Below are 54,257 nucleotides of genomic sequence, written 5' to 3'. Positions count from 1 at the left end.
GCCGTCCGGGCCGAGCTGCCCGGGTTCCTGGACGCGATCGGCGCGTGGCGCGGGACGTGGATCGAGGAGAAGGGCCAGGCACTGGCCGTCCACACCCGCCGCGCGGCGGACCCGGAGGCGGCCTTCGCGGCCCTGCGCGAGCCCCTGGCGGGGCTGGCGGCCCGGCACGGCCTGATGGTCGAGCCGGGACGGGCCGTACTGGAGCTGCGGCCGCCGGGGATGGACAAGGGCGTCGCGCTCACGGAGTACCTCGCGGAGGTGGGGGCGCAGGCCGTGCTCTACGCCGGGGACGACCTGGGTGACCTCGCGGCGTACTCGGCGGTGGAGAAGCTGCGCGCCGGGGGCATGCCGGGCCTCCTGGTCTGCAGCGGCTCGGCGGAAGTCCCCGAACTCGCCGCCCGCGCGGACCTGACCCTGTCCGGCCCGTCAGAGGTCGTCGCCTTCCTGTCCGCCCTGGCGGCGGCACTGACTGAGCCCCCTTCCCCTTCTTGACGCGAAGCACGCACCGCCCGGCCTGGGCCGCCCCCAGCCGTACCCGCGCCCCGGGCGGCACCGCCACCGCCCGGCCCCCGCCGGACGGAGTCCGGCGCAGCGCCGCGAAGCCGGGGAGGCCCGCCAGGGCCGAGCCGTGCGAGCGGTGCGTCAAGAAGGAGAAGGGCCGCGCAGTGCGTTCAGCTGGGCCGTGAGCCATTGCGCCGGGGGGAGGGCCGTGGCCGCCGCGGCCAGGCGTTTCGTGCGGTCCGCGCGTTCCGCCGACGGCATGGAGAGGGCGGCGTGCAACGCCTCCGCGGTCGCCGTCACGTCGTACGGGTTCACCGTCAGCGCGTCCGCGCCCAGTTCCTCGTACGCCCCCGCCCCGGTGGACAGCACCAGCACGCATCCCGCCTCCGAGACCACCGGGATCTCCTTCGCGACCAGGTTCATGCCGTCCCGTACGGGATTGACCAGCGCCACGTCCGCCAGCCGGTACACCGCCAGCGATCGCGCGAAGTCGTCCTCGACGGAGACGAGCACCGGCTGCCAGTCGTCCGTACCGAACTCCGCGTTGATCTCCGCGGCCAGCTCCCGCACCGACTCCGTGTACTCCCGGTAGACGGCCAGGTCCTGCCGGGACGGATAGGCGGAGGCCAGGTGGACCACCTCCCCCTGCCACTCGGGGTACGTGGTCAGCAGCTCCCGGTACGCCAGCAGCCCCCGCAGGATGTTCTTCGACAGCTCCGTCCGGTCCACCCGTGCGATCGTCCGCAGCTCGCCGACCTCCGCCCGCAGCGCCGCCAGCTTGTCGTCCACCTCCGGCCGGTGCGCGAGCGCGCGCAGCTCGTCCCCGTCCACGCCGAGGGGGTACGCGGTGACGTGCGTGAACCGGGCCTGCCCGAGCCGGTCCCCGTCCGCGCTCCTCCCGCGGTGCCGCACGCCACGCCCGGCACCGTCCGCAGCCGATGCCTGCGCGAGCCCGTGCACGTCATCGGTCACCGCGCCGCTGATGAAGTTGTCCGCCCACTCCCGGGTGTGGAACCCCAGCCGGTCCGCCCCGAGCATCCCCCACACCAGCCGGCTCCGGATGTCCTCCGGAAGCATCCCCAGGAAGTCCCGCGAGGCCCACGGCGTGTGCGTGAAGTGCCCGATCCGCAGGTCGGGGCGGAGCTCCCGGAGCATTCCGGGGGCCAGCGCCAGGTGGTAGTCCTGGATCAGGACCGCCGCGCCCTCGGCCGCCTCCTCCGCGAGGGCCGCCGCGAAGGCCTCGTTGTACGCGACGTACGAAGCCCAGCGCCGCCGGAACTCCGCGTCGAAGACCGGCTCGCGCGGGATCTCGTACAGGTGGTGGTGGAGGAACCACAGCACCGAGTTCGCGATGCCGTTGTACGCACCGTCGTAGACCTCCGGGTCGATGTCGAGCATCCGTACGCCCGGCTCGGAGACCCCCTGCCGTACCGCCTCCCGGTCCGCGTCCGACAGCGCCGCGCAGATCCACAGCGCGTCCGGCTGCTCCGCGAGGGCGGCGGAGAGCCCGGAGACGAGGCCGCCCCCGCCGCGGCGGGCACTGAGCGTGCCGTCCGCGTCGAGGGCGTACGAGAGGGGGCCGCGATTCGCGGCGACGAGCACCTGGGAAGCCATGCGGCGAACCTAGCCCGCCTCGCCTCCGGTCAAACGTCAGCGCCCGCGCGTCCGCCGGACCGAGAGCAAGACCACACCGCCGAGTGCCGTGAGCGTGGCGGCCGCCGTGCCGGGCAGCGGTCGCGGCTGCTGCGTGGTCGACGGGACGGTGGGCGAGGGGGAGGAGGAAGGGGCCGCCGACGCGGAGGCCGACGGCGACGGCGACGGGTCCGGGGGCGTGATCACCGGCGGGGCCGGTGCGCAGGCCGGGTCCTTCGAGCCGTCCTCGCAGTTGGTGCGGCCGCTCCGCGCGACCACGTGGTTCGTGAGCTTGCCGTCGCCGGTCAGCGGGTCGTTGACCCGCACCTTGTAGGTGATCGTCGCGGTCTTCCATGCGTCCGGAGCGTCTGGCATGTCTGAAACGTGTAAACCCCATGAGGGGGAAATTGGCCCGATAGGGAATGAATCGGGCTTTACGCCACGCGACGGCGCGCGTACTCCTCGATGTCCCGCATCGGCGGCCGTTCCTCGGTGTCCACGGCGTAGGTGTGCGGTACGAACCCCTGCGGGCCCCGCTCGAACTGCGTCAGCTCGGGGCGTACCAGGTGTCCGCGCGAGAGCCGGACCTGCGCCGTGCGGTAGATCGCCGCGGCCATCCGGCCCAGGGCCTGGCCGTCCTGGTGTCGGTGCAGCCGTACGCCCACGTCCACCTGGGCCAGCGCGTCCAGCCCGGCCGTGTGCAGCGCGTCCACCAGCAGGCCCAGCTCGACCCCGTAGCCCACGGGGAACGGCAGCCGTTCGAGGAGCTCGCGGCGTACGGCGTACTCGCCGCCCAGCGGCTGGACGAAGCCGGCCAGCTGCGGCCAGTGCAGGTTGAGCAGGGGCCTGGCCACCAGCTCCGTGACCCGGCCGCCCTGGCCGTGGGCCTTGGCGGAGGCGAGGTCGCCGGGCTCCTGGCCGCCGGGCTCCTGGCCGCCGGGCTCTTGGCCTCCGAGCTCCGGGCCGAGCGGGCGGTCGTACATCGCCTTGACGAACCGCACGTCCGGCTCGGTCAGCAGCGGGCCGACGATCCCCGAGACGAAGGCCGACGAGAAATCGCGCAGGTCGGCGTCCACGAAACAGACGATGTCCCCGGTGGTGGCCAGCAGCGAGCGCCACAGCACCTCGCCCTTGCCGGGCAGCGCCGGGATCCGCGGCAGGACCTCGTCGCGATGCACGACCCGGGCCCCGGCCTTGGCCGCGACCTCCGCGGTGCGGTCGGTGGAGCCCGAGTCGATCACGACGAGCTCGTCCACCAGGGGGACCGGCAGCCCTTCGATCAGATCGCGCCGGATCACCTCGACGATCTCGCCGACCGTCGCCTCCTCGTTCAGCGCCGGCAGCACCACGCTCACCGTGGTCCCCGCTGCCCGCTTGGCCGAAAGCAGCTGGCCGAGCGGTCGGTCGGCGGCGGACCAGGAGCGGTCTGCCAACCAGCGCTCCACCTCTTCCAGCACCTTCAGCACTCCCTGTTCGTCACTGGGTTCATCACGGGGTTCATCATTGGTTTGGGCCGAAATGTGATCCATCTCGCGGTTCGGACGGCTGTCTCAACCCCCCGGACCTTCGGTTACAGTCTTGAACAACGCGATGGCCCACCGCATGCCGGGGGGCCCGCGTACAAACGCACCGGCGCGCCACAGAGCGCGTGTGCCGGTGCCATACCGCTCATCCAGAGGGGCAGAGGGACACGGCCCGTTGAAGCCCCGGCAACCCTCCAGTCGGTTCTCGCGATCGCGCATTCCAGCGCCGCCAGCGAGGTCCCCGGCTAGGGAAGGTGCCAAATCCGTCTCATGGCGAAGTGCGCCATGGGGAAGATGAGGAGAAAGGGCCTCGCCATCATGGCTGCACAGTCTGTCGCAACCTCTGCCGAAACCGTTGAAAGCACCCGCGTCGAAACCGGCACCGCCGGTACCTCCGTCGATCTCGGTCCCGCCACCGGCCTTTCCTGTCGTGAGTGCGGTACCCGCTTCGAGCTCGGCCCGATCTTCGCCTGCGCCGAGTGCTTCGGACCGCTCGAAGTCGCCTACGAGCTGCCCCTGGGCGACCCGGAAGCCCTGCGCGCCGCCATCGAGGCCGGCCCGAACAACATCTGGCGCTACGCGCCGCTGCTGCCCGTCCCGGCGGACGTGGCCTCCAAGCCGAGCCTGAACCCCGGCTTCACCAAGCTCGTGGACGCGGCCAACCTGGCCAAGGAGCTCGGCTTCACCGGCAAGCTGTACGTCAAGGACGACTCCGGCAACCCGACGCACTCCTTCAAGGACCGCGTCGTGGCCATCGCCGTCGAGGCCGCCCGCGCCTTCGGCTTCACCACCCTCTCCTGCTCCTCCACCGGCAACCTGGCCGGCGCCGTCGGCGCCGCGGCCGCCCGTGCCGGCTTCCGCTCCTGCGTGTTCATCCCGCACGACCTGGAGCAGGGCAAGGTCGTCATGGCCGGTGTCTACGGTGGCGACCTGGTCGGCATCGAGGGCAACTACGACGACGTCAACCGCTTCTGCTCCGAGCTCATCGGCGACCCGCTGGGCGAGGGCTGGGGCTTCGTCAACGTCAATCTGCGCCCGTACTACGGCGAGGGTTCCAAGACCCTGGCGTACGAGATCTGCGAGCAGCTCGGCTGGCAGCTGCCCGACCAGATCGTCATCCCGATCGCGTCCGGCTCGCAGCTGACGAAGATCGACAAGGGTCTGCAGGAGCTGATCAAGCTCGGCCTCGTCGAGGACAAGCCGTACAAGATCTTCGGTGCCCAGGCCGAGGGCTGCTCCCCCGTCTCGACCGCCTTCAAGGCCGGTCACGAGGTGGTCCGCCCGCAGAAGCCGAACACCATCGCCAAGTCGCTTGCCATCGGCAACCCGGCGGACGGCCCGTACGTCCTGGACATCGCGCGCCGCACCGGCGGGTTCGTCGAGGACGTCAACGACGAGCAGGTCGTCGAGGCCATCAAGATCCTCGCGCAGACCGAGGGCATCTTCGCCGAGACCGCGGGCGGCGTGACCGTCGGCGTGACGAAGAAGCTCGTCGAGAACGGGCAGCTCGACCCCGCGCTGACCACCGTGATCCTGAACACCGGTGACGGCCTCAAGACCCTGGAGGCGGTGGCCGCCGACAGTGGTCAGACCGCCACGATCCGCCCGAGCCTGGACGCGTTCCGCGCCGCCAACCTCGCCTGATTCCTCCCCCTGCACACCGGAAAGGCAGTAGCGCCATGAGCGTCAACGTCCGCATCCCCACCATCCTGCGCACCTACACCGGCGGCCAGGCCGAGGTCTCCGCCGAGGGCACGACCCTCGAAGAGGTCATCCAGTCCCTGGAGACGAGCCACCCCGGCATCGCCGCGCGCGTCCTGGACGACCAGGGCAAGCTGCGCCGCTTCGTCAACGTCTACGTCAACGACGACGACGTGCGCTTCGAGGGCGGGCTGCAGACGTCCACCCCGGACGGCGCCGGCATCTCGATCATCCCCGCCGTCGCGGGTGGCTGCTGAGCCTTCGGCCGCGCTTCGGCTGAGCCCGTGCGGCACCTCGTAAGGCCTCGCGGAAACTGAATTGCCCCCTCCGTTAAGAAACGGAGGGGGCAATTCTGCTTGGTTGGGCGCGGTAGAGTTGGGGAAGTCCCCTCCGCTGTTCTTGCCCGCCGCATATGAACGGGGCGCGTGAGGGTTGACATTGAGTCAACATGCAAGTGCGCTATGGGTCGTTGGCGTGGTTTGTCCGGCCCGAGTTGCCCTGGAATATTCCGGGTTTTCACCCTATTTCAATCTTTCGCTGTGTCCAGAATTCTCGTCGGAATGACCTGTTGCAGACAGCAGCGGTGCGGATACATTCAGCCCCGGTCGAGGCGTTCCGGCGCAAGTTCTGACCCGGGACCGCGAAGTGCGGTCCTGCGCAAGGGCCAGTAATAGGGGAGTTAGGCATGGCTCAGGGCACCGTCAAGTGGTTCAACGCGGAGAAGGGCTACGGCTTCATCGCGGTCGACGGTGGTGCGGATGTGTTCGTCCACTACAGCGCCATCCAGATGGACGGGTACCGCACCCTTGAAGAGGGTCAGCGGGTCGAATTCGAGATCTCGCAGGGCCAGAAGGGTCCGCAGGCGGACATGGTCAAGCTCGCCGCCGGCTAGTCCGACCGCGATCGACCACCGACACGTACGCGGCCACGCACAGCGGCCGCGCACGACGGCACAACGGCATATGTACGAGGGGCCCACATCCTGGACACGGGATGCGGGCCCCTCGTGCGTGGCGGCTCCGGAGCCCTTGCGGCGTCCGGCTGTTCATCCCGGGTTGCCTGAAGCCGCTTGCACTCGGGGGGGTCGAGTGCTAATCATTGGCGTTAGCACTCTCCTGGTGAGAGTGCTACCTATACGAGGACCGGGTCAGTGAGGCCCGCAGGGTCCGGCGGGAAGAAACCGCCGGGCACGCAGGCCGTCCGTCGCGGGCGCGGGCGCGGTCCGGGAGCAATCCACCGCTGTCCGGGAGGACCACTTCAGATGGCCAAGATCATTGCGTTCAACGAGGAGGCCCGGCGCGGTCTCGAGCGAGGCATGAACCAGCTCGCCGACGCCGTCAAGGTCACCCTTGGCCCCAAGGGTCGCAACGTCGTCCTTGAGAAGAAGTGGGGCGCCCCCACGATCACCAACGATGGTGTCTCCATCGCCAAGGAGATCGAGCTCGAGGACCCGTACGAGAAGATCGGCGCCGAGCTGGTCAAGGAAGTCGCCAAGAAGACGGACGACGTCGCCGGCGACGGTACGACCACCGCCACCGTTCTCGCCCAGGCGCTCGTCCGCGAGGGCCTGCGCAACGTGGCCGCCGGTGCGAACCCGATGGCCCTCAAGCGCGGCATCGAGAAGGCCGTCGAGGCCGTCTCCGCCGCCCTGCTGGCGCAGGCCAAGGACGTCGAGACCAAGGAGCAGATCGCTTCCACGGCCTCCATCTCCGCCGCCGACACCCAGATCGGCGAGCTCATCGCCGAGGCCATGGACAAGGTCGGCAAGGAAGGCGTCATCACGGTCGAGGAGTCGCAGACCTTCGGCCTGGAGCTCGAGCTCACCGAGGGCATGCGCTTCGACAAGGGCTACATCTCGGCGTACTTCGCCACCGACATGGAGCGCATGGAGTCGTCCCTCGACGACCCGTACATCCTGATCGTCAACTCCAAGATCGGCTCGGTCAAGGACCTGCTGCCGCTCCTGGAGAAGGTCATGCAGTCCGGCAAGCCGCTGCTGATCATCGCCGAGGACGTCGAGGGCGAGGCGCTCTCCACCCTCGTCGTCAACAAGATCCGCGGCACCTTCAAGTCCGTAGCCGTCAAGGCTCCGGGCTTCGGCGACCGTCGCAAGGCCATGCTCGGCGACATCGCCATCCTCACGGGCGGCACGGTCATCTCCGAGGAGGTCGGCCTCAAGCTCGAGAACGCCGGTATCGACCTGCTCGGCCGCGCCCGCAAGGTCGTCATCACCAAGGACGAGACCACCATCGTCGACGGTGCCGGTGACAGCGACCAGGTCCAGGGTCGCGTCAACCAGATCCGCGCCGAGATCGAGAACTCCGACTCGGACTACGACCGCGAGAAGCTGCAGGAGCGCCTGGCGAAGCTCGCCGGCGGTGTCGCGGTCATCAAGGCCGGCGCCGCGACCGAGGTCGAGCTCAAGGAGCGCAAGCACCGCATCGAGGACGCCGTTCGCAACGCGAAGGCGGCCGTCGAAGAGGGCATCGTCGCCGGTGGCGGCGTGGCCCTGCTGCAGGCCTCCTCGGTCTTCGACAAGCTGGAGCTCACCGGCGACGAGGCGACCGGCGCCAACGCCGTCAAGCTCGCGCTGGAGGCCCCGCTCAAGCAGATCGCCGTCAACGGTGGTCTCGAGGGTGGCGTCGTCGTGGAGAAGGTCCGCAACCTGCAGATCGGTTGGGGCCTGAACGCCGCGACCGGCGAGTACGTGGACATGATCGCCGAGGGCATCATCGACCCGGCGAAGGTCACCCGCTCCGCGCTGCAGAACGCGGCGTCGATCGCGGCCCTCTTCCTCACCACCGAGGCCGTCATCGCCGACAAGCCCGAGAAGGCCGGCGCGGCTGCCGGCGGCGGCATGCCGGGCGGCGACATGGACTTCTGATCCACCCCCGGGCTCCGGCCCGAAGGTAGATCGGCCGTTCGCATCACGTAGTACGTACCGAGGGCGGCACCCCTTCCTGACGGAGGGGGTGCCGCCCTCGGGCGTTTCAGAACGCGGAGGTGTCGACGGTGCAGTCGAAGGGCTCGGGGAGGTGCAGGTCCTTGCCGAAGGGCACCGTCTTGCGGGAGTGGTAACCGTGCGGTTCGTTCCAGTCCGCGTCCTTGGTGGACAAGGAAGTGAACTCGGCGACCAGGGACAGGGGCGTGAGCCCGGTTCCGGGCTAGCGGCGGGCGGGCGGTCGCGCCCGGGTGCCGAGACGGATCACCACGGATCGGGTGGGCTTTGGTTGACTGGCGGCATGAGCGATCTCTTCGTGAAGATCTGCGGTCTGAAGACCGCCCGCGATGTCGAGGCGGCCGCGGCGGCCGGGGCCGATGCGGTCGGGTTCGTGTTCGCGCCCGGCAGCCCGCGTACGGTCGACGCCGCGACCGCGCGGGAGCTGGCCGCCGGGGTGCCGGACGGGGTGCTCACCGTGGGGGTGTTCCGGGGGCAGTCCGTGGCGGAGGTGCGGCGGTTCGCCGAGGAGAGCGGTGTACGGGGCGTGCAGCTGCACGGCGAGGAGGGCCCGGAGGACTTCGCGGCGCTGCGCGCCGAGGGCCGCACCCTGCTGCGGGCGACGGCGCACCACGTGGAGCGCTGCGGGGAGTACGGGGAGGACCTGCTCCTGATCGACGCCCCCGACCCCGGCTCCGGCAAGCCGTGGAACTGGGGCTCGGCGGAGTTCGCGGCGCCGGCGGGCCGCTGGCTGCTGGCGGGCGGGCTGACCCCGGCCAATGTGGCGGAGGCCCTCACGGTCACGGGCGCCTGGGGCGTGGACGTCTCCAGCGGCGTGGAGAGCGAGCGCGGCGTGAAGTCCCCGGACCTCATCCGCGCCTTCATCGCGGCGGCCCGCGCGGCGAGGCCCCGCCGGAGCTGAGCCCGAGGCCCGCCCGCCCCGCCGGACTTCGGTCCGGGCTGCTGCCCGGTCAGGTCAGGTCAGCGAGTCGATCCAGCGCTCCAGGCGCCGCCCTTCCGAGGCCATCAGTTCGGGATCGCGGAAGGTGTTCGTGAGCAGGGAGACGCCCTGGTAGGCGGCGATCAGGGCGACCGCCAGCTCCCGCGCGTCCGCCGTGCGCCCCATCGCCAGGAACTGCCCCTCGGCCCAGTCGAGCAGTACCCGCATGACCTTGGCCAGGGTCTGGTCGAGGCCGTCGTCGCGCTTGTCGAGCTCGGAGGCGAGCGAGCCGGTGGGGCAGCCGTAGCGTGCGGTGAGCTCGCGCTGTTCTACCCAGCCGGAGACGAGGGCCTTCAGCCGGTCCTGGGGGGTGGGGAGCGCGTCCAGGGCGGTGATCAGGCCGGCCAGGTGCTGGGCGTGGGCGCCGATCGCCGCTTCGACCAGCTGGTCCTTGGTCTTGAAGTAGTAGTAGACGTTGCCGAGCGGGACGTCGGCCGCGCGCGCGATGTCGGCGATCGTCGTCTTCTCCATGCCCTGTTCGTGCAGGACCCGGGCCGCGGCGGCGGCGAGGCGTTCGCGTTTCCCGCCGCGCTTGGCCCGGGGGCGGTCCGCCCCGGCTTCCGGGGCCGCTTCGACACCATCTGAGTAAGTCACCTGACTAAGTGTAGACGGGCGCCGCCCGGCGGGCTATGGTCGTGTCAGGAGTTAGTCAGTCGACTAACTCACTTCACGGGTGGGAGCCTTTCATGTTCGTCATCACGGGTGCGACCGGAAACGTCGGCAGCGAGCTGGTACGGATCCTCGCGGCGGCGGGGGAGCAGGTCACGGCCGTCTCCCGGCGGGCGCCGGAAGGCGCTCTGCCCGAGGGGGTCCGCCACCACCGGGCCGACCTCGCCGAGCCGCGGAGCCTGCGGCCCGCGCTCGCCGGGGCCGGGGCCCTGTTCCTGCTCGTCGCCGGCGAAGATCCGCGGGCGGTCCTCGACCTGGCCGCGGAGGCCGGCGTACGCAGGGTCGTACTGCTGTCCTCCCAGGGGGTCGGGACCCGGCCCGAGCAGTACGGGCACCCGGCCGCCTTCGAGGAGGCCGTGCGCCGGTCCGGTCTGGAGTGGACGGTCCTGCGCTCGGGCGGGCTCGATTCCAACGCCTTCGCCTGGGCCGAGTCGATCCGTACGCACCGCACGGCGGCCGCGCCCTTCGGGGACGTCGGGCTGCCGACGGTCGACCCGGCCGACGTCGCCGAGGTCGCGGCGGCCGTCCTGCGGGGCTCCGGGCACGAGGGCCGCACGTACGACCTGACCGGCCCGGCGCCGGTCACCCCGCGCGAGCGGGCCGAGGCGATCGCGGGGGCGATCGGCGAGCCGGTGCGGTTCGTGGAGCAGAGCCCCGAGGAGGCCCGCGCGCAGATGCTGACCTTCATGCCGGAGTCGGCCGTGGAGGGCACCCTGTCGATCCTGGGCGCCCCGCTCGCCGCCGAACGGGCCGTCAGCCCGGCCGTCGAGCAGCTCCTCGGCCGCCCCCCGCGCCCCTTCACCGCCTGGGCGTCCCGCACGGCACCGGCCTTCCGCTGACGCCCCGTCCGGCCGCCCGGCCCGCGCGCCCGCTCGCCCCACCCGGTCGGCCGTACGGCCTGCCCGCCCGTCCCGTCCCGTCCCGTCCCCGGAGGAGCCATGCCCGTACAGCCCGTACTCGACTCGACGATCCACTACCGGGAGGCCGGCGACCCCTCCGGAGTGCCCGTGGTGTTCCTGCACGGGAACCCGACCTCCTCCCACCTCTGGCGGGGGGTCCTGCCCGCTCTCGGCGGTGGGCGGGTCCGGCTGCTCGCGCCGGACCTGATCGGGATGGGGGAGTCGGGCAAGCCCGCCCTCGGCTACACCTTCGCCGATCACGCCCGCTACCTCGACGCCTGGTTCGACGTGCTCGGCCTGGACGAGGCGGTGCTCGTCGGGCACGACTGGGGCGGCGCGCTCGCCTTCGACCGGGCCGCCCGGCATCCGGGGCGGGTGCGCGGGATCGCGTTCACCGAAACCATCATCAAGCCGATGAGCTGGGAGGAGTTCCCGGAAGGCGGACGCGAGCTGTTCCGGGCGATCAAGACCCCGGGGGTGGGGGAGGCCATGCTCCTCGACGCGAACGGGTTCGTCGAGGGGCTGGCCGGCAGCGGCGTCCGCCCGATGGACCCGCGCGACCTGGACGTGTACCGGGCCCCGTACCCGACGCGGGAGAGCCGGCGCCCGCTGCTCCAGTGGGCCCGGTCGATGCCGCTGGGCGGGGAACCCGCCGAGGTGGTGGCGCGGGTGGCGGCGTACGGGGACTGGCTCGCGGGGAGCCCCGCGATACCCAAGCTGCTGCTGACCTTCGCCCCGTGGCCCGGGGCGATGACGGGACCCGAGACCGTCGAGTGGTGCGTGGCGAACATCGCGGGCCTGGATCTCGCCCGGCACGACGACGTGCCCGCCGGGCACCACACCCCCGAGGACCACCCGCTGCTGGTCGCGGCGGCGGTACGGAACTGGGCGGAGCGGCGCGGACTGTGGGGGTGAGCCGCCGGTCGCTCCGAGCGCCGGGAAGGGGGCGAAGGGCGTGCGGCGCGGGTCTTCCGACCCTTCGGCGGCGGACGTAGGTCCCTGTCCGCGGGCCTTCCGCCCCGGGGAGACTTCGCATCATGGACACTCTGGATTCGGTGATCGTCAACGTCAACGATCACCTCTGGACCTACCTGCTGATTCCGCTGGTGGTCGGTGCGGGCCTGTACTTCACGGTCCGCTCCCGGGGTGTGCAGCTGCGCCTGCTTCCCGAGATGTTCCGGGTGGTGAAGGAGAAGACCCCGCCGCGCGCCGACGGCCGCAAGCAGGTCTCGTCCTTCGGCGCCTTCACGATCTCCGCCGCCGCGCGCGTGGGCACCGGCAACATCGCCGGGGTCGCCGCCGCCATCACCCTGGGCGGCGCGGGCGCCGTCTTCTGGATGTGGATGATGGCGCTGATCGGCGCCGCCTCCGCCTTCGTGGAATCGGCCCTCGCCCAGCTCTACAAGGTGCGCAATGCCGGCGGCGCCTACCGGGGCGGTCCGGCGTACTACATGCAGCGGGCGCTCGGTAAACGCTGGCTCGGGGTGCTCTTCGCGGTGACGATCACGGTCACCTTCGGCTTCGTCTTCAATGCCGTCCAGGCCAACACCATCACCGCCGTGGCCGCGGGCTCCCTCGCCGACGCGGACGGCTCGGACTGGTTCGGCCCCTCGCTCGGCGTGCTGCTGGCGGCCCTGCTGGGGCTGGCCGTCTTCGGCGGGGTCAAGCGGATCTCGTCCATCACCACGGTCCTGGTCCCGGTGATGGCGATCGTCTACCTGCTCCTCGGCGCGGCGGTGGTCCTCCTCAACATCACCGAGTTCCCCCGGGTCATCGCCGACATCGTCGGCGGCGCCTTCGGCTTCCGCGAGCTGGCGGCCGGCGGCATCGGCGCGGCGATCCAGCAGGGCATCCGGCGCGGCATGTTCTCCAACGAGGCGGGCCTCGGCTCCGCCCCGAACGCGGGCGCCGCCGCCGAGGTCTCGCACCCGGTCAAGCAGGGCCTCGTACAGTCCCTGGGCGTCTTCTTCGACACCCTCCTCGTGTGCACGATGACGGCCTTCATCGTGCTGGTCACGAACCCGGAGCTGTCGGGCCGCCAGGGCGCGGACCTGACGCAGACGGCGCTCAGCGAGACGCTGGGCGGGTGGGCCGGCCACCTGCTGACCGTCGTCGTCTTCATGCTCGCCTTCAGCAGCATGATCGGGAACTACTACTACGGCGAGACCAACATCCAGTTCATCACCCGCAAGCGGTGGTTCCTGCCGGGGTACCGGGTGCTCGTCCTGTCGTCGGTCGTCCTGGGCTCGCTCGGCTCGGTGTCGGTCGTCTGGAACCTGGCGGACGTGTTCATGGGCCTCATGGCGCTGATCAACCTCGCCGCGATCATCCCGCTGTCGGCCATCGCCTTCCGCCTCCTGGACGACTACCTCGCCCAGCGCCGCGCGGGCCTGGAGCCGGTCTTCACCCGCGACCGCATGCCGGACCTTCGCGGCGTCCAGTGCTGGGACCCGATCCGCACGGTGGTCCCGTCGGCGCAGGCACCGGAGCGGGTGTAGCGGGTTGCCCGTGCGTGGAGGTTACTGCGTGCGCCACCCGATCGTGGGACGCTGAGCTAAGCGGCCACACGCCGTGAACCCGTCTGTCTACGCTCGCTGGCATATGCCACAGGAGAGGAGACCCGCGATGACCGCAGCCATGGTCGAGCCCGACCGGAACGCCGACGGCCGCACGTGGGAGTACCTGCTGCAGAGCTGGCGTGACCTGGACGTGCCGGAGGGCTGGCGCGCCGAGATCGACGGAGGACAGATCGCCTTGGTGCCACCGCCCCACCGCCACCACAACGGAATCGCCGAAAGGGTGCAGCGTGCCCTGTACGGGGTCGTGCCGCCCGAGTGGGGTGTCTACCAGACGCTCGGCATCCACATTGCCGCGCTGGGCAAGCTCTACATGCCGGACTTGGTGGTGGTCCCCTCCGCCTTGGTCGATGACGTGGCGGCCGAGGTCTCCGACCCCGTCGACGCGGCCGAGGCGCTGCTCGTCGTGGAGATCACCTCCAAGAGCAACGCCGAGGACGACCGAAAGAAGAAGCTCTGGGCCTACGCCCACGCCCCCGTCCCGGTCTACCTCCTCATCGACCGCTTCGACGAGCACGGCCCCACGGCCACCCTGTTCACCGAACCGCAGAACGGCGCCTACAAGCACGCCGTCCGCGTCGCCTTCGGCGACGAGTTGCGGCTCCCCGAGCCCTTCGCGCTGACGCTCGACACGGGGAACTTCCCGCACTGATCCGGGGCGGGGCGGACCGCTAGAACGCCGGGCCGGCGGTCGTGACCGGGCCGTCCTCCTTGACCGAGGTCACGACCGCAGTCGCCCGCAGGGACTCGACCTGGTCGGGGGAGAGGCGGGCGCTGAAGCCGTTCAGGGCGTGGCGGTAGACGTGGACCGGGGTGATCCCGTACGCGTCCGCGACGGCGGCCGGGTCGAGGCCGCGGTGCACGGTGACGATGTACGTCGGCCACTCGGCCGGGGCCGTACGGGACGCGGGAGCGGCTGGTCCGGGGGCCGTGGCGTGGGCGGGCGGGGCGGGCAGGGCGAGGGCGGCGGCGAGGGCGACGGCGGCGACGGCGGGGATCGACAGGGTCCGGCTCGTACGAGTGCGCATGACGGCGAGGCCACCACGTCCGGCCGGTCCGGTCAACGACCCCGGGCGGCGCGGCGGTCGCGGGCGGGGGTGAACCGCGGGAACCGCGAATGCGCCCCTCGCCGGATGCGCGGGCGGTGCCTTCCGTACGGGTGAACCTGCCGGCTCGCCCCGGACGTGCGCGGGGTGCTCGCGCAGGTCGCGAGAACAGTGGACGGAATCCTTTCTTCAGTCGGTACGAGAATCAGCCCGCGGCCCGCCGCGCAGCCGCGCGGCGCGGCCGGACGGCCGGTCCGTCCGGTCAAGACCCGAGGCGGGGCCGCCGATGAAGGGGAGGGTCGCACTCCGGGACGGGTGCCGCATTGGTGTTCCCGTCGAACGGAGGCGGCTTCCGTATGCCCCTCCACCCTTCGGGAGTTCCCTCGATGTCCCTGCGCCTGCTCGCCCGCGCCGCCACCGCCGCCCTGCTCGCCGTCATCCCGGTGGCCGCCGCTTCCGCGTCCGCCGACGTCGCGCCCGAACCCACACCGGTGCCGCTGACCGTCTCGGCCAACGCCGTCCCCGGCCAGTACATCGTGACCCTGGAGCCGGGCTACGACCCGGCGAAGGTGGCGGAGCGGCTGGGCCTCAAGCCGAAGTTCCTCTACACCAAGGCCATGAGCGGCTTCGCCGTCCCCATGACCAAGCTCCAGCTGGAGCTGGCCCGCGTCGCCCTGGGCGTGAAGTCGGTGGAAACGGACGCGAAGGTGTCGGCACCGTCGGGGGCGCCTGCGATGGCCACCGCCCTGCGCGGGCCGTCCGCTTCCTGGGGCCTGGACCGGATCGACCAGAAGGAGCTGCCGCTGGACAACACCTTCACCACCCAGGGCAACGGCGCCGGGGTGACCGTGTACATCCTCGACACCGGCATCGACTACAAGCACGAAGAGTTCGGCGAGCGGGCGAGCTTCGGTTTCGACGCGATCGGGGACGGCCGGAACGGCGCGGACTGCCAGGGCCACGGCACGCACGTCGCGGGCACGGTCGCGGGCAAGACGTACGGGGTGGCCGGCAAGGCCAGCCTGGTCAGCGTGCGCGTCCTCGGCTGCGACGGCAAGGGCGAGTACTCCGGGATGATCGCGGGCCTCGACTGGGTGCTGAAGAACGCCAAGCAGCCGGCCGTGCTGAACGGCTCGCTGGGCGGGGACCTGTCGCAAGCGCTGAACGACGCGGCCACCGCCCTGTCCGACGGGGGCGTCCTCCCGGTCCTCGCGGCGGGAAACAGCGCGAAGGACGCCTGCCTGGTCTCGCCGGCCTCCGCGGATCGCGTGGTGACCGTGGCCGCGAGCAACCGGTACGACGAGGAGACCGACTTCACCAACTGGGGCACGTGCGTGGAGCTCTACGCGCCGGGCGAGGACATCACCTCGGCCAAGCTCGGCGGCGGCAGCGTCGCACTGAACGGCACCTCGATGGCCGCACCGCACGTCACGGGCGTCGTGGCCCTCTACAAGCAGGCCCACCCGAAGGCCGACCCGGCCGAGATCGCCGCCTTCCTGGAAGACGAGGCCACGAAGGACGTTCTGTCGAAGGTCAGCAAGAGCACCGCCAACGCGCTGCTGTACACCGCCGGCCTCTGACCACCGCGGGCGCGAGGGCCGTGCCGCTCACGCGGCGGCGCGGCCCCATCGCATCCGCGACCACGGCAGCGCCAGCTCGCTCCGGTCGGTCACCTCGCGCGGGGCGAGGTGCGCGATCGGGGCGGCCTCGCGGTGCCTCGCGTAGACGGTGTCGACGTAGCGGTGGCCGGTGTCCGGGGCGATGAAGAGGACCGTGCGGTGGGGTGAGCGCGCGCGTTCGTGGCGTGCCGCGAGGTACGCGGCGCCGCTCGACAGGCCGGCGAAGACCGCGTGCCGGCGCAGCAGGTCGACGCTGCCGGCGAGGGCGGTATCGAAGGAGACCCAGTGCAGGGCGTCGTACAGCTCGTGCGAGACGTTCCCGAAGGGGATGGAGCTGCCGATCCCGGCGATGATCATCTCGGGGTCGGTGACGTGTTCGGAGCCGAAGGTGACGCTGCCGTACGGCTGGACGCCGACGAGTGCGACGTCCGAAGGGTCGGCGGCGTCCTCGCGGAGGTAGCGGGCGAGGGCGCCGGTCGATGCGCCGGATCCGACCCCGCCGACGACGGTGAGGCCGTTCGCCGTGCCCGTGGCCTCGCGGATCCGGTCGGCGATCGCGCGGTAGCCGAGGTAGTGGACGTCGTCGTGGTACTGGCGCATCCAGTGGTACTCGGGGTGGGCGGCGAGGATCTCGTGGATCCGCTCGACGCGCCGCTTCTGGTCGAGCTTCAGGTCGCTGCACGGCTCCATCTGCTCCAGCGTCGCCCCGAGGACGGACAGTTGGGTCCGCAACGTGTGGTCCACCGTGGCCGAGCCGACGATGTGGCAGCGCAGGCCGTACCGGTGACAGCTCAGGGCCAGGGCGTACGCGTAGATGCCGCTGGAGCTGTCCAGCAGGGTGTCCCCGCGGCGCACGACGCCGGTGTCGAGCAGGTGGCGCACCGCCGCGAGGGCGGAGACCACCTTCATCGTTTCAAAGCGCAGGCAGACGAGCCGGTCGTCGAGGCGTATCAGGTCCGGCCGGCCGATCGACTCCGCGATGTGCTGGTCCATGAGGTGCTGGTCCATGGGGGATCTCCTTCGCAGGGGTGGTGCCGGTCGTGAACGTGCGGGTGGCGGGGATGCCGTGGGCGTCCAGGGCGCGCAGGCAGCCGCGGACGCGGCGGCGCAGCCCGGGTGCGGCCGGATCGAAGAGCACGCCCGCCACCGCACCGCTGTGCGCGATCTGCACGCCGACCGCCCCGGTCCGGTGGGCGAGGGCGGTCAGGGTGTCGAACTCCGGGTGCCCGAGCACCTCTTGGCCACGCCGTGCGCTGGCGGTGGCGACCGCGCCGAGCAGCTCCGCGCTGCCGGTGGCCACGGCCCGGCGCAGCAGCGCGCGCAGCCGCTCGTAGGCCCGTACGTCGCTGCGGCCGACGTCGGCCACCGGCAGGGACAGCGTGTCGACGGGCGCGCCCCCGCCGAGGGCGCAGCCCACCACGACCAGCGGCGGCAGGGCCGGGCCGAGGACCTCCAGGACCCGGCCCTCCCGCTGGGCGAACAGCACGGGCCGGCCGCCCAGCATCAGCGGATCGGAGGCCAGCTCGGCGCGTACGGCCAGCCCGGCGACCGTCGCGGGGTCCAGCCGCAGCCCGTACGCGTCCGCGACCGCGCGTACGGCCGCGATCACGTCGCTGCTGGAGCTGCCCATGCCCAGGCCCACCGGTATCTCACCGGTGAGCCGCAACTCCCCGCCGCAGGGCGGCTGACCGGTCCGCCGCGCGCACTCGTCGACCGCGAGAGCGGCGGCCCGCGCCGCCTTCGTGCGGTCGGCGGGTACGACGGTCAGCGCTCGCGGCACCGCGCCGGGGCGGCGGACGAACGCGGCGCTGCTGCCGGGGCCCGCCATGGGCAGCGTGACCAGTCCCGCGCACCGGCGTCCGGCGTCGTCGAGGAAGACGCCCTGGAGGATCTCGCCGTGGTGGCAGGGGGCCTGCCCGGTGCCGGGAGCGTCCGTAGCGCCGGGGTTCACGCGCCGCCCGCCGTCCGGTAGCGGTACAGGACCGTCTCCTCGGCGCTGAACTGGGAGAAGGGGAAGGGTTCCGCGGACAGGGCGGTCACCCCGGAGCCGAGGAAGGCGCGGGCCACGGCGCTGCCGGTCTGCGCGTAGACGACCAGCGGGACGCCCCGGGAGCGGCAGCGCTCCAGGATCGTGTCGAAGGTGCCGTTGCTCAGGGTCATGCCGGTGGCGACGACGGCCTGCGCGCACTCCAGCACCTCGTGCATGTCGTCGGTGACCGGGTCGCCCCACTGGGTGGCCCTGAGGTTGAGGTCGCAGGGGAGTGGACGCCCGCCGCGTGCGCGGATCGCCGCCACGAGCGGGTTGACGACCCCGATGAGGGCCACCTCGGCGCCCTCCTCGATGTCCAGCAGTCCGGCGATGGCCGCGTCACGGGCCCTGGCGCGGACCTCCGGGGTGCCGGCCGGGAGGGTGACCGGCTCGGCGTCGCCCTCCCCGGCCGCCACGCGGTGGGGGCGGGTCTCGGAGAGGTAGGCGTCGAGGGCGGCGATCCGCAGTGGGCGGGGCGCTTCGCGCAGGAGGACGTCGAGCGGGGTGCCGGAGGAGTCGCGACAGACGGACGGGTCGATCTCGCCGGCCTCGAAGGCGCAGCCGCCGAAGGATCCGCCGAGGCGGACCAGGACGTACTGGTTGAGGTAGGTGGTGTCGCCGCCGGCCAGGCGGGTGCCGTGGTGGATCCAGAACACGCTGGTGGCGACGAGCGAGGAGGGGAGCGGGCCGTGCTCGCCGGCCAGCACGGCCGCGAGGAGCGCGTCGACGGAGGTCGCGGGGGTGGTGATGGGGGTGGTGGTGGGGGTGGTGCTGGGGTTCATGGGGTTCCTGTTCCTGTTCCTGTTCCTGTTCATGGAGCGGGGTGGGGCGCCGCCGCCGGTGGGCGTACGGGGAGCGGTCCGCGGTAGCTGACCTGCGGGTGTCCGAGGGCGTCGGTGGTGAGTTCGGCGTCCACCTCGAAGACCTCGGCGAGCCGCCGCGGCGTCAGAACGGCGGCCGGCGGGCCGGCGGCGATCAGGCGGCCGTGGTGCAGGAGCAGCAGCCGGTCGCAGTACCGGGCGGCGAGCGACAGGTCGTGCAGGGCGACCAAGACCGTCTGGGGGGTGGCGGCCAGCAGTTCCATCAGTTCGAGCCGGTGTTTCACGTCGAGGTGGTTGGTGGGTTCGTCGAGGAGGAGCCCGGACGGCTGCTGGGCCAGCGCGCGGGCGAGGTGGGTGCGCTGCCGCTCGCCGCCCGACAGGGCCTTCCAGGGGCGGTCGGCGAGCGCGGTGAGCCCTACGCGTTCCAGCGAGGCGGCGACCACGGCCCGGTCGGTGGCGTCGGGGCCGCGCCAGCGGTCGCGGAAGGGGGTCCGCCCCAGGCCCACGATGTCGGCGACCAGCAGATCGCCGTCCGCGCCCGCGTCCTGCGCGACGAAGGCGACCCGCCGGGCGATCCGGCGCGGACTCCAGCCGCGCACGGACTCCCCGTCGTACCGGACCGCGCCCGCGTCGGGAGTCCGCAGCCCGGCCAGGCAGCGCAGCAGCGAGGACTTGCCCGAGCCGTTGGGGCCGAGCAGTCCGACGGTCTCGCCGGGGGCGATGCCGGCGCTGACCTCGCGCACGACCGGTGTGCCCGCCACCGACCAGCTCACGGATTCGGCGCTGATCCCCACGGCGCTCACCACCGAGCCCACCACCGCACTCACAACTCCCCCCGCTTGCGCAGGACCAGCAGGAAGATCGGTACGCCGAGCAGCGCCGTGATCACGCCGACGGGCACCTCGCGGGGGCCGAAGGCGATCCGTGCCAGCGCGTCCGTCCACACCAGGAACACCGCGCCGGCCAGGGCCGCGTAGGGCAACAGCACCCGGTGCAGCGGCCCGACGAGGAACCGCACCCCGTGGGGGACGATCAGCCCGACGAAGCCGATGGCGCCGACGGTGGCCACCGCGACCGCGGTCAGCACGGCGGTGACCACGAGCAGCAGCATCCGGGTGTGCCGTACGTCGATCCCCAGGGACGCGGCGGTGTCGGTGCCGAAGGCGAGCCCGTCGAGGGCGTTCGAGCAGAGCCAGGCCGCCGCCAGCCCCAGCGGGGTGACGACCGCGCAGACCGCGACGGTGTTCCAGCGGGCGGGCGCCATCGAGCCCAGGAGCCAGTGGGTGACGGCCCGGGTGGTGTCCGCGTCCGCCGAGGCCATCAGGACGAGCGAGGTCAGCGCGGTGAAGAGCTGCCCGATCACCACGCCGGTGAGGACGATGCGTACGGAGTCCAGCCCGGTGCGCCGCAGGAGCAGCAGGAGCAGCGCGAAGGAGAGCAGTGCTCCGGCGAGCGCGCCGCCGGTGACGCCGAGGGTGCCCGCGCCGATCCCGAGGACGACCACGGTGACGGCTCCGGCGGAGGCGCCCGAGGAGACGCCGAGCAGGTAGGGGTCGGCGAGGGCGTTACGGGTGACCGCCTGGAGCACCGCTCCGCACACGGCGAGGGAGGCGCCGACGAGGGCGGCCATCAGCACGCGCGGCAGCCTCAGGTCCCAGACGAGCGAGTCCAGGAGCGGGGGCAACGGCGCGACGTCCAGGCCGAGTCGGCTGCCGAAGACGCGGGCGAGCCCGGTCCAGCCCACGTCGGCGGCGCCGATGCGTACCGCTGCCGCGACCGAGGCCGCCAGGACGGCGGCGGAGAGGAGGAAGAGGCCCGCCCCCGTCACCGCGGACCGTCGAGGGGCCGGACCCGGCTTCCGCGGGGCCCCCGGGTCGGCCGGCACCGGGTCGGTGGCCCCCGGGTCGACGGGTACCGGTGCCGCCGCTACGGCGTCAGCGGACATACCCGAGGTCCTTCATCCCGGCCGCCAGCAGCCCCAGGGCGTGCACGGAGCGCACCGAGGGGTCCAGTTCGATGCCGGGCACTTCGAGGATCTTGTCCTCTCGGACCGCGGCGAGCTGGGAGACGACCGGGTGCCCGGTCATGGTGGCGCGCTTCTCGGCGGCGCTGTCGCCGGGCCGGCCGCGCTCGGACAGGTCGCCGATCACGATGAAGTCGGGGTCGCGCTTGGCGACTTCCTCCCAGGAGACCTCCGGCCAGTCCTCGTTGACGTCGTCGAAGGCGTTCTTCGCGCCGACGATCCGGCTCATCTCGCTGGGCAGGCCGGTCTTCCCCGCCACGTAGGGCATGCCGTTGAAGACGGAGTAGAGGTAGACCACGGTGGGCTGTCCGGCGCCGCCGGGCACCTCGGGGGCGTTCTGCGCGGCCTTGGCGACGGCCGCGCGCTGGTCGGCGGCGAGTTTCCCGGCCCGCTCCTCGGCGCCGAAGACCTTGCCGAGGGTCTCGTAGTCGGAGAAGAGCAGCTCGAAGGGGGTCCGGCCGGCCGGATTCTGTCCGGGGCAGTCCACGGCGCTGACGAAGGTCGGGACCTTCAGGGCGGCGAGCTCCTCGCGGGTGCCCGCCCGGTCCTTGGTGAAGAGGTCCGCGGAGCCGCCGACGACGAAGTCGGGCGTCGCCGCGCGCAGTTGCTCACCGGTCGCGATCTTCGGGGCGATGACCGGGATCGTGGCGTACGCGGCCCCATACGCGGCGGGGATCTTCGTCTTGAGGTTGGCGGTGCCCGCCATCGAGTCCTGGAGACCGAGTTCGAGCAGGGTCTCGGTCGAGGTCTGGTCCAGGGCGACGGCCCGCTTCGGCGGCGCGGCGAAGGTCGCCTGGCGGCCGCAGCTCGTGACGGTGGTGGTGGCGGTGGAGGGGGTCTTGGCGTCGTGGGCGGCGGGTGCGGAGCAGGCCGCGGTGGCGAGGGCGAGGGTCAGGGCGACGCCGAGGCGGGCGGGGTGGCGCATGGGTTCTCCGGTCTGGGCAGGGCGGATGACGTGAATGCGGGCGGTGCCGGTGCCAGTGCCGTTGCCGTTGTCGTGCACCGGGCAAGAGCGCCGCGTTCGAAGGGTACTGTAATGGTATTCATTTTCATTAAGAACCCCGGGGGTGGTTCGTGGCACCCCCGCCCGACCTCCAAGGAGCACCCGCACCGTGGCCACCACACCCGTGCCTCCGGCGCCCAAGACCGTTGACCCGCCCGCCCGTTCGATCCTTCTCGACGTCCCGTTCCTGCGCCTGTGGGCGGGCACCACCGCCTCCGGCCTCGCGACCTGGGCCCTGCCCTTCGTCCTCGGCCTCGCCGTGCTCCACCGCGACCTGAGCGCCGCCGGCCTCGGCCTGGTCCTCGCCGCGCGCACGGTCGGATTCCTCGTCGCCGTCACCGTCGGCGGCGTCCTGGCCGACCGGCACTCCCGCCGCGCGGTCGTCCTCTGGTCGGCCCTGGCGGCGGCGGCCGCGGCGCCCCTCCTCGCGGCCGGACTGGGCCGCTCGCTCCTGCTGATGACGGCCGCCGCCGCCCTCGCCGGGGCCGGACAAGGCGCCTGCCGCCCGGCGTTCCAGGCACTGACCGCCGAGACCGTCGACCCCGGGCGCCGTCAGCAGGCGAACGCCGCCGTGACCATGGCCGTACGCGGATCCACGCTCGCCGGCCCCGCACTGACCGCGCTGCTCGCGGCCTTCCTCGACGTCGGGACCCTACTGCTCGGCATCGGCCTGCTGTGGCTGGTCGCCGCGTTGGTCCCGGGCAAGGGCGCGGGCGCCGTCGCCCAGGCGGATCCGGCCGCCGGGCCGGTGCCGCGCGCGAGCTTCCGTACCGAGTTCCTGGAGGGCGTACGGGAGGCCCGCCGCCACCCCTGGTTCCTCGCCGGACTGGCCGCCCTCGTCGCGGTCATCGCCCTCGGCTACTCCGCCACCAGCGTCGCCCTGCCCCTGATCAGCCGGGACCGCTACGACAGCGAATGGGTGCTCGCCGCGGCCATGACGGCCTACATAGTGGGCGCGCTCGGCGGAGCCCTGGTCATCGCCCGCCTGCGGCCCCGCTCACAGGGCTGGGCCGCCTTCGCGGGACTGGCGGCCTACGGCTTCGCCCCGCTGAGCCTGACGCTGCCCGTGCACCCGGGGGTGGTCGTGGCCGCCTACGCCGTCGCCGGGATCGGGATCGAACTCTTCAACGTGCCCTGGTTCACCGCCACCCAGCGCGAAGTCGCCCCGGACCGGCTGGCCCGCGTCTCCTCGCTGGACTTCCTCGTCTCCTACGGCCTGGCCCCGGTCGGCCTCGCCCTCATCGCCCCGGCCATCGACGCCTTCGGCGTCACACCCGTCCTCGGCGCGTGCGCGGCGGCTTGCTTCCTCGTACCGGCGGCGGCGGCCCTGGTCCCGACGGCCCGGCACTTCGCGCGGACGGCGCCGGAGGCGCGGGCGGACGGGTCGTAGGGCGCGTACGCCCACCGGACGTGCCGACACGGCGCGGTTCGCTCCGCATCTCACCGTCGCGGGCGGCCTTGTCACCCGGCACCACGTCTACGGGGACAGTCCGGCCGTCGCTCAGTCATGGACACCGCGCTACGGCCGGCCGCCGTCCTGCACGAGCGGGCCCCTCCCCGAGGGATCGCCGAGGCGGACGGTCAGGCGCGGGAGGAACCAGCCGACCAGGGGGCCCGTGCACAGGGCGACCAGCACGGTGCCGAGGCCGAGGGTGCCGCCGAGGAGCCAGCCGAGCCCGGCCACGGACACCTCGATGCCGGTGCGCACCGTCGCGACGGGCAGCCGGGTGAGCCGGACGAGGCCGGTCATGATGCCGTCGCGCGGGCCCGAGCCGTACTGCGCGCCGAGGTAGAGCGCGTCGAAGAAGCCGAGGGCGACCAGGCCGAGGGCGAGGTACGCGAGCGCGGCGGCGGTTCCCTCGGGGGCGGGGAGCGCGGCGGCGGTGGCGTCGGCGGCGAAGCCCACGATCGCGACGTTGAGGACGGTGCCCAGCCCGGGAAGCTCGCGCAGCGGGATCCAGGCGAGGAGCACCAGGAGCGAGATCAGGTTGGTGGCCCAGCCGAAGGAGATGTCGAGGGTCTTCGCCACGCCGTCGGTGAGCACGCTCCAGCTTGCTGTGCCGAGCCCGGACTCGACGAGCACCATGACGGCGGCGCCGTAGCCCGTCAGGCCGAGCAGGAGTTGGGGCACGCGGCGCGCGGTGCGGCCCGCCCGGAGCTGGGCGAAGGCGTTCATGCGGGGCAGGAGGGCTGAGGGGGCTCGGGGAGCGGTCGGTGCCATGGCTCAAGCCTCGGGGCATCTGGACCCGGATTCGATAGCCAGATTGCGTACGCTGGTCCGGTGAAGATCAGCGCGCACGCCGTCGGACGCATGCTGGGCACCTGGCAGGAGGGGCCCGGGCCCGCGCACCAGCGGCTCTCCGACCGGCTGCGGCTGCTGATCCTGGACGGGCGGCTCTGTCTCGGGGCGGCGCTGCCGGGTGAACGCGACCTGGCCACCGCGCTCGGTACGAGCAGGACCACGGTCGGGGCCGCGTACCGCACGCTGGTGGAGCACGGCTACCTGGAGACGAGGGAGCGCGCGCGGGCCACCGTACGGCTCCCGCACGGGGACGCGCCCGCCGCCCGGCGGGCCGGTGGGGCGGACGCGGAGACCATCGACCTGTCCTTCGCCGCTCCGCCCGCGCCCCCCGAGGTCCTGCACGCCGCTTTCGCGACGGCCCTGGAGCGGCTGCCCCTGCACTTCGAGCGGCACGGGTACGACCGGTACGGCACCGCGGAGCTGCGCGAGGCGGTCGCCGGGTGGTACGGGCGCAGGGGGCTGCCGACCTCGCCCGATCACGTCATGATCACCAGCGGTGCGCAGCACGCGATCGGTCTGCTGGTGCGCACGCTGCTGGCGCCGCGGGACAAGGTGCTGTTCGACCACCCCACCTATCCGCACGCGATCAGGGCGTTCGCCGATGCGCGTGCCCGGCTCCTGCCGGTGGCGGTGGGCCCGTCCGGCTGGGACGTGCCACAGCTCCTCGCGGCGGCGCGGTCGGCGCAACTGGCTTACCTGATCCCGGACTTCCACAACCCGACCGGGATGTACATGTCCGCGAGCGTGCGCCGGAGCCTGCGGCCGGCCTGCCCCGTGATCATCGACGAGACCCTGGCCGACCTGGGGCTGGAGGCGCAGGCCCCGGATCCGGCGGCGGAACCCTTCGCCGTGACGCACCCCACCGCCCTCAGCATCGGCTCGGTGTCCAAGAGCGTCTGGGGCGGCCTGCGCATCGGCTGGATCCGTGCCGTGCCCGCGCTGCTGGAACGCGTGGCGGCGGCCCGCCCGGCGACGGATCTCGGTACCCCGGTGGTGGAACAGCTGGCCACGTCGGTGCTCCTGAATGCCGGTCAGACCCGGCGGCCCGAAGCGCTGCTCCAACTGCGGGCGCAGCAAGACGCCTTGCTGGGGGCGCTGGCCGAGCACCTCCCGGAGGTGCACGCCCCGCGGGCGGCTGGGGGCGTGACGCTCTGGGCGCGGTTCCCGGAGCCGGTCGGTTCCCGCCTGGCGGCGATCGCGCCGGACCACGGGGTGACGATCGCGGCGGGGCCGCAGTTCGGGATCGGCGGCGCGTTCGAACGCCACGTCCGGCTGCCGTACACGCTCCCGCCGCCCCGGCTCGCCGAGGCCGTCCGCCGCCTGGCCGCCGCCCACCGGGCCCTCACGGCGGGCGGCGCCGGAACCCACGCCCCGGCGCCGGTGGCCTGAGCCGCGTCGGGCCGTGGCGGTGGCCGTCCCCGGCCGTCCGGGGGAACGGCCGGAACGGCCGCGCCGCGGGACGTCGTGATCCGGAGGGCGGCCCGGCCTCAGTCCGTGCTGATGCGGGCGTGGAGGTGTTCGTCGTGCCAGCCGTCCGCGTGGAGGAGGGCGCCGCGCATGGTGCCCTCCAGCGGGTAGCCGGACTTCAGGGCGACGTGGCAGGAGGCCGGGTTGGCCACGGAGTGGGTGATGCGCAGGCGGTGCAGGCCGAGTTCGGTGAAGGCCCAGGAGGTCAGGACGGACAGGCCTTCGGTGGTGGCCCCGGCGCCGCGGCCGGCCGGGAGGAGCCAGTACACGAACTCCGCGCCGCCGCCGCGCAGATCGATGTCGGCGAGGGCTATCCCGCCGACCGCGCGGCCACCGTCCGCGGGGGCGAGGGCCCAGAGCGCCGCGCTTTCCGTGTGCCAGCGTTCGCGCCAGCGGGCGATGCGGGTGACGGCCTGCTCCTCGGTGAGCCGGTCGGGGCGGTTCCAGTGGCGGATGTCCGGATCGGCGTACGCGGCCACGAGCGCGGGGGCGTCGCAGGGCTCCCAGGGGCGCAGGCGCAGGCCGCAGGGGAGGTCGTACGAGGGCTGGGCGAGGGCGGCCATCCGGCCAGCCGGGACCACGGGCGGTATCGGGTCGGTCATCGGATCATCATCGGGGTCCTCGTCCGGCCCCGGTGGCCCCGGTCGGGCCGTGGCAGGTAGGGCAGGCCAGGGGTGGGCCGGGCCGGGGTGGGGCCATTGGGGGTCGGTCGCGCCGGTGGTCGTAACAACCGGCGGACACTGCGTCACGGTAAGCGACATTTCATCCCATTCTTCCTAGTCTCACGTCCCGGTACCGAGTGACCGAACGAAATGGACGATGAGATGAGACGACGGCTTTCCGCGATCGCCGCGGCCGGTGTGGCCGCGATCCTCGCGCTGGGCGGCGGGGCGACCGCGAACGCGACCGGAACCGGGAGCGGAACCGGGAGCGGGGTCGCGAACCCGGACGGCGGCAAGGGCGGCAAGGGGCTGTGCGCGCCGGGGGTTCCGATCGGGCCGGAGGGCGAGAAGTTCTACGATCCGCCGTCGCCGCTGCCCGAGGGGGACCACGGTGACCTGATCTGGGCCCGCCGCGTCGACGCCCCCGACGGTGCGCGCGCCTGCCGGATCCTGTACCTCTCGACCCTGCAGACCGGTACCCGCGTCGCCGTCTCGGGCATCGTGGCCTGGCCCGACGCCCCCGCGCCGCGCAGCGGCCGCAACGTGGTGGCCTGGGCGCACGGGACCGTGGGCGGACCGCGCCAGTGCGCGCCCTCCGCGGTGCCGAACCCGGCGACCGACCTCGTCGGCTACTACACCTACGACAGCCCGTGGGGCATCGACGTCGGCGTGCCGGCGCTGACGCAGTTCCTCGACTCGGGCGACGTCGTGGTCGGTACCGACTACCAGGGTCTGGGCACGCCGGGCGTGCACCAGTACACGGTGGCCGTCACGGAGACGAACAACGTCCTGGACTCCGTCCGCGCGGCCCGCCAGATCACCGACACCCACGCGAACCGCAAGGCGGCCGTCCTGGGCTGGTCGCAGGGTGGTGGCGCGGCGACGTTCATCGCCCAGAACTACAAGGCGTACACCCCGGAGACCAACCTGGTCGGCATCGCGGCGCTGGCGCCCGCCGCCAACCTGGGGCCGGACTTCCGGGGCCTGGTGCCGCCCGGCCCGACGGACGCCACCTCGCCGTCCCACAACGCGGCGCTGCGCGTCAACGTCTACCGGGGCTTCCTCGCGGCCTACCCCACCCTGAAGGCCGAGGACGTGCTGAAGCCGGCCGGGCTGGAGGCGCTGCGCGGTGACGGGGTGATGTGCATCGAGCACCTCGCCGACGTGATCCAGAACAACGTGGGCAACGTGGGCCAGCTGGACACCCTGTTCCAGCCGCTGACCGTGGTGCCGGAGGTCTGGCACCAGCGCTTCCGCGAGAACACCCCGGGCTACGTCACCTCGGTGGCGCCGATCCTGGTGATGCAGGGCACGGCGGACACGGTCATCAACCCGTACTCCACCGACGAGTACGTGCGGCGGGCCTGCGGCTTCGGCAAGCCGGTCGAGTACACCAAGTACCAGGGGGCGACGCACCAGACGATCCCCAACGTCGCGGAGCCGGAGTACCTGGGCTGGATCGCGGACCGCTTCGCGGGCAAGCCGGCGCCGTCCAACTGCGCGTAAGGCACCACGGATTCGCTCACCGAATGAAGGCTCCCGGCCGGTGGACCACACCGGCCGGGAGCCTTCGTACGTGGGGGCCGCCGGTCAGCGGCCCACGGGGACGGGCGCCGCGTCCGGTACGGGTGCGGTGGCCGCGGCCGGTGCGGTCTCGGAGGCCGGCTCCGCGTCCGGGGCGGTGTTGAACTCCTCCAGCATCTGCCGGGTGAAGCCGAAGAAGTAGGTGGCGGCGAAGCCCACGAGGTAGCCGACGGCCAGGCCGCCCGCGTAGATCGCGATGGTCATCCCCATGCCCGACTTGCCGTCCAGCAGCGGGAACAGCGCCCAGCCCGAGGGGCCGATGGCGGTGGAGCCGAAGGCGGTGCCCAGCTGGTTGAAGAGGCCTACGAAGGCTCCGCCCGCGGCGCCGCCGACGCAGGCGGTGATGAAGGGACGGCCCAGGGGGAGGGAGACGCCGTAGATGAGGGGTTCGCCCACGCCCAGGAAGCCGGCCGGGAGGGCGGACTTGATGGTGGCGCGGATCGAGCGGTTGCGGGGGAGCTTGTAGTAGACGGCGATGGCAGCGCCGACCTGGCCCGCGCCCGCCATGGCGAGGATGGGGAGCAGGACCGTGTAACCGGTCTGCTCGATCAGCGTGGTGTGGATGGGGATCAGGGCCTGGTGCAGGCCCAGCATGACCAGCGGGAGGAACAGGCCGCCGAGGACCAGACCCGCGAAGGCGCCGCCGGTGGCGAGCAGCCAGGTGGCGAAGGAGCCGATGGCGGTGGAAACCTCACCGGCGACGAACATCAGGCCGAAGAGGGTGACGAGGCCGGAGATCAGCACCGTGAGGGTGGGGGTGACCAGGACGTCGAGTGCCTCGGGGACCCACTTGCGGCACCACTTCTCCACCTGGACGGCGAGCAGCGCGGCCGCCAGTGCGCCGAGTACGCCGCCCTGGCCGGGGGAGAGCTGCTGGCCGAAGGCGTCGATCTTCGCGACGCCGGGGAAGACGATGATCGCGGCGACCGCGCCGCCGAGGATGGCGGTGCCGCCGAACTCCTTGGCCGTGTTGTAGCCGACGAACACCGCGATCAGGGACATGAACCCGCTCGCCATCGCGGCGAGGGCGGGGACCACGGCCGGCACCCAGCCCATGTTGGTGAGGAACCCGTTGAGACCGGCGATGATGCCGCACCCGATGAGGGCCGGGATCAGCGGGACGAAGATGTTCGCGATGCGGCGCAGGAACAGCTTGAAGGGGGTGGAGTTCTTCGCCTTCTGGGCGTTCTTGATGGCCGCGCCCTGGGCGGCGAGTTCGTCGGCGCTGTGACCGGCGGTGTGACCGGCGCTGTGGCCGGCGCCGGTCCCGGCGGGAGTGGCCGGGGCGGCGGTCGCCGCCGCCGAGCGGCCTTCCGCGACCAGGGCCTCGAACTCGGGCGTGACGCGGGCGACGGTGCCCGGTCCCAGCACGATCTGGTACGTGTCGTCCTCGACGACGCCCATCACGGCGGGCAGGGCCTTGAGGGCCTCGTCCTGGACCAGGGTGCGGTCGCGCAGGGTGATCCGCAGGCGGGTCATGCAGTGCGCGATGGAAAGGATGTTGTCCGGACCGCCGACCAGGGGAAGGATCGCGGCGGCTGTGGCGCGGTTCTTGTCAGTGGACATCGTGGTGTTCGCCTTGCTGCTGGGGGTCAGCGGGGGATCGGCAGGGGTGGGTCAGCGGGGAGTCTGGCTCGGGGTCTGGGTGAGGGCGGCCCGGAGGTGGCCCTTGGAGGCGGTGAGGAGGTCGGCGGCCGTGGGGCCGTCCACTCCGCCGAGGATGACGAGGATGGCCTGCTTGACCTCGCCGTCGGACGCGGTGAGCGCGGCCTCGATCTCGGCGTCCGGGGCGCCGGTGGCCAGCGAGACGATGCGCCGGGCGCGGGCGCGCAGCTTCTCGTTGGAGGAGCGCATGTCGACCATCAGGTTTCCGTAGGTCTTGCCGAGCCGGATCATCGTGAGGGTCGAGATGAGGTTCAGTACGAGCTTCTGCGCGGTGCCGGCCTTCAAGCGGGTGGACCCGGTGAGGAGTTCGGGTCCGACGACCACCTCGATGCCGTGGTCGGCTGCGGCGGCGAGCGCGGAGCCGGCGTTGCAGGACAGGCCGACGGTGAGCGCGCCGCGCTCCCGGGCGAACTCGACGGCGCCGATCGCGTACGGGGTGCGGCCGGAGGCGGAGATCCCGATGACGGTGTCCTCGGCGGTCAGGGCCAGCGCGGTCAGGTCCTCGGCGGCCAGTTCCCTGGAGTCCTCGGCGCCCTCGACGGCCTTGACCATGGCGGAGGGGCCGCCCGCGATCAGGCCGATGACCTCGGAGGGGTCGGTGTTGAAGGTGGGCGGGCACTCGCTGGCGTCCAGGACGCCCATCCGCCCGGCGGTGCCGGCGCCCGCGTAGATCAGGCGCCCGCCGCGGGCCATCCGCTCGGCGATCCCGTCGATGGCGGCGGCGATCGTCTCCAGCTCGCCGGCGACGGCGGCCGGGACGGTGGCGTCCTCGGCGTTCATCAGGCGGGCGATCTCCAGGGTGGGCAGCCGGTCGATCTCGGCCAGCTCGGGGCGGAAGGCCTCGGTGGTCAAGGTGGCGAGCTGGGCGCGGAGTTCGGCGTACGCGGTCATGGGCTTCGGCTCCTGAGCTACTGGCGTCGGTGTCGCTGGTGCTGCGGGCTGGTGCGGCTAGCGGGTGGTGCCGGCGCGCTTGGCGGTGGGTACGGGGGTGTGGTGGCGGGGCGCGAGCGCCTCGTACGAGGCTGCGAGCGCGGGCGCCGCCGTCTCGTAGGTCTGCTGGGCGACGCCCACGAACAGGCAGTCCACGACGAGGAGCTGGCTGGTCCGGCTCGACATGGCCGCCGGGCGCAGCTGGGTCTCGCGGGCGGCGGAGGTGGCCAGCACGAGGTCGGCGTAGTGGACGACGGGGGAGTTGGCGCGGGCCGTCAGCGCGAGCGTGGTGGCTCCGTGCTCGAAGGCGGTCCGCAGGGGCTCGATGACGTCGCCGGTGCCGCCGGAGTGCGTGATGGCGACGGCCACGTCGCCGGGGCGCAGCAGCACGGCGGTGGTGACGGCCAGGTGCGGGTCGTTGTGCGCGTGGGCGATCAGGCCGATGCGCGACAGCTTCTGCGCGAGGTCCTGGGCGACGAGGCCGGAGGCGCCGACGCCGTAGATCTCGATGCGGCGGGCGCCCGCGAGGGCGGTGACGGCCGAGCCGAGGGCGGCGACGTCGAGTCCGGCGGCGGTGTCGGCGAGGGTCTGCGCCTCCTCCTGGGCCAGTTTGGCGACCACGTCGGCGAGGGAGTCGTCGACGGCTATGTCCACGGTGACGGCGGGGGCCGCGCCGGACTCCTGCTGGGCGGCGAGGGCGGCCAGCGCGAGGCGCAGGTCGCGGTAGCCGGCGTAGCCGAGGAGGCGGGCGGTGCGGACGACGGTGGCCTCGCTGGTGTCGGTGCGGGCGGCGAGGTCGCTGACGGTGAGCGCGGCGCATCCGGCGGGGTCCCCGGCGACGGCTTCGGCGACGGCCTGCATGGAGCGGGTCATCGAGGGGCCGAGGCTGCGGACGCGGGCCCGCAGGGCGGCGGGGGCCGGGACGGGGGCGGGGGCGGTGGGGTCCGCGCCGCCCCTGAAGGTTTCTTTCAGGTTCTCGCTCACCCTTGAAACTTATTTTCAGAGGGGCCGGAACGTCAAGACGCCATAAGTCACGGGCGGAAGGGGACCTTCGCCCGGGCGACCTTCTCCACGGGGCGGGTGCGGGTCCACAATGTGTCCATGGACCACGCGACCCCCCCAACCCCCCTTGAGCAGGCGCTGCACGCCGCACGCGCCCTGGTACTCGCCGATCTCGTCGCGGGCGACGTCGCCGAGGCCTATGTCGTCTCCCTCGTCGAGGACGCGGTCACGCACCGCCGGTGGTGGGTGGAGCAGTGGCCGGAGGGCGTCGACTACCTCGCCGGACTCGTCGCCCAGGACGTGAAGGACGCGCTGCTGGAGAAGTACGGGCGCTGGCCGCTGTGCCCGGTCTGCGGCCACGGCGAGCCGCACGCGCTCGACGTGGAGCCCGAGCTCGGCCCGGACCCGATGTGGGTGTGCTCGGAGGCCGGCGTGCGGGTGGCGCCGGTCGGCGGCCTGGGACCGGTCCTCGGCGGCTCAGGCGGCGGCTCCGGCTTCGGCGAATGAGCCGCCGGTGACGGTGTACATCGACCCGCCCGACTGGCCGGGACACGGCCGCCTGTGGTCGCACCTGGTCAGCGACACCTCGTTCGAGGAACTGCACGCCTTCGCGGCGTCGATCGGCTGCCCGCCGAAGGCCTTCGAACGCGACCACTACGACGTCCCGGAGCAGCGCTACGCGGACGCGGTGCGCGCGGGCGCGGTGGAGATCGGCAGCAAGGAACTGGTCCGCAGGATCACGGCCGCGGGCCTGCGACGGCCCAAGGGGCGGCCGGCGTAGGCGGCGGTGGCTAGACCTTCTCGGCCGCGACCGGCGCGGTCAGGGGCGCCGAACCGGTCACCAGGCGCGTGGCGGTCGTCGTACGGCGGTCCAGGCGGAGGGCTACGAGGCCCAGGGCGATCGCGGTGATCGTCATCGCGCCGCCCGCCCAGGCGGTGGCGGAGTAGCCGTAGCCGGCGTCGATGACGGTGCCGCCGAGCCAGGGGCCGCCGGTGTTGCCGAGGTTGAACGCGGCCGTGGTGGTCGCGCCGGCCAGGGTCGGGGCGGCGCCCGCGACGTTGAACATGCGGGCGTTGAGCGCCGGGGCGGTGAAGAACGCCGAGAAGCCGAGCAGGAACGAGAGGGCGATCGCGGCCGCCGCCGTGGAGGCCAGCAGGGCCAGCGCCGCCAGGAAGACGGTGGAGGCGGTGATGCCCCACAGCATCACCCCGAACAGGTGCGCGTCGGCGATCCGCCCGCCCAGCGTGGTGCCCACCAGCGCGCCGATCCCGAAGAGGCCGAGGATCCACGGGACCCACTGCGAGTCGAGCCCGGCCACGTCCGTGAGCAGCGGGGAGAGGTAGCTGAAGGCGCAGAAGACGCCGCCCGCGGCGAGCGCGGTGACACCGATCGACAGCCACACCTGCCGGTCCCGGTAGATGCGCAGCTCGCGCGCGAGCGTCGGCTTCTCGGCGGGCAGCGGGATCTTCGGGATCAGCGCGAGGATGCCGACCAGCGCGATGGCCGAGGCCGCGCCGACCGCCCAGAACGCGGAGCGCCAGCCCAGGTGCTCACCGAGGAACGCGCCGGCCGGGACGCCGAGGACGTTGGCGATGGAGAGTCCGCCGATCATGACGGCCATCGCGCGGGCCCGCTGGTGCCGCTCGACCATCGCGATGGCCACGGCGGCGCCGACCGCCCAGAAGCCGGCGCAGGCGAGCGCCGAGACGATGCGGGAGGCGAAGAGCAGCTCGTACGAGGGGGCCAGCGCGCCCGCGACCTGTCCGAGGCCGAAGAGGGTGATCAGCGAGAGCAGCGTGGTGCGCCGGGGCAGCCGCAGCGTGGCGACGGCGAGCAGCGGCGCACCGACGACCATGCCGATCGCGAAGGCGGATATGAGCAGGCCGGCCTGGGGGATGGTGACGCCCATGTCCTCGGCGATGGGTGGCAGCAGCCCGGAGAGCATGAACTCGCTGGTGCCGAGTGCGAAGACGGAGAGGCCGAGGATGTAGACGGCGACGGGCATACGGGTGCGTTCGGCTGCTGCGGGCATGAACTACCTCAACCACGGCGAACGGGATCACATTCCCGGGGGCTGATCGCTCCCGCTGCCCGCACCGCCGCCGGCCTCGCCGCCGGCCCCGCCGCCGCCCTCGCTCAGCCGCGCCAGCTCGGCGGCCAGGTTCGTGCGGGCCGGGGCCTCCCAGTGCGCGGCCCCGTAGGCGGTGCGGAAGAGGCGGGGCAGGGCCAGGAGCTGGCGCAGTACGGCGGCCCGGCCGTCGCGGAAGGCCTCGTCGGGGACGAATCCGTACTCGGCGCGGACGGCGGCCGCGTAGGCGGCGTACTCCTCGGGCGTCCCCGCGAGGACGCCGAGGTCGGCGTCGCAGAGGAGCTCGCCGTCGGCGTCGCCGGGTGCGGGGTCGTGGGTGATCGTGAGCCGGACGAGGCGGGCCACCTCGGCGGTGCGGTCGCCGTCGATGCCGAGCTCGGGCAGGGCGCGCTCGGCGAGGGAGGCGCTGCGTTCCTCGTTCTCGGAGCGGTCGGGGCGGTAGACGGCGTCGTGGAACCAGGCGGCGAGCTCCACCGCGGGGCGGTCCGCTCCCGTGCCCTCCGCTGCCAGTACGTCGATGCGTGCGAGTACGTCGGCCAGGTGCGCGGTGGTGTGGTACCTGCGCTGCGGCTCCGCCCAGGCGGCGAGGAGGCGGTCGGCGTAGGGGGCGGGGTCGCGGTCGGGGGCCGCTCCGGCCGCGGTGGTGGTGGCGTGCCAGCGAGCGCGGAGGTCCTGCTCGCGTCGCGTGTCGGAAGTCATGGCGGATGTCATGCGCACATTGTGGTGGTGGCGTGATTGTGCTGGTGGAGGGTGGGCGGAGGCCCGTACCCTGGATATTGGACTAGACCTATTTTCCAATGTGGGACGAAGGATGGGATTACATGAGCAACCGTGCGCTCCTGGAGGTGATCGCCCTCGACGTGGAGGACGCGGTCGCGGCCCAGGCCGGTGGGGCGGACCGACTCGAACTGGTCACCGACATGGCCGCCGACGGGCTCACCCCGCCGCGCGAGACCTTCGCGGCGATCCGGGCGGCGGTCGACATCCGGCTGCGCGTGATGCTCCGGAAGGCGGACGGCTTCTCGGCGGGCTCCGCGCAGGACGTGGAACGCCTGGTCGAGGAGGCGCGGGCGCTGCGCGCGGAGGGGGCGGAGGAGTTCGTGCTGGGCTTCCTGAACCCCGACGGCAGCCCCGACCTCACCGCCGTGGAGGCGGTCGTGGCGGAGCTCGGTGGTTGCGGGTGGACGTTCCACCGGGCGATCGACCGGGCGGCCGACCGTGACCTGCTCCGCAAGGCGGTGCGGGACCTGGACGGGCTCGACACCTACCTGACCGCGGGCGCGGCGGGCGGGGTCGACGAGGGCCTGCCGGTGCTGCTGGCGGAGGCGGCGAAGTCCGGCACCCCCGGGTACGAGCCGCGGATCCTGGTCGGCGGCGGCCTGGGCCTCTCCCACCTGCCGGTGCTGCGCGAAGCGGGCATCGACGCCTTCCACATCGGCAGCGCAGCTCGCCCTTCCGGGTGGGACCGGCCGGTGTCGGCGGCGGCCGTCGCGGAGTGGCGCGCCGCCCTGTCCTGACCGGACGGGAGCTGTGACCGGACCTGACCGGGGCGGGGGCGGACCGGGCGGGGGCGGACCGGACGGGGGTGGACCGGACGGGGCGGGGTCCTGCCCTGCGGGGCCGAGTCCCCTACCCGCCCTTCGCCCGTTCCCCGGGGCTGCGCCCCGGACCCACCTGGGGCTCCGCCCGGGGAACGGTGGAACCGGGGCCTCGGGCGGGGTCTGGGGGAGGGCAGGGGACAGCCTCGCAGGGTTACGCCAGGGCCCCCGGCAGCGGGGCGGCGTGCAGGACGGTGAGACCCGAGACGGCTCGGGTGAGGCACACGTACAGGCGGCGCAGGCCGGTCCGCTCGTCGGGCTCGCCGGAGACCACCTCCGCCGGCTCGTGCAGCACGACGTAGTCGTACTCCAGACCCTTGGCCAGCGAGGCCGGCACCAGCGTCAGCCGCGACTCCGCGGTCGTCTCCTCACCCGGTGCCAGGTACGGGAGGCCCGCCTCCGCCAGCGCCTCCCCGAGTTCGGGGATCCGCGCGTCCGCCGCGATCAGCCCGATCGAACCCTCGTGCACGAGCGAGGCCCGGCAGGCCTCGACCACCGTCGCCGGAAGGGCGGAGGGGGAGTCGACCGAAGAGACGATCAGCGAGCCCGGGGTCTCTCGGACCGAGGAGACCGGGGAGAGGCCCGGCGAGATCGCCGGCAGCAGCCGCGAGGCGTAGGCGATCACCTCGCGCGGCACGCGGAAGCCCGCGGTCAGTTCCTCCAGCACCGCGCTCGGCTTGCCCAGATGCGCCAGCGCCTCGTCCCAGCTGCGGGTCGCCCACGGGGTCGTGCCCTGGGCGAGGTCCCCGAGGACCGTCGCCGAGCCGGTCGTGCAGCGCCGTCCCACCGCCCGGTACTGCATCGGGGACAGGTCCTGCGCCTCGTCGATGACGACATGGCCGAGCGAGTGCGTGCGCTCCACCAGGTCCGTCGCCTCGTCGATGAGGACCAGGTCCGCCGCCGACCACTTCACCGACTTCACGCTGCGCGCCGGCTTCGCCCAGAGGAGGATCCGCTGCTCCTGCGCCGAGAGGATGCCCTCCGCGTGCTCCGCGAGGAACTCCGCGTCGGAGAGCAGTCGCAGGACCAGCTTCGCGGGCTCCACCAGGGGCCACACCGCCTTGACCACGGCCTTCACGGCGGGATTGCGCGCCACCGAGTCCTGGACCCGGTCGTCCGGCGCCTCGCCGGCCTGCTCCATGCGGACGAGGACCGCGTGCGCGATCCGCTGCGGGAGGGCGTCGCGGGCGGCTCCGTAGCGGATGTCGCGGTTCTGGAGTTCGGCGACCATCTCGGCGATCTCGTACGCGGGAACCCGCCAGCGGCGCGATCCGCGGACCACCATCAGCGGTTCCACCGGCTCCGTCACGTGCGAGTCGACCGCGCGGCGCAGTACCTCCGCCATGCGGGCGTCGCCCTTGATCACGGCGGTTTCGGCGGTGTCCGCGCCGCGCACCTCCAGGTCCGCGCGGGCGACCAGATCGTCGACCGTGGCCTGCTTGACCTCCAGCTCGCCCAGCGCGGGCAGGACCTGCTCGATGTAGTGCAGGAAGGAACGGTTCGGCCCGATGACCAGGGTGCCCGTACGGGCGAGGCGGTCGCGGTGCGCGTAGAGGAGGTACGCGACACGGTGCAGGCCGACGGCCGTCTTGCCGGTGCCGGGGCCGCCCTGCACGCAGACGGAGCCCGACAGGCCGGAGCGGACGATCTCGTCCTGCTCGGGCTGGATCGTCGCCACGATGTCGCGCATGGGGCCCACGCGCGGGCGCTCGATCTCCTGCTGGAGCAGCTTGCTGACGGCCGCCGCCTCGGCGGGGTCGGAGAGGTGCTCGTCCTCGTACGCGGTCAGCTCGCCGCCCGTGTAACCGAAGCGGCGGCGCAGCCCGATGTCCTGCGGGTCGTTCTTGGAGGCCCGGTAGAAGGGCTGGGAGACGGGCGCGCGCCAGTCGATCACCATGGGGTCGCCGCCGGCGTCGTGGACGTGGCGGCGGCCGATGTAGAACTGCTCGCCCTCGGCGCCCTCGGAGAGCTCCGCGCCGGGCGCGTGCAGGTAGTTGAGGCGGCCGAAGAAGAGGGGGGTGTGGGAGAGGTCGGCGAGGGCCTTGATCCGGTCGTCGATCTGGGCTTGCAGGACGACCGCGTTGACCCAGTTCGCGGTGACGTCGCGGATGTCGAGGTTCTCGACGTCCTCGCGCATCGCGCGGAGCGCGGACCGGGAGGCGGCGAGGTGGGCCCGCTCGCGGCCCAGGGGATCGGTGGCGGCCTCGCCGGGTGCTGATGCGGCGTCGGGGTCGGTGACGTGGGCGTGCGCGGGCACGGAACTGCCTCCATCTGCTGAGGACCTGCGTGATGCGGGCGGACGGGCCCGCCGGTTTCCGAGCGGCGGGCGGCGCTCCCGGTGACGCGGACGGGAGGCGGCAAGAGCGGAGATTCTAGTCATCGCGGAGCCGCTGCGCGAATGGATTCATCGGATGTCGAGGGGGCCGAAAGTCCTTTGGCGGGGTCACCCCGTACGGGGGGTGTTCGGGCCGTGTCCTCCTTCGGACAGAGCCCGTAGGGGGCGGCATGGGCCGGGAGGAGGATGCCGGGGACCTGCGGGTTCAGCCCTCAGGGCGATGTGACAAGCCGGGCGAAAACCGACCATGGATACATGAGCACCGCAACCTACACCCCGGTCCAGGGTCGCCGCCCTCGCGGCGCCACCGCCACTTCCGACTCCCGCCGCCCCCGCCACAGCGCCGGCAGCGTCCTGCGCGCCGCCAAGGTGTTCGCGGCGACCGCCGTGAGCGTCGTCGTCCTCGGTGAGTACGCCGAGGACGCGGGCGTCATACGCCGCTGAGGCCCGGCGCCTCCGCTCGGGGGTCGGGGCGTTGATCCACTAGGGTCGCGCCGTGACCCTGAGTCCCGAGCCCGGCCGCTCTCCGTCGCCCCGCGCCGGCGTGCTGCTCGCGGGCCTGCTGCTCGTGCTCGGCGTGCTCTGCGTCGCCCTGCGCATCCCGGTGGCCGAAGCGCTCGCCCCCGGGCTCTCCGCCGCCGAGTGGAGCCCGCCCGCCGCGTATCCGCCCTTCGCGGCCATCCTCTTCGCCCCGGCCGCCTGGCTGCCGACCGGCGTACTGAAGGCCGTCCTGGTGTGGGGCAGCGCAGGGCTGTTCGCCCTGCTGATCCTGCTGTCGTGCCGGCTGGCCGGACTGCGGGCCCGGCCGGGCGCCGTGCTGGCCGCCACCGTCGCCGGGCTGTGGCTGGAGCCGCTGTTCCAGACCCCGCTGTCCGGCCAGATCGCCCTGGCCCTGGCCTGCGCCGTCCTGTGGGACCTGCACCGGCCGCGCGGCGCCCTCGGCAGGGGCTTCGCGCTGGGCGCGGCCGCCGGGATCACCCTGACCCCGGCGCTGCTGATCCCGTACCTCCTGCTGGCCGGCCAGGTCAGGGCCGGGCTGACCGCGCTGGGCGCCTTCGCCGGCACCGGCCTGCTCGGGCTGCTGGTCCTCCCGGGCGCCTCCGCCGAGTTCTGGTCCCGGCACCCGGCCGCGGGCGGCCGCTCGCTCCTGCTGGACTGGCCCCACCTGTGGGTGTGGACGGTCCCGCTGCTCACGGCCCTGCTCGCCGCCGTGCTGCGCCGGCGGGTCCGTCAGTCCCCGGCCAGCAGCTCGTCGGCGTCCATGATCCGGTAGGCGTAGCCCTGTTCGGCCAGGAAGCGCTGGCGGTGCGCGGCGAAGTCCTGGTCGATGGTGTCGCGCGCGACGACCGAGTAGAAGCGCGCCTCGTGGCCGTCCGCCTTCGGGCGCAGGACGCGGCCCAGGCGCTGGGCCTCCTCCTGGCGGGAGCCGAAGGTGCCGGACACCTGGATGGCGACCGTGGCCTCGGGCAGGTCGATGGAGAAGTTCGCGACCTTCGAGACGACCAGCACGCTGATCTCGCCCTCGCGGAAGGCGTTGAAGAGCTTCTCGCGCTGCGCGTTGGAGGTCTCGCCCTTGATGACGGGCGCGTCGAGGTGCTCGCCGAGCTCGTCGAGCTGGTCGATGTACTGCCCGATGACCAGCGTCTGCTCGCCCGCGTGCTTGCGCACCAGCGCCTCGGTGACCTTCCGCTTGGTGGCGGTGGTCGCGCAGAAGCGGTACTTCTCCTCCGTCTCGGCGGTCGCGTAGGCGAGGCGCTCCGACTCGGTGAGGTTCACGCGGACCTCGACGCAGTCGGCCGGGGCGATGTAGCCCTGCGCCTCGATCTCCTTCCACGGGGCGTCGAACCGCTTGGGTCCGATCAGCGAGAACACGTCCGACTCGCGGCCGTCCTCGCGCACCAGCGTCGCGGTCAGGCCGAGGCGGCGGCGCGCCTGGAGGTCGGCGGTGAACTTGAACACCGGAGCCGGCAGCAGGTGCACCTCGTCGTAGAGGATCAGGCCCCAGTCCCGGGAGTCGAAGAGCTCCAGGTGCGGGTAGATGCCCTTCCGCTTCGTCGTGAGCACCTGGTACGTGGCGATCGTGACGGGCCGGATCTCCTTGCGCGTGCCGGAGTACTCGCCGATCTCCTCCTCGGTCAGCGAGGTCCGCTTGATCAGCTCGTGCTTCCACTGGCGGGCGGAGACGGTGTTCGTGACCAGGATCAGCGTGGTCGCCTTGGCCTTCGCCATCGCGCCCGCGCCGACCAGCGTCTTTCCGGCGCCGCAGGGCAGTACGACCACGCCGGAGCCGCCGTGCCAGAAGCCCTCGACGGCCTGCTGCTGGTAGGGGCGCAGCGCCCAGCCGGTCTCGTCGAGCTCGATCGGGTGGGCTTCGCCGTCCACGTACCCGGCGAGGTCCTCGGCGGGCCAGCCCAGCTTGAGCAGGGTCTGCTTGATCTGTCCGCGCTCGGAGGGGTGCACGGCGACGGTGTCGGCGTCGAGGCGCGCGCCGACCAGCGGGGCGACCCGCTTCGACCGCAGGATCTCCTCCAGTACCGGCCGGTCGGTGCTGGTCAGGACCAGTCCGTGGACGGGGTGCTTGGAGAGGGTGAGCCGGCCGTAGCGGGCCATGGTCTCGGCGACGTCGACGAGCAGCGCGTGCGGGACGGGGTAGCGGGAGAACTCCACGAGGGCGTCCACGACCTGCTCGGCGTCGTGCCCGGCGGCCCGTGCGTTCCACAGCCCCAGCGGCGTGATCCGGTACGTGTGGATGTGCTCGGGGGCGCGCTCCAGCTCGGCGAAGGGCGCGATGGCGCGCCGCGCGGCCGCGGAGAGCTCGTGGTCGATCTCCAGGAGGAGGGTCTTGTCGCTCTGGACGATGAGGGGCCCGTTCACGCACGTCCCTTTCGGCGTGGGAGGACCGCCCGGACGCGGGCGGCCAAACCTCCAGTCTGCCGTATCGCTCCGCGGGCCGGGTGGTTCTGGTCGCGCCCCGGCCGCCACGGGCGTCGCCCCGGCCGTTAGGGGCGCGCTCTGGGGGCGGGCGTGGAGGTGGCGAAGGCGAGGATCTCGGCGGCGGCCTCACGGAGGGTGGGGAAGTGGCGGTGGGCCTCGGGGTGGGCTTCGGGGGTGTTGACCGTCCAGACCGTCATGCCGGCCGCGAGGCCCGACCGGACGCCCGAGGGGGCGTCCTCGACGACCAGGCAGTGGGCGGGGTCGGCGCCCAGCAGTGCCGCGCCCCGCAGGTACGGGACCGGTGAGGGCTTGCCCTCCGCGACGGTGGCGGCGTCCACGAGCACCGGCGGCACGGGCAGGCCGGTGCGGTCGAAGCGGCCGCGCACCCGGTGGGCGTAGTTCGAGGTGACCAGGCCCCAGCTTCCCGGGGGCAGGGCGGTCAGCAGCCCGGCCGCGCCGTCGAAGGCGGCGTAGGTGCCGGACCGGACGTCCTCGTCCTCCAGCTCGTGCAGCGCGGCCAGGCACGCGTGCGGGTCCAGCTCAGGGGCGACGGCCGCGAAGGTCTCCATCGGGCGGGTCCGCAGGGCCACGGCGTAGACGGCGTCCGGGTCCAGTCCGTGGCGGGCGGCCCAGGTGGCCCAGACCCGGCGCTGGTTGGCGACGGCGTCGACGAGGGTGCCGTCCACGTCGAACAGGACGTACCGGGCGGGAGCGGCGGGACCGGAGGGGACGGCGGGACCGGAGAGGGTGGCGGGAGAGGAGGGGACGGCGGGAGCGTGGGCTGCGTGGGTCACCGGCGGATCATGCCAGGCCGCGCAGGAGCAGGTTCAGGCCGCCCTCGAATTCCCGCTCCTGGCTGACCGAGCGGGCGTCGCGCGCGGTGGCCGTCATGTACGGGAACTCCTCCGCGGGAAGACCGGCGATGGCGGTGGTCCCGGGGCCGGCCAGCGGCCCGAGGTGTTCCAGCTGCGTGGCGCCGAGCACGTACGCGATGAGCGCGCGCAGCGCGATCACCCGGTCCTCGGCCTCCACTCCGGCCTCGGTGAGGACGCCGAGCACGGTTTCCGACCAGCGCAGCCCGCTCGGCGAGCGGTGCCGGTGCGTCAGGGAGAGCGCCAGGGTGTCCGGGTGGGCGCTCATGGTGTCGCGCAGGCGGCGGGCCAGGACGGTGATCCGGCCGGGCCAGGGGCCCGGCGGCGGCGGGGTGCTGTCGACGCCGCTGAGGACGAGTTCCACGACGAGGGCTTCGAGTTCCTCGCGGCCCGGGACGTAGCGGTACAGGGCCATGGGGCTGGTGCCGAGCTCGGTGGCGACGGCGCGCATGGAGAGGCCGGAGAGCCCGTCGCGGTCGATGACGGCGAGGGCGGCGGCGGCCAGTTGGTCCGGGGTGTGGGAGCGGGGGCGCGGCATGACGGTTGACAGCGTACGGCATACGCCTACGCTGGAGAGGTAGGCGTACGGCATACGCCTACGCCTGTCGAGGGAGGGTTTCCCATGTTCGAACCCGGTTCCGTGGTCCCCGTACGCCTGCTCACGCCCCTCACGGGAGAGGCCGTTCCCGTGCCCGATCCCGAGGGGCTGGTCCATCTGCAGTTCCGGCGTTTCGCCGGCTGTCCCGTCTGCCACCTCCACCTGCGCTCCGTCGTCCGGCGGCACGCGGAGATCGAGGCCGCCGGCATCCGGGAGGTCGTGCTCTTCCACTCCGCCGCGGAGGAACTGCGCCCGCACACCGCCGACTTCCCCTTCGCCGTGGTCGCCGATCCGCGGCAGCGGCTGTACCGGGAGTTCGGCGTCGAGTCCTCCCCGCGCTCGCTGCTGGACCCGCGCGCCTGGGGCCCGGTGCTGTGGGCGGTCGCCCGGTCGGCCGTCGAGGTGGTGCGCGGCCGGGAGCGGCTGCCCGCCCCGCGGCAGCCGAACGGACGGCTCGGGCTGCCCGCCGACCTGCTGATCGGGCCCGACGGGACGGTGCTGGCCGCCAAGTACGGGGAGCACGTCTACGACCAGTGGTCGGTCGACGAACTGCTCCGGCTGGCGGCGGCCCGATATCCCGTGGGCATCGGAGAAGGCTCCGCGTAGGGTCCGCGCATGAGCAGCGATCAGCAGAGCTTCGTCCCGCCGGCCGAGGTGTTCGAGGTGCCCGTCCGGCTCGTCGGGGAGGGCTTCCGGCTGGAGCCCCTCGGGCCCGAGCACAACGAGGGCGACCTCGCCGCCTGGAGCGGCAGCGTCGCGCACGTGCGCGCGACGCCCACCTTCCTGGGCGACTGGCCTCCGGGGGGAGGCATGAGTCCCGAGGAGAACCTCGCCGACCTGGTGCGCCACGCAGGGGACTTCGCCGACCGGCGAGGATTCACGTACAGCGTCCTGGAGGGGGAGCGCGACGGGGAGGGCGAGGTCATCGGCTGTCTCTACATCTACCCGGCGCGCGAGGAGCCGACGCGCGTGCGCGTCAGCTCCTGGGTGCGCGCCGACCGGGCCGCGCTCGACAAGGCGGTGTACGAGACCGTCCTGCGCTGGCTCGTCGAGGTCTGGCCCTTCGGCGCGGAGCGCATCGACTACGCGGCGAGGTGATCGGCCGGCCCCCTGTCCCCGGCCCCCGGTCTCCCGGTCCCCGCCTCCCCGATCGTCAGTCGTCGCAGGTGTGGAAGGTGCAGAAGCGGACCTCGCTGACGCCCGGGAGCCGGGAGATCTCCTCCTTCAGCGCCTCCCGGCCCCCTTCCTCGGGGAAGGTCTTGGGCATGCCCACCTCGATTCTGAATCCCTCGGCGAACTGACCCACCTCCACATCGGTCGCGCCGAACTGCCGCAGCCGTTCCTTGTGCTCGCTCAACTCCTGGCGGGTGTAGCGGCTGTCGCCGTCCAGCTTCGCGGAGAAGTACGGGGGCGGCTCGTTCGCCTCCGACTCGTGGTCCGACGGGAAGAAGGAGGGGAAGGCGATCAGGGCGAAGGCGCCGAGGACCGCCAGGGGCGACGCCACCGCGAACCGCAGGCCCGGGCGGTTGCCGGGGTCCACGAAGGCCGCGGCCAGCAGCAGTACGGCGGCCGGGAGGAAGAAGAACATGCCGATGAGGACGCCGATCACCGACCAGGCGATCAGGCCCGTTCCGATGAGGAGGCAGGTCCGCGCGAACGCCTTCGGGGCCCCGCGCATCAGGAGCGGAGCGGCGGTCACCAGCGCGGTGGTGAAGAAGAACCCGCCCAGTAGCTGGGACATGGCGATCCCCAGGGCCGCCGCGATGCCCGCCGCCACGATCCCCGCCACGCCCCAGGCCCACTGCCCGCCGGCCACTCTCCGGGATTCCCCCATGACGCCCCCTCGGTCTTGAACATGTTCAACTGAACGCGTTCAAGATAACGCACGAACGGTGCGCGGGGTAGCGGTACGGGCGACCGGACGCGGCTCGGTGCCCCTTACGCGCCCAGGTGCTCCAAGGGCCCGGCCGGATAAGGGGTTTCCAGCGGGAGCAGGGCCCGCGCCGCCTCCGGTTCGCCGGAGCGCAGCAGGCCGTGGATCTCCCGGGCCAGCGGGGTGACATCACGGACGGAGACCGTCCACTCGTCGGCGTAGGCGCGGGACATCGGCCCGGACAGGCCCAGTTGGAGCGAGCGGTGCGGCAGCGGGTTCAGGTGCAGGTCCCGCTCCGGGTCCCACTGGACGCGGGCGGGGGCGGTGCGCAGCGTCCTCGCCCAGGCCTCGCGGTCGGCGTGCACGCCGGAGACGTAGTGCGACAGGCAGGCGCCGCTCAGGGCCCGGTCGAAGCCCGCGCGGGTGATCTCCACGGCCAGCACCGTCTCCTGGTCGGCCTTGGTGGCCCAGCCGCAGCGGTACATCATCCAGAGGAAGGACGGCTTGACCCAGGTCATCCGCTCCCGCTTCCAGGCGGGCGGAAAACGGCCGTCCCGGGCGGCGGGCACCCCGATCCGGGGGTGGTAGGCCTGGTACACGGTGACGGTGCCGGCGGTGTGCGCGGCACGGATCTGGTGGCGGGGGACGGGGTGGGCGGTCGCTTCGGGCATGCCCCCAGGGTGCGGGCCCGCGCACCGCCCGGGCCAGGGGTTTTCCTTCCGCGCGTACGGAGGGACCGCGCGCTAGATCTGGTCCTCCTCCAGTTCCGCGACCCCCGTGATCCGGTGCAGCGCGAAGGTCCGTACCTCGTCCGCCGTGTGGTCGTACCCGGTGACGAAGCCGCCCTCCACGCGCACCGGGGCGATGACCCGCTGGCTCGCCGCCCCGTCGGCGTTGACGTAGCCGATCCACACCGCGGACCCGGTGAGCGCGGCCGCCTGCACGGTCGCCAGCGTCTCCGCCGCGCTCGTGCGCGGGAGTTCGCCGGGGGTGGTTCCGGTCCCGCTCGTCCCCGCGGCGGAGGCCGGCTCCTTGCGGACCGCCGTCGCCGCCAGGTCGCCCGCGCGGATCGCCCGTACGGCCGCCCCCAGCAGCGTCCGATCCGGGACGGGCGGCCCGTCCGGGACCGGTACGGGCAGGGCGCGCGCCGGGGTGCGGTGGGCGTCGGCGCGGGAGACCAGGACGTCACCCGTACGGGATTCCGCGGCCGGGGCGTACCCCATGGCCCGCAACCCGTCGAGCAGCGCGGTCGGTTCGGCCTGCGCGGCCAGGACGGTCGGCGCGAGGCGGCGCAGCCCGAGGCCGGCGGACCGCTTGTCGGCGAGGATCTCGTTCAGCATGCCGTCGTCGTCGCAGCGCACGTACGAGGAGGCCGCGCCGACCCGGAGGTGTCCGTGCCGCCGGGCCACGTCGTCGATGAGGTACGACAGCGGCTGCGGCACCGGGGTGCGGCTGTGCTCGGTGAGGAAGGACTGCAGGTCGACGGCGGTGTGGCCGGCGTCCAGGGCGCGTCTGACCGATCCGGGCGTGAAGCGGTACACGGTGGCCCCGCCCTTGGACTCCACGTCCGCCAGCACGGCCAGCACCTCGGCGAGGGCCCGCCGCAGCGGCCCCGGAGCCACCGCCGTCAGGTCGGCCTGGAGCAGTACGTGGTCCACGGGCTCGGGCAGCAGCGGCGCGAGCAGGGGCGCCGGGTCGCGCCCCTCCAGCAGGGCACGGCCGGGCGCGGCGAGCGCGCCCCGGCCGGTGACTCCGAGCACCTCCGCCTCGGTCAGCGTCCAGCGGGCGAGGCGGGCGCGCAGTTCGCTCGTCCCGCGCACCGGCCGCTCCCAGTCCAGGCGGGCGAGCAGCGCGGCCGGGTCGGGGGAGGCGCCCTCGGGGAGGGCGGCGAGCAGTCCGAGGATGCGGCGGCGCACCTCGGGGGCGGCGGAGCGGTCCAGTTCGGCCCCGAGCGCGGAGAGCGTACGGCCCTTCGCGTCCTGTTCGCCGACCAGTCCCGGGGTCCGGGTGGCGGCCAGCCAGGCCGTCGCCAGCACCGACCAGCGCTCGGCGGGCGGGGCTTCGAGCCAGTCGTCGAAGGCGGGGGTCGGGGCGTACCGCTCGTCGGCCTCGCCGTCGCTGGCCAGCAGGCCCGCCGCGTAGGACAGCTCGATCCAGAACGCCGCCGACGGCTCGTCGGTGTCGAGCGAGGACGCCGTCCGCTTCAGGTCGCGTACGGAGAGCCCGCCCGCGCGGAGCACGGCCGGACCGGTGTGCTCCCAGGACTTCACCAGCTCCTCGACCGTCGACAGCGCGGCCAGTGCCTGGCCGGCCGCGTTCGCGTCCACAAGCTGTGGACGGTGTTCGCGGTGCGCGGGAACCGCCGGGGGCAGCGGCTCCGTCAGCCGGTGCGCGAGCCCGCCGCGCAGGTACAGGGCCACCTCGCGCGGCAGCAGCACCGTGCGCGCGGAGGCGGGCAGCAGCAGGCCCCGGTCGCGCAGCCAGCGCACCGGAGGCGTCGGATGGGGCGTCACTTCCCCGTACGGCGGACCCCACACGAGCCGGCCCAGCACCTGGTGGGCCTCGGCCGGAGCCTCGTCGAGCAGCGCCGACATCCGTACCGGGTCGGTGAACAGGCCCGTCAGCGCGGTCACCGCCGACACCGGGTCGTGCGTCGGGGGCAGCCCGACGGCCGCCACGATCTCCTGGATCCGGGTCGGCGACATGCCGGCCGTGGCCTCCGCGACGGTGGGGCCGAGCCCGGTGGGGGAGGGGCGCGTGGCGGAGGGGGCGAGCAGTTCGCGGGCGGTGCGGACCAGGCGCAGCCGTTCGTCGTCGCCCCAGACCAGGGCCTGCTCGCGCAGGGTGGCCAGGGCCCGGGGGAGTTCGGCGCGGGCCCCGTTGTCGGCGCCGGAGGTGGTGCCGGTGTCACCGCTGAGCAGGGACTCCAGTACCGCGTAGGGGCAGGGTTCCGGGCCCACCGCCAGGGCCTCGGCGGCCTGCAGGGCGAACCGGTCCAGGCGGTCCAGCGCGCGCACCACCGAAGCCCGCGTACCGGCCCGGGTGGCGAGCTGCGTCACGTCTCCGGGGACCGGGCTCAGCAGGTCCGGCCGGGCGCGCAACAGGGCGCCGAGCCCGTCGTCGTCGCGGGCGCGCAGCGCTTCGGCGAGGGAGCGCGGAGCGCTTCCCGCGGTGCTCGGGTCAGGCACGGTCGTCGCCTCCTGGTCGCGTCGGCCGGTCAGTCGGCCGGTCCCCATCCGGTCAACGGTATCCGCTGCGCCCCCGGCCGCTCCACGGGCGCACGCGCTACCTTCTGTCGAGGTGGCACGGGAGGAGCCGGGGCGTGGGGATCGAGAGCGACCATCTGGTCTACGAATATCTCAGCCGGGTCGGGGACTTGGCGCAGCGCAGGCAGCTGCCGTCGGGGGACCGGATGCGGCTGGTCGCGGGGTTGCGGGACGAGATCGACCGGCGTCGGGCGAAGTACGAACCGGAGACGACGGCGGCGGTCCGGCGCATCCTGGAGCGGATCGGCACGCCGGAGGAGGTGCTGGACACGCTGTCGACGACGGGCGGGGCGCAGCCCGTTCCCCCGGCCCCGTTCGCTCCCGCCACCCCCTCCGCCTCCGCGGTGCCGGTGCAGCGGGGGCCCGCGCCGCCGCATCTCGCGGGGCTCGACGAACTGGGCCCCGGCGAGCGGCTGGAGCCCGACTGGTGGACCGTCGGGCCGGCATCGACGGTGGAGGGCTTCGCGGGCGGGATCGAGATCCCGGAGCTCCTGAAGGGGCCGGGCGCGGCGCGGGGTCCGGAGCCCGACCCCGATCCGGAGGAGTCCGCCGGGGCCGCTCCCGGGCCGCGGCCCACGCTCAGGGGCTTCCTGCGCGAGCGGCGGCGCCGGGCGAAGGCGGAGGCGGCCCCCGCCGCGCCGGCGGCCGCGCCGCGGCCGAAGCCGTACGCCTTCCTGCTGCTCGCGGCGGTGACCCTGGTCGCGGGGGCCGTCTCCGGCTACTGGCTGCTGCTCGCCGCGGGCTGGCTGCTCGCGTACGCCTCGCGCGTGCTGGGTCCCGCGGAGCGGAAGTGGGTGGTCTTCGGGCTGCCCGGGGTGGTCTTCTCGGGGGCGGTGGTGTGGCTGTGGGGCCGGCTCAACGGCCGCTGGGGCGACCCCCTGGCCGACGCCGCCCTGAGCGGAACCTTCCGGGACCTCCTGCCCTGGCTGGTGCGAGCCGCGGCGGTGTCCTCGGCGCTGTACCTGCTCTGGCGCTCCCGGCGCCGCTGAGCCCCTCCTCAGCCCTTCTTCTTTTCCGCTTTTCGGCCTTTCGCCGGCCGGCGGAATGACAAAATCCTCCCGAAGCGGTGGCGCACCGACGGGGGTGGGGCTGTGCGATTACGACGTGTCGCGATGACGGTGTCGGTGGTGATCGGCTCGCTGCTGGCGGGCTGTGACGCCCCGGGAGGCGAGGGCAAGGACTCCGAGCCCCGCGGCGAGGCGCGCGAGGCGCTCTCCGCCCGGCTCGCCGAGCGGTCCCTGGCGGCCGCCAAAAAGGATCCGCGGCTGGCCACCGCCCTCGCCCAGGAGGCGGCCGGCCTGGGCCACGGCGAGAAGGTGGTCGCCGCGCTCAACGCCCTCGCCTCCCCGCACCTGGTACTGCCGCTCACCACGGACCCGGCGGACGGCGTGTTCCGCCTGCTGCGCGCCTCCGCCGAGGGGCGGGTCGTCGCCGGGGCCTCCGACGCCGGCGCCGTGGTGGTCTGGGACACGTACACCGGAAAGCCCGTGCTGCGGGGCGGGCTGCCGGCCGCCGCCACGGAGCTGGCCGTCTCACCGAGCGGGACGCTGGTGGCGGCGGCGACGGCGGCGGGTGACGTCCGCGTGTGGAGCACCGGCACCCGGAAGGAAGCCGCACGGTTCACTCGCCCCGCGGACGGGAACACCGGGCTGGCGTTCGACATCGGCGGCGCCCACCTGCTCTCCGGCTCCGGGGCCGCGATCGAGATCCGCGACACCAAGATCTGGACGAGCGCCGCCCGCATGCCCGCGGAACCCGCCGGATCGGTCCGGGACCTGGCCTTCTTGTGGGACTCCGGCTTCCCGGAGCCGACGCTGGTCGCCGTGTCCAACGGCGGGGTGCTCCAGCGGTTCTTCGTGGGGCAGCGCAAGCGGCTCGACGGGGTCCCCCTCACCAAGGTTTCGCGCGAGCCCGTCCCGCACCGCTTCGGCCCCACCTCCGGAGTGCTGCCCGTGGTGGGCCTGACCGGCGCCGGGCGTTCCCGCTTCCTGCGCCTGGACACGAGTCCGCGGGGGGCGGCCGCCGTGCGCGAGGAGTTCGTGGACTCGGCCGGTACGCGGCCACGGGATCCCATGGAGGGAGACGGGGCCGGATCGGACGAGTACGAGGGGCAGGAGGACGGGGACGGTACGGGTGGCTCGCCGGCGCCGGGCACTCCCGACGGCTTGCCGGACCAGGTGCTGACGCTGTCGGTCATCGACCACAACTCCTGGGTCGCCAGCACGTCCGACCGCACCCGGGCTGTCGTACGGGGGTCCAAGGAGGACACGAGCGCCTACACGGAGCTGTGGGGGCTCGGCCCGGGCGGGAAGACCGAGCCGATCAGTGCCCTGGTCGCATGGGAGCAGGGGAACCAGGGCTCCACCGCGGCCTTCGGGATCGACGACGGCCGGGTCCTGTTGTGGACGTTCTCCCGGCAGCAATATCCGGAGGACCCCTTGCGGCCCGAGGCGGTGGACGTGGACGACGAACTGCTGCGGCTGTGCCGGGCCGCCCCGGTGGAGCTCGACGAGACCGAGTGGCGGAAGCACCTGCCCGGTGTGCCCTACAAACCCGCCTGCCGGGCGGCCTTGGAGAAGGCCAACGCGGGCTACGGAGAAGGCTGACGGTCGGCCACGACGATGTCCGGCACACCGATGGTCCGCCCACCGGCGGACCGGGAACGAAGGGAACGGGACGCAGAGATGAGCACCCCGCCGCAGCCGCCGCCCGCCGGGCCACAGCCCCAGCCCGGGCCCGCTCCGGGCGCCGGCGCCCCACCCCCGCCCGCTGCCGGTGCCCCCGCCCCCGCGGCGGCCCCGGCCGCCCCGCCCGGCCCGCCGTTACGGCAGCGGATCGGTTCGGGACTCGGCCGGTTCGGGAACAGCCGGCAGGCCGCGCTCTGGGTCACCGTGAGCGCGCTGCTGCTCGCCGGGGTCGGCATCGTGCTGGACCGGGTGGTCTGGGACGAGCCGGGGCGCTTCACCGTGGTGGACCTGTTCTCCGAGGAGACGAAGGACGCCCCGTTCGCCGAGGGCAGCACCGAGAACCCGGGGACGGGGGGCACGGGCACCGCGCCCGCGGCCGTCCTCACCATGGTCCTGAAGAACAACACCGACGACCTGCACACCTTCAAGGCCATCGGCGTGCGCACCAAAGCAGAGGTCAAGGTCGACGAATGCAAGAAGGGCTCGGGTGGTGACACCCTCTACACCGGCGGGTTCGAGGTCCAGGCCCCTCCGCTCGGGCAGAAGTCCGAGACGCCGATCCCGCTCGGCTACAGCGTCCCGGTGAAGGGGATAGAAGCCCGCCACCTCACCATCGGCGCCGCTTCGTACGGCGGGACCGGCTCCGGCGGACCCGTCCTGGCGCTGGAGGTCTATCTGGTCGAGGACGACGGAAAGGTCTTCGAGGTGGGCCGGGTCGCGGTACAGGGCAACGCCCTGGCCACCACGGTCTACCCGATGAACGTGGACCTGCTCCCGGTCGGCGACCGGGTCGATCCCGACTGCGTGGCCAAGATCGCCGACGGCATCGACCAGATGCAGAAGAAGGGCTACAAGCTCTCCAAGGACGTCCGGGCCGTCCGCGACGGGGCACGCACCACCGCCGAGAAGCTGCGCGGCTGAGCCCTCAGCCGGAAGGTGCCGGAGCGGGCACCGCCGCCGGCGCCGTCCACGGGGACGTCGGGACGATCAGGGGGGAGCCCGTCACCGGGTCCGGGATGACGATCGAGTCGAGGCCGAAGACCTCGCGGACCAGGTCGGCCGTGACGACCACCGCCGGCGGGCCCTCCGCCACCACCCGGCCCGATTTCATCGCGACCAGGTGGTCCGCGTAGCGCGCGGCCTGGTTGAGGTCGTGCAGGACGGCGACGACCGTGCGGCCGCGTTCGTGGTTCAGGCGCCGGACCAGGTCCAGCACCTCGACCTGGTGGGCGATGTCCAGGAAGGTCGTCGGCTCGTCCAGGAGCAGGATGTCCGTGTCCTGGGCGAGGGCCATCGCGATCCAGACCCGCTGCCGCTGCCCGCCCGACAGCGCGTCCACGGGCCGGTCCGCCAGGTCCGCCACCGAGGTCCGGGCCATCGCGTCGACGACGGCCCGCTCGTCCGCCTCCGACCACTGCTGCCACCAGTGCTGGTGCGGCTGCCGCCCGCGCGCCACCAGGTCCGCGACCGTGATCGCCTCCGGGGCCGAGGGGGACTGCGGGAGGAGTCCGACCGCCCGGGCGATCCGCCGGGTGGGGAGGGAGGAGAGGGCCTCGCCGTCCAGGACCACCGACCCCGACCGGGGTCGCAGGAGCCGTCCCAGGGCCCGTAGCGTCGTCGACTTGCCGCACGCGTTCGGGCCGACGATCACCGTCACCTTGCCGTCCGGGACGGACAGGTCCAGGTCTTCGACGACCACACGGTCCTCGTAGGCGAGGGTCAGTTCCCGCGCGGACAGACGGCTCACGGCTTGCCTCCACTGCGGCTGCGCATGATCAGCCAGATCAGGTACGGGGCCCCGACGGCGGCCGTCAGGACGCCCACCGGGAGTTCGGTCGGGGACAGGAGCTTGCGGGCGAGCAGGTCGCCCAGGACGACGATCACGGCGCCCGTCAGGGCGGAGCAGAGCAGCGGGATCTGGGCCGTGCGGGTCATCCGGCGGGCGATCTGCGGGGCGAGGAGTGCCACGAAGTCCACCGGGCCGGCCGCGCCCGTGGCCACGGAGGCGAGGATCACGCCGAGGGCGACGAGGCCGAGGCGGACCCGGCCCAGCCGGATGCCGAGCGCGGTGGCCGTGTCGTCGTCGAGGGAGACAGTGCGCTGGGCGCGGGCCGCCCACAGGACGCCGGGGAGGAGGGCGAGCAGGACCCACGCCAGCGGCGTCGCGACGTCCCAGCCGCGGCCGTTGAGGGAGCCCGTCATCCAAATCTGCGCCTGCTGTGCGACGAGGTAGTCGCCCTTGGTCATGAGGAGGGTGGTCACCGAGCGCAGGGCGATGGCGAAGCCGATGCCGATGAGGACGAAGCGCGTCGCGTGCAGGCCGCCCCGCCACGCGAAGACGTAGACGAGCGCCGCAGCGGTCATCCCGCCGAGCACCGAAAGGTACGGCAGGACGGTGTACGAGGTGACGCCGAAGGTCAGCGCCGCCACCGTGACGGCGCTCGCGCCCTGGCTGATGCCGATGATGTCGGGGGAGGCGAGCGGGTTGCGGGCGACGGTCTGGATCAGCGCGCCGGCCACCCCGAAGGCCAGGCCGACGAGCAGGCCCACCGTCATGCGGGGCAGCCGCAGGGTGCCGACGACCAGGTCGTCGGGGGAGGGCTGTCCGAGGAGGACCTTCAGCACCTCGCCGGGGGCCACGAAGGACTCGCCGACGGAGAGGTAGGCGACGCACACCGCCGCCAGGAGCACGGCCAGGCACAGGGCCGTGGCCGCCGCCCGGCGGTGCAGGAGGAAGGAGCCCCGGCCCGAGCGGGGGCGCACGAGTGCGTAGCCGGCGGGGAGGACCCGGGTACCGGTGCTCATGCCGCCACCGGCTTCCGGCGGACCAGCGCGATCAGGAACGGGACCCCGATCAGCGCGGTCATCACCCCGGCCGGGACCTCGCCGGGCGGCACCACGATCCGTCCGAGTACGTCCGCGACGAGCAGCATCACGGGGCCGATCAGGGCCGCCATCGGCAGCGCCCAGCGGTGGTCGCTGCCGACGACGGCCCGTGCGAGGTGGGGTACGGCCAGTCCGATGAAGGCGATCGGCCCGGCCGCCGCGACCCCGGCGCCGGTGAGGACGGTGGCGCCGAGGCCGCCGACGATCCGTACGGCCGCGACGTTCTGCCCGAGCCCCTTCGCGAGGTCCTCGCCCAGCGCGAGCGCGTCCAGGCCGCGGGCCACCGACACCACCAGGACGGCTCCGACCAGCAGGAACGGCCAGATCTGGTGGACGACGGAGGCGTCGCGCCCGGCGATCGAGCCGACCTGCCAGAAGCGGAACTCGTCCAGCGCCGAGGCCTTCGTCGTGAGGACGCCCATGGTGACCGACACCAGCAGGGCGTTGATCGCGGCCCCGGCCAGGGCCAACTTGACGGGGGTCGCCCCGCCGCGGCCGCCGGCGGCGACGGCGTACACGGCCACCGAGGCGACGGCGGCGCCCGCGAAGGCGAACCACACGTAGCCGCTCAGGGTGTGCACCCCGGCGAAGGCGATGGCGCAGACGACGGCGACCCCGGCTCCCTGGCTGATGCCGAGGATGCCGGGGTCGGCGATGGGGTTGCGGGTGATGCCCTGGAGCGCGGTCCCGGCGAGGGCGAGGCCCGCGCCGACCATCAGGGCTATGAGGGTCCGCGGTACCCGCAGCGTGCGGACGACCTCGGCGTCCGGCCCGGTGGCGCCCCGGAAGAGCGCGTCGAAGACCTCTCCGGGCGCGATGGCGCGGGCTCCGACGGCGAGGCTGAGGAGCACCGCGCACAGCAGCGCGCCGAGGCCGGCCGCCGTCCACGCGATGCGACGGGCCGTCAGGGCGCGCCGACCCGCCGTGGGGGCCGCGGGGAGGTGTGCCGCGGGAGCCGCGGGGGCGGGGGCTGACATGTCACCAAATTTCACTGTCTGGTAAGGCGAGGCTAAGTCTACGTTCCCGGTCGCGGTGCCCGGGTCGGCAGAATGGAGCCATGACTCCCGAGACGCAGCTGACCGTCGGGTTCGACCTCGACATGACCCTCATCGACTCCCGGCCGGGCATCAAGGCGGCCTTCGAGGCGCTCTCGGCCGAGACGGGCACGTTCATCGACACCGAGCAGACCGTTTCGCGTCTCGGGCCGCCACTGGCGCAGGAGCTCGCGTACTGGTTCCCCGAGGCGGAGATCCCCGCCGTGGCCGACCGCTACCGGGAGATCTATCCCGCCTACGCCATCGAGCCGACCCCGGCGATGCCCGGTGCCCGCGAGGCGGTCGAGGCGGTCCGCGCCCTCGGCGGCCGTGCGATCGTCGTCACCGCCAAGCACGAGCCCAACGCCCGCCTGCACCTGGACCACCTCGGGATCAAGCCCGACGCGGTCATCGGCTCGCTGTGGGCGGAGGCCAAGGCGACCGCCCTGCGCGCGTACGCCGCCCAGGTCTACGTCGGCGACCACGTGGGCG

General features: G+C 73.3%; 54 protein-coding genes, 1 pseudogene and 1 riboswitch (2 of these 56 running past the window's edge). Of the genes and pseudogenes, 26 read left to right on the top strand and 29 right to left on the bottom strand.

What is annotated here, in order from left to right; translation table 11 throughout:
* Positions 1 to 492, top strand: partial view of a trehalose-phosphatase gene (otsB, locus tag ACFYYB_RS38595; protein WP_389442717.1) — the 3' portion only. It extends 372 nt beyond the left edge of the window; 492 of the gene's 864 nt are visible here — the last part of the coding sequence; the start codon falls outside the window, past its left edge; it ends in the stop codon at positions 490 to 492.
* A 150-nt stretch (positions 493 to 642) separates the two neighbouring features.
* On the opposite strand, the gene ACFYYB_RS38590 is transcribed toward otsB, so the two are convergent.
* The 3 genes from ACFYYB_RS38590 to ACFYYB_RS38580 are packed head-to-tail and all read right to left on the bottom strand — an operon-like array spanning position 643 to position 3,590.
* Positions 643 to 2,115: a trehalose-6-phosphate synthase gene (locus tag ACFYYB_RS38590; protein ID WP_389442714.1), complete on the bottom strand. Its 1,473-nt coding sequence runs from the start codon at positions 2,113 to 2,115 to the stop codon at positions 643 to 645.
* A gap of 36 nt (positions 2,116 to 2,151) precedes the next feature.
* Positions 2,152 to 2,508: a hypothetical protein gene (locus tag ACFYYB_RS38585; RefSeq protein ID WP_389442712.1), complete on the bottom strand. Its 357-nt coding sequence runs from the start codon at positions 2,506 to 2,508 to the stop codon at positions 2,152 to 2,154.
* Positions 2,509 to 2,567: 59 nt separating this feature from the next.
* Positions 2,568 to 3,590, bottom strand: a complete 1,023-nt coding sequence (locus ACFYYB_RS38580; RefSeq protein ID WP_389442918.1) for a glucosyl-3-phosphoglycerate synthase — start codon at positions 3,588 to 3,590, stop codon at positions 2,568 to 2,570.
* 208 nt (positions 3,591 to 3,798) lie between these two features.
* Positions 3,799 to 3,957, top strand: a riboswitch (SAM riboswitch).
* A gap of 17 nt (positions 3,958 to 3,974) precedes the next feature.
* On the opposite strand from ACFYYB_RS38580, the gene thrC reads away from it, so the two are divergent.
* From thrC to groL, 4 genes are all read left to right on the top strand, one after another.
* Positions 3,975 to 5,300, top strand: a complete 1,326-nt coding sequence (gene thrC / locus ACFYYB_RS38575; protein WP_389442710.1) for a threonine synthase — start codon at positions 3,975 to 3,977, stop codon at positions 5,298 to 5,300.
* Positions 5,301 to 5,335: 35 nt separating this feature from the next.
* Entirely contained in the window at positions 5,336 to 5,614 is a 279-nt protein-coding gene (locus ACFYYB_RS38570; protein ID WP_389442707.1) for a MoaD/ThiS family protein, read from the top strand.
* 428 nt (positions 5,615 to 6,042) lie between these two features.
* Positions 6,043 to 6,249, top strand: a complete 207-nt coding sequence (locus tag ACFYYB_RS38565; protein ID WP_008743607.1) for a cold-shock protein — start codon at positions 6,043 to 6,045, stop codon at positions 6,247 to 6,249.
* A gap of 369 nt (positions 6,250 to 6,618) precedes the next feature.
* A complete protein-coding gene (groL, locus tag ACFYYB_RS38560) occupies positions 6,619 to 8,241 on the top strand; it encodes a chaperonin GroEL (RefSeq protein ID WP_327306024.1) in 1,623 nt (540 codons plus the stop codon).
* A 106-nt stretch (positions 8,242 to 8,347) separates the two neighbouring features.
* Here groL and ACFYYB_RS38555 read toward each other — a convergent pair whose 3' ends face one another.
* A complete protein-coding gene (locus ACFYYB_RS38555; protein ID WP_389442703.1) occupies positions 8,348 to 8,473 on the bottom strand; it encodes a hypothetical protein in 126 nt (41 codons plus the stop codon).
* A gap of 126 nt (positions 8,474 to 8,599) precedes the next feature.
* Here ACFYYB_RS38555 and ACFYYB_RS38550 point away from each other — a divergent pair, with 126 nt between their 5' ends.
* Positions 8,600 to 9,217, top strand: coding sequence for a phosphoribosylanthranilate isomerase (locus ACFYYB_RS38550; protein WP_389442701.1), 618 nt, complete (start codon positions 8,600 to 8,602; stop codon positions 9,215 to 9,217).
* A 54-nt stretch (positions 9,218 to 9,271) separates the two neighbouring features.
* Here the strand turns inward: ACFYYB_RS38550 and ACFYYB_RS38545 are convergent, their stop codons facing one another.
* Positions 9,272 to 9,889 (bottom strand): TetR/AcrR family transcriptional regulator, encoded by a 618-nt coding sequence (locus tag ACFYYB_RS38545; RefSeq protein WP_389442699.1) that lies wholly within the window; start codon positions 9,887 to 9,889, stop codon positions 9,272 to 9,274.
* Between the two features lie 92 nt (positions 9,890 to 9,981).
* Between ACFYYB_RS38545 and ACFYYB_RS38540 the strand changes: the two genes are divergently transcribed.
* From ACFYYB_RS38540 to ACFYYB_RS38525, 4 genes are all read left to right on the top strand, one after another.
* Positions 9,982 to 10,803: an NAD(P)H-binding protein gene (locus tag ACFYYB_RS38540; protein ID WP_389442697.1), complete on the top strand. Its 822-nt coding sequence runs from the start codon at positions 9,982 to 9,984 to the stop codon at positions 10,801 to 10,803.
* Positions 10,804 to 10,902: 99 nt separating this feature from the next.
* On the top strand, positions 10,903 to 11,778 hold the full coding sequence (locus ACFYYB_RS38535) for a haloalkane dehalogenase (protein ID WP_389442695.1): 876 nt from the start codon (positions 10,903 to 10,905) through the stop codon (positions 11,776 to 11,778).
* Between the two features lie 122 nt (positions 11,779 to 11,900).
* Positions 11,901 to 13,361 (top strand): alanine/glycine:cation symporter family protein, encoded by a 1,461-nt coding sequence (locus tag ACFYYB_RS38530; RefSeq protein WP_389442693.1) that lies wholly within the window; start codon positions 11,901 to 11,903, stop codon positions 13,359 to 13,361.
* Positions 13,362 to 13,488: 127 nt separating this feature from the next.
* Positions 13,489 to 14,091, top strand: a complete 603-nt coding sequence (locus tag ACFYYB_RS38525) for a Uma2 family endonuclease (protein ID WP_389442691.1) — start codon at positions 13,489 to 13,491, stop codon at positions 14,089 to 14,091.
* A 19-nt stretch (positions 14,092 to 14,110) separates the two neighbouring features.
* Here the strand turns inward: ACFYYB_RS38525 and ACFYYB_RS38520 are convergent, their stop codons facing one another.
* Positions 14,111 to 14,467, bottom strand: a complete 357-nt coding sequence (locus tag ACFYYB_RS38520) for a protease inhibitor I9 family protein (protein WP_389442688.1) — start codon at positions 14,465 to 14,467, stop codon at positions 14,111 to 14,113.
* Positions 14,468 to 14,877: 410 nt separating this feature from the next.
* Here ACFYYB_RS38520 and ACFYYB_RS38515 point away from each other — a divergent pair, with 410 nt between their 5' ends.
* The gene (locus ACFYYB_RS38515) at positions 14,878 to 16,065 is read left to right on the top strand and encodes a S8 family peptidase (protein WP_389442916.1); all 1,188 of its coding nucleotides are present in this window, start codon (positions 14,878 to 14,880) and stop codon (positions 16,063 to 16,065) included.
* A gap of 27 nt (positions 16,066 to 16,092) precedes the next feature.
* On the opposite strand, the gene ACFYYB_RS38510 is transcribed toward ACFYYB_RS38515, so the two are convergent.
* From ACFYYB_RS38510 to ACFYYB_RS38485, 6 genes are read right to left on the bottom strand one after another with little or no spacing between them, the layout of a single operon-like run.
* Positions 16,093 to 17,097 carry a pyridoxal-phosphate dependent enzyme gene (locus ACFYYB_RS38510; RefSeq protein ID WP_389442914.1) on the bottom strand — a complete coding sequence of 335 codons (1,005 nt, stop codon included), beginning with the start codon at positions 17,095 to 17,097 and terminating at the stop codon, positions 16,093 to 16,095.
* Positions 17,018 to 18,055 carry a GHMP kinase gene (locus ACFYYB_RS38505; protein WP_389442686.1) on the bottom strand — a complete coding sequence of 346 codons (1,038 nt, stop codon included), beginning with the start codon at positions 18,053 to 18,055 and terminating at the stop codon, positions 17,018 to 17,020. The genes ACFYYB_RS38510 and ACFYYB_RS38505 overlap by 80 nt, the downstream gene beginning before the upstream one ends.
* Positions 18,052 to 18,915 carry a Rossmann-like domain-containing protein gene (locus ACFYYB_RS38500; protein WP_389442683.1) on the bottom strand — a complete coding sequence of 288 codons (864 nt, stop codon included), beginning with the start codon at positions 18,913 to 18,915 and terminating at the stop codon, positions 18,052 to 18,054. Before ACFYYB_RS38500 ends, ACFYYB_RS38505 begins: the two co-directional genes overlap by 4 nt.
* A 29-nt stretch (positions 18,916 to 18,944) precedes the next feature.
* On the bottom strand, positions 18,945 to 19,748 hold the full coding sequence (locus tag ACFYYB_RS38495; protein WP_389442912.1) for an ABC transporter ATP-binding protein: 804 nt from the start codon (positions 19,746 to 19,748) through the stop codon (positions 18,945 to 18,947).
* Positions 19,749 to 19,777: 29 nt separating this feature from the next.
* Positions 19,778 to 20,899 (bottom strand): FecCD family ABC transporter permease, encoded by a 1,122-nt coding sequence (locus ACFYYB_RS38490; protein WP_389442681.1) that lies wholly within the window; start codon positions 20,897 to 20,899, stop codon positions 19,778 to 19,780.
* Positions 20,889 to 21,902, bottom strand: a complete 1,014-nt coding sequence (locus ACFYYB_RS38485) for an ABC transporter substrate-binding protein (RefSeq protein ID WP_389442678.1) — start codon at positions 21,900 to 21,902, stop codon at positions 20,889 to 20,891. The genes ACFYYB_RS38490 and ACFYYB_RS38485 overlap by 11 nt, the downstream gene beginning before the upstream one ends.
* Before the next feature lie 187 nt (positions 21,903 to 22,089).
* On the opposite strand from ACFYYB_RS38485, the gene ACFYYB_RS38480 reads away from it, so the two are divergent.
* Together ACFYYB_RS38480 and ACFYYB_RS38475 are read left to right on the top strand one after the other, a co-directional pair.
* Positions 22,090 to 23,370 (top strand): MFS transporter, encoded by a 1,281-nt coding sequence (locus ACFYYB_RS38480; RefSeq protein WP_389442675.1) that lies wholly within the window; start codon positions 22,090 to 22,092, stop codon positions 23,368 to 23,370.
* Positions 23,366 to 23,491, top strand: a pseudogene (locus ACFYYB_RS38475) (ketosteroid isomerase); the annotation flags it as partial. The gene ACFYYB_RS38480 and the pseudogene ACFYYB_RS38475, both read left to right, overlap by 5 nt.
* Before the next feature lie 8 nt (positions 23,492 to 23,499).
* Here the strand turns inward: ACFYYB_RS38475 and ACFYYB_RS38470 are convergent.
* Positions 23,500 to 24,156, bottom strand: a complete 657-nt coding sequence (locus ACFYYB_RS38470; protein ID WP_389442672.1) for a YitT family protein — start codon at positions 24,154 to 24,156, stop codon at positions 23,500 to 23,502.
* A 105-nt stretch (positions 24,157 to 24,261) separates the two neighbouring features.
* Between ACFYYB_RS38470 and ACFYYB_RS38465 the strand changes: the two genes are divergently transcribed.
* A complete protein-coding gene (locus ACFYYB_RS38465) occupies positions 24,262 to 25,671 on the top strand; it encodes a PLP-dependent aminotransferase family protein (RefSeq protein ID WP_389442669.1) in 1,410 nt (469 codons plus the stop codon).
* Positions 25,672 to 25,769: 98 nt separating this feature from the next.
* Here the strand turns inward: ACFYYB_RS38465 and ACFYYB_RS38460 are convergent, their stop codons facing one another.
* Positions 25,770 to 26,351, bottom strand: coding sequence for a GNAT family N-acetyltransferase (locus ACFYYB_RS38460; RefSeq protein ID WP_389442666.1), 582 nt, complete (start codon positions 26,349 to 26,351; stop codon positions 25,770 to 25,772).
* A 222-nt stretch (positions 26,352 to 26,573) separates the two neighbouring features.
* Between ACFYYB_RS38460 and ACFYYB_RS38455 the strand changes: the two genes are divergently transcribed.
* Entirely contained in the window at positions 26,574 to 27,917 is a 1,344-nt protein-coding gene (locus ACFYYB_RS38455) for a lipase family protein (protein ID WP_389442663.1), read from the top strand.
* Between the two features lie 84 nt (positions 27,918 to 28,001).
* Here the strand turns inward: ACFYYB_RS38455 and ACFYYB_RS38450 are convergent, their stop codons facing one another.
* Genes ACFYYB_RS38450 through ACFYYB_RS38440 form a run of 3 tightly spaced genes read right to left on the bottom strand, consistent with a single transcriptional unit; the run spans position 28,002 to position 31,562 of the window.
* Positions 28,002 to 29,561 carry a PTS transporter subunit EIIC gene (locus ACFYYB_RS38450; protein ID WP_389442661.1) on the bottom strand — a complete coding sequence of 520 codons (1,560 nt, stop codon included), beginning with the start codon at positions 29,559 to 29,561 and terminating at the stop codon, positions 28,002 to 28,004.
* A gap of 51 nt (positions 29,562 to 29,612) precedes the next feature.
* Positions 29,613 to 30,551: an N-acetylmuramic acid 6-phosphate etherase gene (gene murQ / locus ACFYYB_RS38445; protein ID WP_389442659.1), complete on the bottom strand. Its 939-nt coding sequence runs from the start codon at positions 30,549 to 30,551 to the stop codon at positions 29,613 to 29,615.
* Positions 30,552 to 30,608: 57 nt separating this feature from the next.
* The gene (locus ACFYYB_RS38440; protein ID WP_389442910.1) at positions 30,609 to 31,562 is read right to left on the bottom strand and encodes a MurR/RpiR family transcriptional regulator; all 954 of its coding nucleotides are present in this window, start codon (positions 31,560 to 31,562) and stop codon (positions 30,609 to 30,611) included.
* Positions 31,563 to 31,691: 129 nt separating this feature from the next.
* Between ACFYYB_RS38440 and ACFYYB_RS38435 the strand changes: the two genes are divergently transcribed.
* Positions 31,692 to 32,099, top strand: coding sequence for a hypothetical protein (locus ACFYYB_RS38435; protein WP_389442656.1), 408 nt, complete (start codon positions 31,692 to 31,694; stop codon positions 32,097 to 32,099).
* A 7-nt stretch (positions 32,100 to 32,106) separates the two neighbouring features.
* The gene (locus ACFYYB_RS38430; RefSeq protein WP_389442653.1) at positions 32,107 to 32,373 is read left to right on the top strand and encodes a DUF4031 domain-containing protein; all 267 of its coding nucleotides are present in this window, start codon (positions 32,107 to 32,109) and stop codon (positions 32,371 to 32,373) included.
* Positions 32,374 to 32,383: 10 nt separating this feature from the next.
* On the opposite strand, the gene ACFYYB_RS38425 is transcribed toward ACFYYB_RS38430, so the two are convergent.
* Both ACFYYB_RS38425 and ACFYYB_RS38420 read right to left on the bottom strand, forming a co-directional pair.
* Positions 32,384 to 33,598 (bottom strand): Cmx/CmrA family chloramphenicol efflux MFS transporter, encoded by a 1,215-nt coding sequence (locus tag ACFYYB_RS38425; RefSeq protein WP_389442908.1) that lies wholly within the window; start codon positions 33,596 to 33,598, stop codon positions 32,384 to 32,386.
* Between the two features lie 54 nt (positions 33,599 to 33,652).
* Positions 33,653 to 34,393: a hypothetical protein gene (locus ACFYYB_RS38420; RefSeq protein ID WP_389442651.1), complete on the bottom strand. Its 741-nt coding sequence runs from the start codon at positions 34,391 to 34,393 to the stop codon at positions 33,653 to 33,655.
* 110 nt (positions 34,394 to 34,503) lie between these two features.
* Here ACFYYB_RS38420 and ACFYYB_RS38415 point away from each other — a divergent pair, with 110 nt between their 5' ends.
* Positions 34,504 to 35,199 (top strand): copper homeostasis protein CutC, encoded by a 696-nt coding sequence (locus ACFYYB_RS38415; protein ID WP_389442649.1) that lies wholly within the window; start codon positions 34,504 to 34,506, stop codon positions 35,197 to 35,199.
* A gap of 235 nt (positions 35,200 to 35,434) precedes the next feature.
* Here the strand turns inward: ACFYYB_RS38415 and ACFYYB_RS38410 are convergent, their stop codons facing one another.
* On the bottom strand, positions 35,435 to 37,537 hold the full coding sequence (locus tag ACFYYB_RS38410) for a HelD family protein (RefSeq protein ID WP_389442646.1): 2,103 nt from the start codon (positions 37,535 to 37,537) through the stop codon (positions 35,435 to 35,437).
* 333 nt (positions 37,538 to 37,870) lie between these two features.
* On the opposite strand from ACFYYB_RS38410, the gene ACFYYB_RS38405 reads away from it, so the two are divergent.
* Together ACFYYB_RS38405 and ACFYYB_RS38400 are read left to right on the top strand one after the other, a co-directional pair.
* Positions 37,871 to 38,059 (top strand): hypothetical protein, encoded by a 189-nt coding sequence (locus ACFYYB_RS38405; RefSeq protein ID WP_327306059.1) that lies wholly within the window; start codon positions 37,871 to 37,873, stop codon positions 38,057 to 38,059.
* Between the two features lie 52 nt (positions 38,060 to 38,111).
* Positions 38,112 to 38,888: a glycosyltransferase family 87 protein gene (locus tag ACFYYB_RS38400; RefSeq protein WP_389442644.1), complete on the top strand. Its 777-nt coding sequence runs from the start codon at positions 38,112 to 38,114 to the stop codon at positions 38,886 to 38,888.
* On the opposite strand, the gene ACFYYB_RS38395 is transcribed toward ACFYYB_RS38400, so the two are convergent.
* The 3 genes from ACFYYB_RS38395 to ACFYYB_RS38385 all read right to left on the bottom strand — a co-directional run bounded on the left by ACFYYB_RS38395 (position 38,846) and on the right by ACFYYB_RS38385 (position 41,959).
* Entirely contained in the window at positions 38,846 to 40,489 is a 1,644-nt protein-coding gene (locus ACFYYB_RS38395; protein WP_327253467.1) for a DNA repair helicase XPB, read from the bottom strand. The two genes, ACFYYB_RS38400 and ACFYYB_RS38395, sit on opposite strands and share 43 nt — an antisense overlap.
* 125 nt (positions 40,490 to 40,614) lie before the next feature.
* Complete coding sequence (locus ACFYYB_RS38390; RefSeq protein ID WP_389442906.1) at positions 40,615 to 41,244, bottom strand: HAD family hydrolase; 630 nt, start codon at positions 41,242 to 41,244, stop codon at positions 40,615 to 40,617.
* 106 nt (positions 41,245 to 41,350) lie between these two features.
* Complete coding sequence (locus ACFYYB_RS38385) at positions 41,351 to 41,959, bottom strand: TetR/AcrR family transcriptional regulator (protein ID WP_389442641.1); 609 nt, start codon at positions 41,957 to 41,959, stop codon at positions 41,351 to 41,353.
* 84 nt (positions 41,960 to 42,043) lie between these two features.
* On the opposite strand from ACFYYB_RS38385, the gene ACFYYB_RS38380 reads away from it, so the two are divergent.
* Entirely contained in the window at positions 42,044 to 42,625 is a 582-nt protein-coding gene (locus ACFYYB_RS38380) for a peroxiredoxin-like family protein (RefSeq protein ID WP_389442639.1), read from the top strand.
* Positions 42,626 to 42,634: 9 nt separating this feature from the next.
* Entirely contained in the window at positions 42,635 to 43,117 is a 483-nt protein-coding gene (locus ACFYYB_RS38375) for a GNAT family N-acetyltransferase (RefSeq protein ID WP_389442636.1), read from the top strand.
* Positions 43,118 to 43,172: 55 nt separating this feature from the next.
* On the opposite strand, the gene ACFYYB_RS38370 is transcribed toward ACFYYB_RS38375, so the two are convergent.
* From ACFYYB_RS38370 to ACFYYB_RS38360, 3 genes are all read right to left on the bottom strand, one after another.
* Entirely contained in the window at positions 43,173 to 43,853 is a 681-nt protein-coding gene (locus ACFYYB_RS38370) for a hypothetical protein (RefSeq protein WP_389442633.1), read from the bottom strand.
* A gap of 104 nt (positions 43,854 to 43,957) precedes the next feature.
* Entirely contained in the window at positions 43,958 to 44,563 is a 606-nt protein-coding gene (locus ACFYYB_RS38365; protein ID WP_389442630.1) for a DUF4291 domain-containing protein, read from the bottom strand.
* 72 nt (positions 44,564 to 44,635) lie between these two features.
* Positions 44,636 to 47,128: a helicase C-terminal domain-containing protein gene (locus ACFYYB_RS38360; RefSeq protein ID WP_389442627.1), complete on the bottom strand. Its 2,493-nt coding sequence runs from the start codon at positions 47,126 to 47,128 to the stop codon at positions 44,636 to 44,638.
* An 86-nt stretch (positions 47,129 to 47,214) separates the two neighbouring features.
* Here ACFYYB_RS38360 and ACFYYB_RS38355 point away from each other — a divergent pair, with 86 nt between their 5' ends.
* The 3 genes from ACFYYB_RS38355 (at position 47,215) to ACFYYB_RS38345 (ending at position 50,766) form a co-directional block, all read left to right on the top strand.
* Complete coding sequence (locus ACFYYB_RS38355; protein WP_389442624.1) at positions 47,215 to 48,147, top strand: hypothetical protein; 933 nt, start codon at positions 47,215 to 47,217, stop codon at positions 48,145 to 48,147.
* Positions 48,148 to 48,249: 102 nt separating this feature from the next.
* A complete protein-coding gene (locus ACFYYB_RS38350; RefSeq protein WP_389442621.1) occupies positions 48,250 to 49,764 on the top strand; it encodes a WD40 repeat domain-containing protein in 1,515 nt (504 codons plus the stop codon).
* Between the two features lie 78 nt (positions 49,765 to 49,842).
* Positions 49,843 to 50,766: a hypothetical protein gene (locus ACFYYB_RS38345; RefSeq protein WP_389442618.1), complete on the top strand. Its 924-nt coding sequence runs from the start codon at positions 49,843 to 49,845 to the stop codon at positions 50,764 to 50,766.
* Positions 50,767 to 50,770: 4 nt separating this feature from the next.
* Here the strand turns inward: ACFYYB_RS38345 and ACFYYB_RS38340 are convergent, their stop codons facing one another.
* The 3 genes from ACFYYB_RS38340 to ACFYYB_RS38330 are packed head-to-tail and all read right to left on the bottom strand — an operon-like array spanning position 50,771 to position 53,708.
* Positions 50,771 to 51,592 carry an ABC transporter ATP-binding protein gene (locus ACFYYB_RS38340; protein WP_389442614.1) on the bottom strand — a complete coding sequence of 274 codons (822 nt, stop codon included), beginning with the start codon at positions 51,590 to 51,592 and terminating at the stop codon, positions 50,771 to 50,773.
* Positions 51,589 to 52,650, bottom strand: coding sequence for a FecCD family ABC transporter permease (locus ACFYYB_RS38335; protein WP_389442611.1), 1,062 nt, complete (start codon positions 52,648 to 52,650; stop codon positions 51,589 to 51,591). Before ACFYYB_RS38335 ends, ACFYYB_RS38340 begins: the two co-directional genes overlap by 4 nt.
* Positions 52,647 to 53,708 carry a FecCD family ABC transporter permease gene (locus ACFYYB_RS38330; RefSeq protein ID WP_389442608.1) on the bottom strand — a complete coding sequence of 354 codons (1,062 nt, stop codon included), beginning with the start codon at positions 53,706 to 53,708 and terminating at the stop codon, positions 52,647 to 52,649. Before ACFYYB_RS38330 ends, ACFYYB_RS38335 begins: the two co-directional genes overlap by 4 nt.
* 80 nt (positions 53,709 to 53,788) lie before the next feature.
* Between ACFYYB_RS38330 and ACFYYB_RS38325 the strand changes: the two genes are divergently transcribed.
* Positions 53,789 to 54,257 carry the 5' portion of an HAD family hydrolase gene (locus ACFYYB_RS38325; protein ID WP_389442605.1) on the top strand. The gene runs 161 nt beyond the window's last position, so only the first 469 of its 630 coding nucleotides appear in the window; its start codon is at positions 53,789 to 53,791; the stop codon falls past the right edge of the window.

The sequence above is a fragment of the Streptomyces sp. NPDC002886 genome (assembly GCF_042888445.1).
GTDB lineage: Bacteria > Actinomycetota > Actinomycetes > Streptomycetales > Streptomycetaceae > Streptomyces.
The sequence above is the reverse complement of the archived record's forward strand: the minus strand, read 5'-3'. Positions and strand labels throughout refer to the sequence as shown.

Bases quoted from the DNA above. Each gene is read 5' to 3' on its own strand.
- ACFYYB_RS38590 (WP_389442714.1), bottom strand. From the start codon at position 2,115: ATGGCTTCCCAGGTGCTCGTCGCCGCGAATCGCGGCCCCCTCTCGTAC.
- ACFYYB_RS38585 (WP_389442712.1), bottom strand. From the start codon at position 2,508: ATGCCAGACGCTCCGGACGCATGGAAGACCGCGACGATCACCTACAAG.
- thrC (WP_389442710.1), top strand. From the start codon at position 3,975: ATGGCTGCACAGTCTGTCGCAACCTCTGCCGAAACCGTTGAAAGCACC.
- ACFYYB_RS38570 (WP_389442707.1), top strand. From the start codon at position 5,336: ATGAGCGTCAACGTCCGCATCCCCACCATCCTGCGCACCTACACCGGC.
- ACFYYB_RS38565 (WP_008743607.1), top strand. From the start codon at position 6,043: ATGGCTCAGGGCACCGTCAAGTGGTTCAACGCGGAGAAGGGCTACGGC.
- groL (WP_327306024.1), top strand. From the start codon at position 6,619: ATGGCCAAGATCATTGCGTTCAACGAGGAGGCCCGGCGCGGTCTCGAG.
- ACFYYB_RS38550 (WP_389442701.1), top strand. From the start codon at position 8,600: ATGAGCGATCTCTTCGTGAAGATCTGCGGTCTGAAGACCGCCCGCGAT.
- ACFYYB_RS38540 (WP_389442697.1), top strand. From the start codon at position 9,982: ATGTTCGTCATCACGGGTGCGACCGGAAACGTCGGCAGCGAGCTGGTA.
- ACFYYB_RS38535 (WP_389442695.1), top strand. From the start codon at position 10,903: ATGCCCGTACAGCCCGTACTCGACTCGACGATCCACTACCGGGAGGCC.
- ACFYYB_RS38530 (WP_389442693.1), top strand. From the start codon at position 11,901: ATGGACACTCTGGATTCGGTGATCGTCAACGTCAACGATCACCTCTGG.
- ACFYYB_RS38525 (WP_389442691.1), top strand. From the start codon at position 13,489: ATGACCGCAGCCATGGTCGAGCCCGACCGGAACGCCGACGGCCGCACG.
- ACFYYB_RS38520 (WP_389442688.1), bottom strand. From the start codon at position 14,467: ATGCGCACTCGTACGAGCCGGACCCTGTCGATCCCCGCCGTCGCCGCC.
- ACFYYB_RS38510 (WP_389442914.1), bottom strand. From the start codon at position 17,097: ATGGACCAGCACATCGCGGAGTCGATCGGCCGGCCGGACCTGATACGC.
- ACFYYB_RS38500 (WP_389442683.1), bottom strand. From the start codon at position 18,915: ATGAACCCCAGCACCACCCCCACCACCACCCCCATCACCACCCCCGCG.
- ACFYYB_RS38490 (WP_389442681.1), bottom strand. From the start codon at position 20,899: ATGTCCGCTGACGCCGTAGCGGCGGCACCGGTACCCGTCGACCCGGGG.
- ACFYYB_RS38485 (WP_389442678.1), bottom strand. From the start codon at position 21,902: ATGCGCCACCCCGCCCGCCTCGGCGTCGCCCTGACCCTCGCCCTCGCC.
- ACFYYB_RS38470 (WP_389442672.1), bottom strand. From the start codon at position 24,156: ATGAACGCCTTCGCCCAGCTCCGGGCGGGCCGCACCGCGCGCCGCGTG.
- ACFYYB_RS38460 (WP_389442666.1), bottom strand. From the start codon at position 26,351: ATGACCGACCCGATACCGCCCGTGGTCCCGGCTGGCCGGATGGCCGCC.
- ACFYYB_RS38455 (WP_389442663.1), top strand. From the start codon at position 26,574: ATGAGACGACGGCTTTCCGCGATCGCCGCGGCCGGTGTGGCCGCGATC.
- ACFYYB_RS38450 (WP_389442661.1), bottom strand. From the start codon at position 29,561: ATGTCCACTGACAAGAACCGCGCCACAGCCGCCGCGATCCTTCCCCTG.
- murQ (WP_389442659.1), bottom strand. From the start codon at position 30,551: ATGACCGCGTACGCCGAACTCCGCGCCCAGCTCGCCACCTTGACCACC.
- ACFYYB_RS38435 (WP_389442656.1), top strand. From the start codon at position 31,692: ATGGACCACGCGACCCCCCCAACCCCCCTTGAGCAGGCGCTGCACGCC.
- ACFYYB_RS38425 (WP_389442908.1), bottom strand. From the start codon at position 33,598: ATGCCCGTCGCCGTCTACATCCTCGGCCTCTCCGTCTTCGCACTCGGC.
- ACFYYB_RS38420 (WP_389442651.1), bottom strand. From the start codon at position 34,393: ATGACATCCGCCATGACTTCCGACACGCGACGCGAGCAGGACCTCCGC.
- ACFYYB_RS38415 (WP_389442649.1), top strand. From the start codon at position 34,504: ATGAGCAACCGTGCGCTCCTGGAGGTGATCGCCCTCGACGTGGAGGAC.
- ACFYYB_RS38405 (WP_327306059.1), top strand. From the start codon at position 37,871: ATGAGCACCGCAACCTACACCCCGGTCCAGGGTCGCCGCCCTCGCGGC.
- ACFYYB_RS38385 (WP_389442641.1), bottom strand. From the start codon at position 41,959: ATGCCGCGCCCCCGCTCCCACACCCCGGACCAACTGGCCGCCGCCGCC.
- ACFYYB_RS38380 (WP_389442639.1), top strand. From the start codon at position 42,044: ATGTTCGAACCCGGTTCCGTGGTCCCCGTACGCCTGCTCACGCCCCTC.
- ACFYYB_RS38375 (WP_389442636.1), top strand. From the start codon at position 42,635: ATGAGCAGCGATCAGCAGAGCTTCGTCCCGCCGGCCGAGGTGTTCGAG.
- ACFYYB_RS38370 (WP_389442633.1), bottom strand. From the start codon at position 43,853: ATGGGGGAATCCCGGAGAGTGGCCGGCGGGCAGTGGGCCTGGGGCGTG.
- ACFYYB_RS38365 (WP_389442630.1), bottom strand. From the start codon at position 44,563: ATGCCCGAAGCGACCGCCCACCCCGTCCCCCGCCACCAGATCCGTGCC.
- ACFYYB_RS38360 (WP_389442627.1), bottom strand. From the start codon at position 47,128: ATGGGGACCGGCCGACTGACCGGCCGACGCGACCAGGAGGCGACGACC.
- ACFYYB_RS38345 (WP_389442618.1), top strand. From the start codon at position 49,843: ATGAGCACCCCGCCGCAGCCGCCGCCCGCCGGGCCACAGCCCCAGCCC.
- ACFYYB_RS38335 (WP_389442611.1), bottom strand. From the start codon at position 52,650: ATGAGCACCGGTACCCGGGTCCTCCCCGCCGGCTACGCACTCGTGCGC.
- ACFYYB_RS38330 (WP_389442608.1), bottom strand. From the start codon at position 53,708: ATGTCAGCCCCCGCCCCCGCGGCTCCCGCGGCACACCTCCCCGCGGCC.